This window comes from Aquiflexum lacus (assembly GCF_015476655.1).
Taxonomy (GTDB): domain Bacteria; phylum Bacteroidota; class Bacteroidia; order Cytophagales; family Cyclobacteriaceae; genus Aquiflexum; species Aquiflexum lacus.
On the sequence record NZ_JABFHF010000016.1, the window covers coordinates 57,672 to 115,342 of the forward strand.

Consider the following 57,671-nt stretch of genomic DNA (forward strand, 5'->3'; position numbering starts at 1 on the left):
GGCGGTCCCGGAGAGGATTTCCAAAATCTTGAGCACGTATTCAACAGGCCCGGGAATTACACTGTTGATCTCAGGGTTGATCGTTGCGGAAATCCGGAGTATGCCGAATTCACTTTAGAAATATTGGTGGTTGCTCCACCGGAATTGACATTGCCGCAAGCAGAAACGCTTTGTTTGGGAACTCCAATCAGTTTGACAGCCATTGATGGGTATGATCCTGCAGAAGGATTGTATGATTTTGAGTGGAGAAATGCAGCAGGTCAACTTTTCGGAGACGAAAATTCAAATACGATTTTTGTCAACGAAGAAAGTATTTTCACAGTTACGGTTTCTTATAGAAGGCCAGCAGATGTGCCTGAGGATTTCTTCAATCCTTGCCCAGCGAGTGCATCCGTATTTGTAGGTCCTGCTTTTGAATTTGAACTGACCCAATCGGCTGAGGAGGTTTGTTATGATGAATCTTTGGTTGTATTTGCACCTGATACCCCGGTTTCAGGTGAGTGGTTCTATCAGATTCAAGGAACCACCGATCGAGTGCCTCTTGGCGAATTTTATGAACTTCAATTAATCCCAAGTTCATTACCTTCACCTGGTATATATGAAATAATTTTCGTGACAGAAGATCCGATTTTGGATGATTGTTTGGTGGAGAAAATTCTTGAGCTGTTGGTATGGCCTCTTCCTGCCATGGAAGCAGTTGTGTTGACTGAGGCAGATGACTGCGTTGCTTCGAATGGTAGTTTTGAAGTGACGATGCTTTCAGACGCTGACCTTGTTTCCATCATCGAGACCGGACAATCCTTTACTAATGTATTTGCAGGAGATGTCTTACCGGTGTTCACTAATCTTGAGCCGGGAATCTATTCTGTTCGAGCTACCAGTGATTTTGGTTGCGAATTTATTTTGCCAGTTGTGGTCCAAAACTTAAACCCTCCTGCTGGTATTTCAGAGTATGATGTTGACCTAGCACCAGAAACTTGTTCAGATACAGGGGTGAATAACGGGGAATTGACGATAACTTTTACCGACGGGCCTCAATCGGGATTTTATAGACTGATCAGGGAAGAAGATGGGCAGCAATTCTCTGATACTTTTACCAATACAACTACTTTAAACATCCCTCTGGCGGGTGGGTCTTACCTATTGGTGTTAGAAGATGAATTGGGCTGTGCTGTTACTGATAGTAATTTATATATCATTGACATTGCCGAAAGGGTGACTTTCTCAGTACCAACTGATTTAAGTGCTTGTGGCGAATTCATATATATTCCTCAAGGAACCGACGAACTTGAATTTACTGTAATTGGACCGAATGGTAATCCAATAACACAGGAACAAGACGGCAGTTTTATTCTGGAATTTACCGGAATTTATACTTTTCAGGCTTTTGATCCTGATGGGATTCTTTGTCCAAGTGAGATTGTTTTGGCACAGGTAAGAATATCCGATCCAATTGATTTTTCTTTGAGCGATCCTGAAGTTGATTGTGATTTGGGAGTTTCTTACAGTGTAGCCTTGTTCAACTTCAATCCGAACAATGCTAATTTCTTTTGGAGGGATGACTCCGGACAAATAGTTGGAAGGGACCAACAGTTTTTTCCTCCAGGTCCAGGTACATATTCTATCGAAGTCCAGCCCAGAAATGGAGGCTTATGCCCGACCAGAATAATTGAATTTGACGTTGAAGAGTTTATCGACAACGTGGAACTGGAGCTGGAAGCTTTGCCATTCTGTGCTGAAGACGCTTTTACAGTAATTACCGCAGAAGCAGATTTTTCTTTGGTCACCGCGATAGATTGGTTCAGGGTAGAAGGAAATGTCAGAATCCCTTTACCTGATTTTGAAGGTTTGGAATCCGTAACAATTTTGGAAGATGGGATCTATCAGATGGTGCTTACAAGTGTATATGGATGTGAGTTGGCAAGAGAGCAAATCCAAATTACCCAATCTTTTGTTGAACCACCTGTACTGCTTCCAAGTTATACGATTTGTGCAGTGGAAGACGTAGTTGTCCAGTTGGATCCGGGTGAATTTACCAATTATTCATGGGCTTTAGATGGGAATGAATTGTCTGTAGATCCTACGTTCACCCCAACTTTGCCTGGAGAATACGAATTGACCGTTTCCGATGATCTTGGGTGTGAGTTTATCGTCAGTTTTACGGTTGTTGAAGACTGTAGCTTAAGGGTGAGATTCCCTGATGCAATGGTTCCAAGTGATCCAAACAAACAATTCATTGTTTACACCAATGATTTTATTGACGATTTAGAAGTCTTTATTTTCAACAGATGGGGAGAGCTTATTTTCTATTGCGAAAGATCGAATATCAATGGAGAAGTCGGTATATGTTCATGGGATGGCGTTGTATATGGACAAGTGGTACCAACGGGAGTTTATCCTGTAGTAGTGAAATATACGAGTAGAAAACAAAATGTAACTGATAGTGTCACCAAATCAATTTTGGTGATCGATTAATAACTAAAATTATGATTACGCTTATATCGCCTGCAAAAACTTTGGATTTGAGTACAGCAAATTATGAATCCTATTCTTTTCCTGATTTTCAAAAAGAAACCATGGAGCTTGTTTCTATTATGAAAAGAAAATCAACAGATGATTTGAAAAAGCTAATGGATATCAGTGATAATCTTGCTGAATTGAACAGTAAAAGATATAGTGATTTTCAGAAGACTTTTGATACTAAAAATTCCAAACAAGCCTTATTGGCCTTCAAAGGAGATGTTTATACCCATATCGATGTTGAAGAGTTTTCTGAGGAAGAATTCAGCTTTGCACAAAACCATTTAAGAATCCTTTCAGGTCTTTATGGATTGCTCAAACCTCTTGATCTTATGCAACCTTATCGATTGGAAATGGGAATAAGGCTTGAAAATAAGAAGGGGAAAAACCTATATGAGTTTTGGGGGAAAAGAATTGCAAAAGCAATCAATGATGTGGCCTTAGGTCAGCCAATCATTAATCTAGCCTCAACGGAATATTTCAAAGCTGTAGATGAAAAAGCGTTGAAAAGCCCAATTATCACTCCTGTTTTTCAAGAATTCAGAAATGGTAAATATCAGGTTATAGGCTTTTTCGCAAAACAGGCAAGAGGAATGATGGTAAATCATATCATAAAAAATAAAATCAATGAACCCGAACTGCTCAAAGGATTCAATCAAGAAAAGTATGAATTTGCAGGAGAAGATGCTAAAGGAGTTTGGAGATTCGTCAGGTAGTTTTTTTCAAACTATATTCTTATAATTTATTGGAAAGCAATAAGTTAATCGTATAAAGTTTAGGTTAGAATTTAAGTATTTATATATTTATTTGCTTTTTAAATAAAAAAAAATGTATTTTAAATCAAATTTTTCTTTTTTCAATAAACATAAAATTGTAGATTTGAGATCTAATCTCGTAAATAAACTTATTTCAAATCTGCATGAAAAAGTTGGTATCAATATCTATTTTTTTAATATTGATTTTAGGTGGATGGAATCATACTCATTCGCTTTCAAGATTTCATTGGGATAGTTTTTCACCCGAAACCAGTTTTGCAAACCACTTAAATGAAGAATTTTTTATTTCAGGACCTGATGAGCTATGTATTTATTTTGGGAATGTTATCGGTGAATTTTTTGGTGGAGGCAGAAGCACTGATGTTTTCCTTTGGCGACTTATTGGAACCGATGGAAATGTTATAGTTGAACGGGAGGGAGGCTTTCAAACATTCAGCCATACATTTTCAGATGAAGGAGCTTTTGAACTCCAATTAACTGTAAAAAGGGGGATTCATGAGGTTTTTTCCAGTAGCAAATTAATCAAAATCATTCCAGGTGCAGATTTGATTCTGGAAGGCTCATATTTACTATGTGAAAATGGAACAGCTACCCTAACGTTGATCAATCCTGAATCAGCGAATACCAATTCCTACCAAATCGAGTGGTTTGATAGCAATGGGAATATGATTGGAACAGGAAATACAATTGAAGTAAACAATCCTGATCATTATAGGGTAAATCTTGTTAAAATTAGTGGGGAAATTGGTATTGCTACCTGCCCTGTGAGTCTTTCGACTTTTGTTTATCAACCCAAGGATTATTCTCTTTCAATAAGCGATTCAGAGGTTTGTTTTTCTGGAACAGACATTACGGTATCGGCGAGTAATGGAGCTTTTGGACAGTGGTTTTTTCAGAAAGAAGGGAGTATTGATAAAACACTTTTTGGAGAGGGCAATACATTAGTTTTTAGAAGAGGAATCTTGGATGGTCCCGGCAATTATGATATTATTTTTGAAGTCGATAACAGGGATAATGAATATTGCAAATTAACAGATTTGATACCTTTAAACTTAATTGTTCAACCTAGATTTCAATTTTACTTTGAAAGTGGATCTGAAAGCTGTGAAAGTGATGATGGTGTTCTTGTAATTTTGCCTGCAGTGGATTTGGATTATGTTCAATTGAGAAAAGACAATGTAAACCTTACCCGTTTTTTTGATCTGAAACAAGGGGTGGAATTAAGAATTCCAGGTATGAAAGCAGGGGTTTATCGGGCTTCGGGAGCTATCGGTTCTTGTACAACGGGTAGGACTGCTGTAGTTCCACTTTCAAACCCTTCAGCTGATTTGCTTTATTCTATTGAAGAAATAATCGGTGAAACCTGTAATGATAGAGGAAAAATAGATGGCAGCTTTAAAGTTAAAATGTTAGAGGAAGGTTTTGGTCGCAATTATATCATTTACAATACAGGTGGAGTTTCATTACTTTCTGGGGTTATAGAGAATAATGAATTTGAATTCTCAGGCCCTTCAGGAAATTTTTATTTTGAAATTTTTAATCAGGAGGGTTGTGTCAATCCAAGTCCTGAAAGGATCAATATCCAAAGTAAGGGTCAGGTTTCTTTTTCAACTCCAAACAGGATTACTGTCTGTGAGACATTTGATTTTATTCCCAACACCAATGAGAATCTAATCTTCACATTAACATATCCTGACAATACCACGGATGTTAAAACATCAGGTGAAGCATTTGTTTTGGATCAGGAAGGCAATTATACCATAATGGGCGTTGATGCTGATCAGGATCGGGCTTTTTGTCCAATGGAATCAAGCTTTGATGTCTATCTGACTTCTCCGGTTGAATATGAACCCGAATTGGTTTCAAGAGACTGTTTCGGAAATCAAGAATATAAAGCTAACCTTTTTGGAGCAGATCCAGGGAGAGTTGACATCAAATGGTATAATGAAAATAATCAAGTTGTAGGTACTGATCTAGTGCTTTTCCCCACTTCTTTTGGTGAATTTAAATTGGATGTTCAGCCCAGAAATAGCGAATTCTGTCCAAACCCTGCAAAACCATTTATAGTAAATGAACCGATCCTGAAGATTGATGTTTTGCTGGAAGCTGAACCACTTTGCGGAGAGGATTTTTCTGTTGTTAGAATTGTTAACGAGGCCGAAAATATTGGATTTGTCAAATGGCTCTTTTTTGACACAGACGGAAATGCTCTTGAATTAATAGAATTTGAAAACCAACTTCAGATTGAAGTGGATAACCCTGGTGTATACGAAGCAGTCGTATATAATGACCTTGATTGTGAGATTGGGAGGAGTCTTGTTTCAGTCACAAGGACTTCTGAATTGGCCTTATTTGAAATACCTGAGCAAATTATTGTTTGTGATTTTTTTGAATTGGATCCAGAGACTTCTTTGGACCTTAAATATATAGCGTTTTTACCAGATGGTTCCCAGTTGGATTTTAGAAAAGGAGAACCTTTATTATTGGATCAAGGTGGAGTCTATACCATCACCTCTTCGTCACAGAATTCGGATGTTTTGCTATGTCCCATCACAAAAACGATGTTGGTAGAAAAAAGTAGGCCAGTTGACTTTGAACCCGAATTGTACGAACAAAACTGTGATGGTAGATTGGTTTATAAGGCTAATTTGCAGGGAAATGACATTTCTGAAGTGGACATTTTCTGGTACAATGATTTGGGGGATTTGGTAGGACAAGATGAGTTTTTGGTGCCGGAAACCTTTGGTGATTATTCTTTGGAGGTTAGACCTAAAGGGAGTCAGGTATGTCCTCAACCAAATATTAAAATTTTTGAAGTAGTCCAGCCTGTTGTTGAATTGGACGGAGGACTAACTATAACCCCCTTCTGTCCAGGTGATGAAAATGTAACCATAACTTTGGATGCGGATCTAAATCAAGTGAATAGAATCAATTGGTATTTCACTGATATCAATGGGCAAAAGATAACCTTAGATACATTTGTTGATTTTGATGAAATCACTGTGACTGACCAAGGTACTTACGAGGTGGAGGTGTACAATGAAATAAACTGCCTTTTAGGAAGGGATATGATCATTGTCATGAAAAGTATGGATGAAATAAGACCTGAGGTGGAATCAGTTTATGAGATTTGCCCTAGTCTTGGAGGTGATTTAAAGATTGACCCAGGTACTTTTATGGCCTATCAATGGTTTTTGGAAGGGGATTTGGTATCGGAAAACCGGGTTTTGGAACCTATTGCTGTAGGGAATTATTCACTAACAGTAACGAGTCTGGAAGGATGTCAATATTCAACCGATTTTTTGGTAAATGAGGTCTGTGAATTAATGGTTAAAAGTACCACAGGGATGAAAGTCAATGATGCTGAAAAGCCTTTTATGGTCTATACTAATTCACTTGTTAACAGATTGGATATTTGGATTTATAACAATTGGGGGCAACTGATTTATTCTTGTTCAAAAGACAACCTGTCAGAAGGGGAAAGTTATTGTATTTGGTACGGAGACTTTAATGGAGGTTACATTCTGCCTGGAACTTACTCGGTTAAGATTTCAGTAAAAAATAATTCTGATAATACACCAAAAAATATTTATAGGTCATTGATGGTGATTGAATGATCACAAAATCTAACTGTACACCATTGATTTTGAGGCGTATTATTTACTTCAGGACATATTTAAAGCAATTTTTTTACGAAAGGGTAAGCCTATCCTTGATATTTTTTATATATTTTCCGAATGTTTATTATTCAACCCATTCAAAAAAGTCTTTAACCTCTTAAACCCAACCAACATGAATGAAAATTTAAATAAATCTGCTTTGTTCAATGCGAGTTGTTTTGCATTGATTACAACTGCATTCACCTTTGCCATTAGGGCAGGTATCCTACCAGAATTAGGGGAAAATTTCGGGTTGTCAGCAGAACAACTCGGATTTATAAACTCCATGTGGTTTCTTGGATTTCCCATTTCAATGATTTTAGGTGGTCTGTTTTATCATAAAATAGGACCTAAAGTAATCATGCAAATAGCCTTTGTGGCCCATACTTTAGGGATAGTGTTAACCATCTATGCAGGTGGTTACACTGGTTTATTGATATCGACCTTATTTATTGGTTTTGGTAATGGCTGTACAGAGGCAGCCTGTAATCCAATGATTGCTGATATGTATTCAGGTGATAAAATGAACAAAATGTTAAACCGCTTTCACATGTGGTTTCCAGGAGGTATTGTGCTTGGAAGTTTGATTTCGAAATTCATGACCGATTTCGGAATGGGATGGCAAATGCAAATGTGGGTGCTAATGATCCCGACCGTCATCTATGCTGCCTTGTTCTTTGGTAAGGCATTTCCAAAACCAACTGTCGAAGGTGTAACCTCTATAGCGAGTAACGTAAGGGCATTGTTTTCACCTGTATTTATTTTCCTATTCTTTTGCATGGCACTCACTGCCATTTCTGAATTCGGACCTCAGCAATGGGTAAATGTGGTAATGAGTGAAAGTGGTGCAAGTGGTATGTTGATCCTAGCCCTGACTACGGGTGTTATGGCCGTTGGAAGATTCTTTGCAGGACCTGTTGTAAAGACATTAGGCCAAACAGGTGTGCTTTTGGGTGGAGCTATTTTTGCCACACTTGGCATTTATATGTTTAGTACAGTCACAGGCCCGATGGCCTATTTAGCTGCGGTGGTTTTTGCAATCGGAGTTTGTTATTTCTGGCCGGTGATGGTGGGCGCTATTGCACAAAGAGTGCCTTTAAGTGGTGCTTTGGGCATGTCTATCATCGGAGGAGTTGGTATGTTCTCTACAGCGATTTTCCAGCCAATTATTGGGAAATGGATTGACACTGCAAGAGCCATACATGATACGGATTTACTTGCAGGCCAAGCCACCCTCTCCAAAATGGTGACCTTTCCTGCAATACTAATAGTGTTATTTACCATATTTTTCTTCTGGCAAAAAAACAGCAAATCAACAGAAGCAGTCCCAACTGCACATTAAAAACTTAAGGCAGCCAATTGGCTGCCTTTTTTCTTTCATGCCCATGAAAAGAATATTTATATTTCTCCTTTCGTTAATTGTCCCAAGTCTACTGATGGCGCAAATTCAGGGACCTATAAAAATCTCTGAAAATCAAAGGTTTTTGGCACAGGCTGATGATAGCCCATTCTTTTGGATGGCGGATACAGCTTGGGAGCTTTTTCACAGAACCAACAGAGAAGAGGTAAAATATTACCTAGATATTAGAAAATCACAAGGGTTTAATGTGATCCAAGCAGTGGCCTTGGCTGAGATAGATGGTCTGAATGATCCCAATCAATATGGTGAAATGCCTTTTGAGTCATTAAAGCCAATGAAGTTCAATGAAAAGTACTGGAAATATGTAGATGAGGTAATCAGTCTGGCGGAGGAGAAAGAAATCCATATTGCACTTTTACCCACTTGGGGAGATAAAGTAAATAAGAATACTTGGGGAGTGGGTCCGGAAATTTTCAATGTTGAAAATGCCTTTGAATTTGGGAAATGGATCGGGGCGAGGTATGCTGATAGAAAGAATCTGATCTGGGTGATTGGAGGAGATAGAAACCCAAGGAAAGATTCAGAAGATGCCAACATTTGGAATCAAATGGCAGCAGGTATAAAATCCTCCTCCAATAAGCATAATCCAATATTGATGACTTTCCATCCCCAACCAAATACACCTGGAGGTTCTTCAACATGGTTTCATCAATCTGATTGGCTGGATTTTAATATGCACCAAACAGGACATTGCCCTAATCAACCGACCTATAGCATCATAGACCATGATTATCAGTTGAATCCAACCAAGCCTACTCTTGACGGAGAACCACTTTATGAAGAGCATCCCAATTGCTCCAATGCCCAAAAGCTTGGTTATAGCAATCCAGATGATATCAGAAGGATCATGTACTGGAATGTTTTTGCAGGGGGCGCAGGACAGACTTATGGCTGTCATGCCGTATGGCAAATGTACACCTTGGATAGAAAACCCATCAATGGTCCTCTGAAACCATGGCAGAGCTCCTTAGAGTTGCCAATGGCCAATCAGGTCAAACATCTCAAAAACCTGATGTTATCAAAATCTTATTTTGACAGAATTCCTGATTTTGAATTGGTGAGCACCACCCAAGAAGATGATGAACATTTTGTGATTGGGACCAGGGATATGGGTGGAAGTTATGCTTTTATTTATTTTCCTACTGGAAAAACTGTAGAGGTTAATCTTTCAAAATTGAATAATCCAACATTGAAAGCCCATTGGTATGACCCAAGGACCGGTGTGAGTTTTCCATATTCAGGATCCATATTGACCAAAGGCATAAACAAAATCAGCACACCTTCCAGAGGCAAAGGCCAGGACTGGGTTTTGGTAGTGGAGTGACTTTAAGATGGATTTAACACTATCATTACATTTGTTTTTTTGAATTCACATCAACCCAGTTCCATCCTCCAAACTTACCTCGTAAACCTTTGGCGTTACGCCATATTTGGATTCAAAAGCAGGTTTGATGTTGTCTTGAAGGGTTCTGACCTTTGATTTTTCCACAATGTTGATGGTGCATCCACCGAATCCGCCTCCCATCATCCTGCTTCCCAATACATCTTCAAGGTCCTTGGTATAGTCAACCAAAAAATCAAGTTCAGGGCAGGAGACTTCATATAGTTTACTAAGGCCTTCATGCGACTGGTACATTTTTTCACCAAAACCTACCAGATCATTCTTGTCCAGCGATTCCGATGAGTCTAAAACTCTGTTATTTTCCTCAATGATATATTTGCACCGATTTAATACTGTTTGACTGATATCGGACTTAATAGCTTCCAATAAATCCATATCCATATCCCTTAAGGATTTGATTTCAGGATTCAGTTTTTGGGCGGCAGCTACACCCGTCTGACATTCTTCCCTTCTTTTGTTGTAGGCTGAGTCAGCCAAGGAATGTTTTACACCAGTGTCAATCAATAAAATACTGTGATTGGGGAGGTGTAATGGAAAATACTGGAAATCGAGTGACCTACAATCCAACCGGATGACATGGCCTTTTTTGCCCATTACTGAAGCAAATTGATCCATGATACCGCATTGAACGCCAGCAAAAATATGTTCTGCTTTTTGGGCATAATGGATTAAAGACCTTTTCGGTACATGAAACCCAAATAGTGTGCTTAGTGCAAATCCAACAGCAGCCTCCAAAGCCGCAGAGGAGGATAAACCAGCACCTACGGGAATATCACCACCAAAGACCATGTCAAATCCCTGAACGGCATAACCTGCCTGTTGAAGTTGGGCGGTGACTCCCATGATGTAAGTTGCCCAATGACCTTTGTAGGGACCAAAAGAATCCAGATCGAACACAAATTCCTCCTCAAAATCCATGGAATAAATCCGGCCTTGTCTAGTTTGGTTTGCAGCGATGGCCACAATCATCTTCTTGTCGATAGCAGCAGGCATGACAAATCCCATATTGTAATCAGTGTGTTCTCCGATAAGGTTAATCCTTCCGGGAGAATAAACTACAAGGGGTTCTTTGGAAAAAGTTTCTTTAAATGTTGATGTGATTTTGTCGGTCATTGTGTCATTCAGCGCTAAAAACAAACTGTGTTCTGGATTCAAATATTTCTCCCGGCAATAAAACAACCGTATCAAACTCAGGAAGATTAATGGCGTCAGGGAAATGTTGGGTTTCTAGGCAAATCGCGGAAAGTTTGCCGAAAGCAATTCCATTTTTACCAACAAAAGATCCATCGAGGTAATTGCCGGTGTAAACCTGAATACCAGGTTCGGTCGTGGATAGCGTTAATTTTCTTCCCGATTCAGGATCATAAAGTACAGCACAATCTTCCTCTTGATTCAAAACAAAACAGTGATCAATCCCATTTGCGATTTCCAACTGATGATTTTCAAGATGAATATGATCTTTAATTTTTTTAAGGTGCCTAAAATCAAATGGAGTACCTGCTACAGGGGATTTCATGCCAATCGGAAGGCTCTTCTCATTCATTGGGAGATAATTGTCAGCATCAATAAAGAAAGCGTGATTTTCAATATTCTTAGAAAAATCACCACCTAGATTAATGTAGAAATGATTAGTAGGGTTTAGAATCGTTTTTTTATCTGTCATTGCCCTGTAGCTTATCTCGAAGCGTCCAGTCTCATCCAAGGTATAAGTAACCCAAACATCCACGGTCCCGGGGTAGTTTTCCTCGCCATCCGGACTTTGATAAAAAAAAGTGACACCAACAGAGTTGTCAGTTTCAAAAGGCTCTGCTTTCCATATTTTTTTGTCCCAACCTTCCATTCCACCATGTAGGTGGGCGTTGCCTTGGTTTGCAGGAAGTTGATAGGTTTTATCATTAAGGGAAAAAGAGTTGTTTGCGATCCTTCCTGCAACCCTTCCAATTGTCGATCCAATGTAGCAATAGTTTTCCTGATACTCTTTTTGGAAATAGCCTTCTAAGGTATCAAATCCCAGTAGTACATCTTCCATTTTGCCATTTTTGTCAGGAATAAAGAGATGTGTCCATGTGGCACCATAATTCATGACGCAAACCTCTATTTGATTTGGAATCCTTAATTTGAAAATTTCTACCTCATCACCCTGTGGAGTGGTGCCAAAGTGTGAAGAAGTGATTTGTATGGACATGCGATTTTTTTTATTTTGTAAATAGGGTAGTTAGGAAGCCGAATTTATTTTTTTCTTAGAGGAATTTCTTACCACCAAGGTGGTTAGAAGCACGAAAGATTGGGGATCATCAGAAACGATTTCGTCCAATTGGTCCAATAAGTGATTGGCTGCCAATTGTCCCATTTCATAACCTGGTTGCGAAACAGTCGTCAAGGAGGGTTCTACAACTGCAGAAGTAGGGTTGTTGGTAAATCCTGCCAGCGCGATTTGTTCTGGGATTTTGATTCCTTTTTCTTTTAAGACCAACATGACATCCAATGCAAGGGGATCAATCATTGCAAAAATAGCATCAGGGATATCTTCGCTTGCCAGCATATCCAAAGTTACCTGTCTGTTCATTTCCGGGGTAAGATCTGTGACATATACCCTGCTTTCTTTTTCGGAAATACCGTATTCAGCTAAAGCTTCCAGATATCCCTCTTTTCTTTTTTTACTGATATAAAGATCCTCAGGCCCAGAGAAATAGGCTATTTTTTTACAGCCTTGATGCAAGAGATGCTGTACGGCCAAATAGGCTCCATGTGCATCATCGACTGTCACTCTTGAAACGGGAATTTCTTCTGTCACCCGGTCAAACATTATGAATGGGATTTCTCTGTCATAAAGCTCCTGAATGTGCTCATAAGATTTAGTTTCCCTACTTAGGGAAATCAAAAGACCATCAACCTGACTTGAAACAAGAGTTCTGACATTAGCTTTTTCCTGTTCATAGGATTCATTGGACTGGCAGATCATGATATTGTAGCCCCTTTTATAGGCAGTGTCCTGAATGCCACTGATGTTGCTTGAGAAAAAATGTGAGGTCAATTCAGGAACAATAACCCCCAAAACCTTGCTTCTTGAAATCCTTAGACTTTGCGCAAGTAAGTTGTATTGATAGTTCATGCTTTTGGCCATTTCCACAATTCGGAGCTTGGTATCCTTATGAAGCTCGGGCGAGTCTTTCAATGCCCTTGAAACAGTAGAAACAGATACTCCCAATTTCTTGGCAATTTCTTTCATTGTTACCTGATGGCCTTTTTTCATGGTCTATGTGGTTATTGGGGAATATTATTCCTGATAAATGGTGAATAATACAGTTTGACCTACTGCTCGCAAACTCCTTTTATCTATGATGTCCATATTATCGGAATGCGTATGATGGTAATGGCCAAAGCCAAAATCAGGAGAAAATTCTACAATATTTATCATTGGAATCCCTGCATCACGGTTGACAAAAACATGGTCATCTATGATTTCAGGGGCGTCTCTCATGATAAAGAAGTCTGAATATCCCAATTCTGAAGCAAAATTCCATACTTTATTGACAATGTTTTTGCCATAGCGCATGGAATAACCCTCTCTATAGAATCTTGCACCTTTGGCCCCTACCAAATCCACCAAAATACCATAGTAGGCAGCATATCCTTTTTGATGAGGTGTTTTGGACCAATGTTGTGAACCAAGACACCACCAAATCTGAGAATTGTCACGGGAATTGGTATGTTCAGGTTCACCGTCATCCTCCCCGTCAAACAAGATGAAATCTATTCCAATATCAGGTTTTAACGCTGACTCCTGAATTACCCGTGCAATTTCCAACAAAACAGCCACACCCGAACCACCGTCATTGGCACCATCTATAGGTTCATCGATCCTTTGGGTATCCTTATCAGCTATTCTGCGTGTATCCCAATGGGCGGCCAATAGTACCCTCTTTTTTGCGGAAGGATTATAGGAAGCAACGATATTGGTCAGGTCCCAAAATTGATTGTCATAAGTTTTAGCCTGAAACTCCTGAGTCTGCACTTCCAATCCAAATTCTTCGAATTTTTGGATCAGCCATTCCTTGGCTTTACGGTGACCCGCTGTATTGGGCACTCTGGGGCCAAAGTCTACCTGCTTTTGGATGAAATTGTATGCAGTGTCAGCGGAAAATTCCGGAACAGGTTTATAAATGATAGGTTCCTGTACTGTATCAGTGGTTTTATCACCATTACAAGACCAAATAAACAGCAGCAATAAGTAAATCAAACCAAGTTTATTCTTCATAAGCCCAATCTATTTTATCTTTCATGTCTTTGAGCACAAATCCCAATTCTTTTAAAGCTGACCTGATTTCATCTACTTTGTCATAATTCCTAGCAATTTTAGCCTCGGTATAAAGTTTAAGGAGAACGTCCAACAATCCCTGTTGTGTATCTGTTTTTTCTTCCTTCAGACCCAGAATATTCTCTACGAAAACAACATAGGTGCTGATCATTTTATCGAAAATTTCTTTTCCAAAAACAGAAGACTGCAATTGACCTGTATATATCGAATTGATTTTTTTCAGGAGGTTGAAAAGATGTCCAATAGCCTGTGCAGTATTAAAATCATCATCCATTGCCCGATAAGCATTGGCAATGCTTTGCTCCACCTGTTGGATCTGATTTTCATCCAATGCTATGGTTTCATTGCTTTCAAGTTGCAGGCTTTTAGCAATTCGAAGTCCGTTGATGATTTTTTTATATCCTTTCTGAGCAGCTTTAAGGGCATCGTTGGAGAAATCCAAAGTAGACCTGTAATGAGCTGTCAGTATAAAATAACGGATCGTCATTGGACTATAGGCCTGTTCCAACAGGTCATGTTTTCCTGTAAACAACTCCTGAAGCGTAATGAAGTTGCCAAGGGATTTGCCCATTTTCTGCCCATTGATCGTGATCATGTTGTTATGCATCCAATATTTGGCAGGCTCCTGATGGTTGCAGGCATTGCCTTGGGCAATTTCGCATTCGTGATGGGGAAACATCAGGTCCATTCCACCACCGTGAATGTCAAATTGTTTTCCCAGATACTTAGAACTCATCGCTGTACATTCCAAATGCCATCCAGGAAAACCTATTCCCCAAGGGGATTCCCATTTCATGAGGTGTTCGGGGGAAGCATTCTTCCACAAAGCAAAATCCACAGGATTTCTCTTTTCCCCTTGTCCATCCAAATCCCTGCTTCCGCTCATCAGTTCCTCCAAAACCCTTCCTGAAAGTTTTCCATATTGATACTTTTCATTGTATTTGAGCACATCAAAATAAACCGAACCATTTACCTCATAACCCAATCCTTCACTAAGAATGCCTTGAACCAAAGCGATCTGTTCCGGAATGTGGCCTGTTGCACGGGGTTCTATACTTGGCTTCCAGGTATTCAGTGCTTCCATGTCACGATGGTAGGTGTCTGTATATTGTTGGGCCACCTCCATGGGTTCTAATTGTTCCAGTTTGGCTTTTTTGGCGATTTTATCTTCCCCTTCATCTGCATCACCCTGTAAATGACCCACGTCGGTGATGTTCCGTACATAGCGGACTTTGTAGCCTAGGTGAGACAAGTACCTATTGACTGTATCAAAAGTGATGGCAGGCCGGGCATGTCCCAAGTGGGCATCACCATAAACAGTAGGTCCGCATACATACATGCCCACATGAGGCGGACTAAGCGGTTCAAAATTCTCTTTCTTGCGGGAAAGGGTATTGTATATTTTGAGGGTATTTTGTTTCATGGGTTTTAATGTACAATGCACTAAGTACAAAGTACCAAGTAGGATAAGTTTGAACCTGCAAAATAGGGGATTGGAATGAGTAAAGAAAAGTATTCTTTATCTGTATGTTTAAAAATGAATTGCCTTGAAGGTTTTTTTCCCAAATTGTCACACGCTGTTTCTAAATAGTTCTTCAAAAATGTTGGCAACCTCTTCTGCCGCTCGGTAGGGAGGAAGCGCAGTATCTGAAATCCCAGAAACCACTTTGGTTATGTCATGGTCCACGGAACCCTTTTTGGCCCATTTGTTTATGGATGTGGCTGTAATGTAAGCTGAAAAATTATGGTGCCCAGAACCAGGTCTTTCTCCAATGATATGAATGATCCCTTTTTTTCTGTCGGAAAAAGGAAGTGAACCGAACAACTGTTCCCCAGCAGCATATCCTGCCCTCACCCTGCCATGGGTAAAAACAATAGGTTGTGGACTGATGGCAATGCCTTTTTTGGTGAGATGATCAGTCAGTTTTTCAAGGAAAGGAAACAAGTGGCCTTCATCCATCAATGCTTTGGCATTCAATCCATCGGAAATAACGATCTGAACATCCGGGATTTTGTTTTCCCAGTTTTTACGGATTGCCTTTAATTGATTAATGGTTTTTTTGCCAAATTCCTCGCCGGTCTCAGGATGATATACGTAATCCTTTTTGTCTAAGGATAATGTAGTGACACCAATTGCATTTGGGATTGACTTGACAAAAGAATCCGACATTTCTGTCCATAAGCTTATTTTGGCATCTTCATAGAGGAATCGGATTTTCTTGTCAAGCTCAGGATTCAAATCCCAGTAATTCTCGCCAAAACCTTGGGCGATGGGAACGCCCCGGTTTTCTATTTCCCCGATCATCCTACGACCCGCAGCCAAAATTTCCTCTTTGGTCCGAAGGTCTTTTTTGGCCAGGCGGTATTGGTAATAGACCCAAGTAGGATCCCCAAAGTGTTGGGTCGGCTTGTTGTCTTCTCCAATGATCTCTATCCTTTTGAAAAAATCCCACATCGCGTCGTTGATTTTATAGTCGAATTTTTCCCGGATTCTGACATGGTCATTAAATGCCGTGGTCAGGTAACTCAACATGGGGTCATTTTTGGTAGGTAGTGCCATCAGGTAAGCTGGATTAGCAGGCATAATTTGTTCAATACACCAATCCAGGTCATCCAAAGTGACATCCATGTGCAGGGTGGAGCAAATGTCCAAACCTATGGTCAGCCCATGCAATTTACCCATGACTGTGTCTTCCAAGCAGCAGCGTACCAACTGTTCCTTGGATTTGAACACCTCCGGGCCAATAAATCCAGCCACATCGTTCACATGTACCCAAGGGAATTGACCAGGTGTTTTTCCTTCTTCCAATTGGTACTTTAATGCCCTAACAAATCCATATTTTCTCGATTCATGGACAACCATGTCAAATCCCTCCCCATGACCATTGGTAAAGTCCGCACCTTGACCGGTTTCTGCATAGAGTCCAAACTGACCTGTTCTTGTATCCATATGTCGGGCCATTTTCTCAATGGAAACATCAAAGGTCTGATTGGCTTTGACAGTGCCTGCAATACTCTGAAACCAGATCCCTGTGGTGCCTGGATAGATTTTTTCGGCTTCGGCCTGTACATCGATATGCGATAGGACACAATTGGGCAGGGTTGATTCCAGGCCAAAGGTGGTAATGATATCATAAAGCGCTTTTTCGATTTCAGCAACTGAATGTGGATCACTTGAAACCGGATTGGTTCCCAATACCAGATCACCCACACCATAAGACCAAGCGTCAAATACCTGCCAAACAATGTCATCAGGATTGTCAGTAGGGGAGTTGGGCTGAACCCTGGCACTCAAATAGCCCTTGCTTCCGATTTTGGTGCCGGGGATGGGATTGAAAACTTTTTGCCCTACTTGGATCAACTCATCATTGCTCATTAACTTGACCACGCAGGCAATCACATCACTGCTCAAAGCTGGCATGATTTCTTTGATCTCCAGTTCTGATTGGTTTAGGATAAAAGACTTCAGTTCGCCTATGGTCCAATCATCTAATTCAAGTTTTGAATCAGTGGTTTGTTGGATCAGTTGATAAAGTTCATCGGTGAAAAGGCTGTGTGTTTTCAGGTCACCAATTTTTGTTTTAGATAGGAGTTCACGGGCATTTAGACGGGAATTCTCAGTAGCAGCAGAGATCACCAAAGTAAGATCACCCTCCTTGAATTCATTTGCCGATCCAATTATTTGGCGATAAAGTGTTTGGTCCATTTTACCCGAGACCCTATTGATGTATGAAAAAATATCCTCATTCCCATTTGGCTTTCCGATCACAGGTGCTTTTAAGATGTCACTTTTATTGTTGGATGAACCAAGTTCACAGGCATTCCACAGCAATGCTGAGGTGCTGATGACCCCCACATGTGTCAAAAAGGTTTTTCGGCTGATTTTCTCCATGTTGGCTTGGTGTTTTAGCGAGGATAATGAAGTTTCAAAGTCAGATATGAGATCTGATTTATATCTGATTTTGAAAAAATGCTTTTAATTTTTACAGAATCATTCCTAAAAATAACCAATTAGAATTGAAACTTTATAAAAGTTGGGATTAGTAGTTTGAAATTTAACCTAAAAATAATTTTGATGTCAATGATAAAAAATGTCCATTTACGATATAATCTGCGTCAAAATATCGAAGACTTCCCAATTATTTGATTTTTGTTCTAATAAAATCAAATACCCTGCGCTGCAATTACTAGGGTAGGTTTCCATATAAAAATAAAGAATCCCAAGATTTTTTTCCTGATAGAAACGTGAAATCCTTATTTCTCCTCCACAAAGAAAATTTGATTGAATTAGTATGATTTATAATCTTTCAACCACAAATATTTTATCTTTGATTACTTCAAAATAACCTGCTTCAGCCCCTTAAGCAAACATCAACCGTCCTTTAGGATTTGGAATGTCTTTACCCATTTGAACAGCAGTTTCAATCCATTCGGCAATGACGACTTCAATATTTGCCAATGCTTCTGCATAAGATATCCCGTCTGCAACACATCCGGACAATTCAGGTGCTTCCGCTATAAATGCCTGATCATCTTCACTCCAATAAATAATTATTTCATATCTAGGGTTAGTTTTCATTTTATTTCAGATTTAATTTGTACTTAAATATAAGATTTCTTACCTGTTTGACCTGATAAGGTTTTGCTTTTCCTTCTTTTTCCTGAATATTAATAATCTCTTCAATTGAGTCTTCATAATAGATATGGTGACTTCCTTTTATTCTCTCCTTAAAACCAAGAAGACTTAAAATTTTCCGAAACTCTGAAAAACTGATGTTTTGATCTGATCACCCACTTAGGATAGTAGCCAAAAGTTTTTCATTTTTCCCCATTTTCAAAAATACCAAAAGAATTTTTTATAATACAAAAATTCTGCGTCTTGGTTTTCTAATAGGGTTTTGACCGCCATTCCCTCAAAAACCATGTGCTCTCTATGTTCTATGTGGTAATCAAAAAAAGACCTTAGGGTACGCCACGGCGCACTCAAAGGTCTAACTAACATCATGTCTTGCTTTTAGACTTCTCCTGTCGTCGAAGTGACAAGGAAAACCCTTTTTAATTCTTGATTCTTGATTCTCGGTTCAAATCTCTCACCTCTCCTAATCAATGCTTAAAATGCCTCACCCCCGTCATCACCATACTCATCCCATGTGCATCGCAGAAATCTATAGAGTCCTTGTCCTTGATGGAACCACCGGGTTGAACAACAGCTGTAATTCCAGCTTCGTGGGCAATTTCCACACAATCAGGGAATGGGAAGAAAGCATCGGATGCCATCACCGCGCCCTTCAAATCAAAACCAAAGGATTTGGCCTTTTCGATGGCCTGTCTTAAAGCATCAACCCTGGAAGTCTGACCAACTCCCGAGGAGAACAACTGATTGCTGTTGCTCAGAATGATGGTGTTGGATTTTGTATGCTTGCAGACTTTGGCGGCGAATACCAAGGCGTCTTTTTCTTCTTCGGTTGGCGCAACTTTCGTCACTACTTTGAAGTCTGCTTTGGTTTCAGTCTGAAGGTCTTTGTCCTGCTCGATGATGCCATTCAGCAAGGTCTTGACCTGCTTGGTACCTTCGATCTGAATTTTTTGTTGTAATAGGATTCTGTTTTTCTTGCCCTTAAGCAAAGTCAAGGCATCTTCATCAATGGATGGTGCAATCAGCACTTCAAAAAACAAACTGTTCATCTCTTCGGCTGCTGCCAAATCCACATTTTGGTTAGTGATCAAAACGCCACCAAATGCCGAAGTGGTATCGGCAGCAAAAGCTTTTTGATATGCCTCTTTGACTGAATCAGCAGTAGCAACCCCACATGCATTGGTATGTTTGAGGATGGCAAAAGCTGTTTCCCCATCAAATTCGGCAATCAGGGCTACTGCCGCATCCACGTCCACCAAGTTGTTGTAGGACAATTCTTTTCCGTTCAATTGGCTGAACAATGCGTCAAGGTCCCCGTAAAAATGGGCAGCTTGATGTGGGTTCTCACCATATCTCAAAGCTTTTGCCTTGGATTCGGATATTTTCAGTGCTGGGATATTTTCGGTTTGATTGAAGTAATTGAAAATATGGGTGTCGTAATTGGAAGAAACCTGGAATGCTTGGGCTGCAAAGTACCTTCTATCTTCGAGGGTGGTACCTCCATCCTGGGCTTTTAATTTTCCTTCCAATTCTCCATATTGGGCTTTGGAGGCAACTATGACCACATCCTTAAAGTTTTTAGCAGCAGCACGGATCAAAGAAATTCCACCGATGTCGATTTTTTCGATGATATCCACTTCAGGAGCTCCTGAGGCAACTGTTTCTTCAAAAGGGTACAAATCCACAATCACCAAGTCAATCGCAGGGATATCAAACTCAACTGCCTGGGAAACGTCTGAGTCATTCTCCCTTCTGTGAAGTATTCCTCCGAAGATTTTTGGGTGGAGGGTTTTGACTCTTCCGCCAAAGATGGAAGGATAGCCAGTCAGTTCTTCCACAGGGATTACCTCAGCACCTTGTTCTTCGATGAATTTTTGGGTGCCTCCGGTAGAGTAGATTTTTACACCTTGGGCCTTGAGTTGGGCGATGATAGGTTCAAGGTTGTCTTTGTAATAGACAGAGATAAGGGCGGATTGTATTTTTTTGTTTGCCATAATAAATTAGCCACAAAGGCACAAAGACACAAAGACACAAAGTTCTAAATGCTATGCAGAGCGTATATAGTAAATGGATTTTTTTGCAAGTCGCAAAGGTAGGAAAACCAACGGATTATAGCAGACTTTCAATCACATTTGGGAAGTATTTGTATTCCAATTGATGGACTTTTTGCGCGATGGTTTCTGGTGAATCTTCGGGACTGATCGAGACAGCCGCTTGAAAAATGATTTTTCCCTCGTCATAATTTTCGTTGACAAGGTGGATGGTAATGCCCGTTTCCTGATCACCTGATTCCTTTATAGCTTCATGGACTTTTGCACCGTACATGCCTTTCCCTCCATATTTGGGCAATAATGCCGGATGGATATTGATAATCTTGTCAGGAAAAGCTTGGATCAGGTTTACTGGGATTTTAAGGAGAAAGCCCGCCAAAACCACCAAATCCACTTTATAATCTTTCAGCTTTTGTGCAAGCTCCCCGCTTTCAAGTGAAGCTTTATTAAAAGCGAAAGAGGGAACTTGAAACTTTTTCGTCCTTTCCAGAACAAAGGCTTCTTTTTTGTTTGAAGCAACCAAAACCACTTTTCCTTTGGAGGAAGTTTGGAAGTATTTCATGATTTCCTCAGCGTTGGTGCCGCTGCCCGATGCAAGAATGGCAATATTTTTCAAAGTGGGATCAATTATTTTGTCTCAAAAATAGGTAGTGGGCTTCTACCATCCAAGATTAAGTAATTGAGTTTAAAACTCAATACGCAAAAGTTTAAAGTTATAAACTCCGGACTACCAGAAAAGGAGAAGCACTAATCTTCTGGGAAAAATATTTTACTTAAGTCTAATAATATATTGAGCTATTGAAATTTGCATTAGTAATCATATCATATTTCAAATGTTCCCTTAAATTCAAAAAATCAGATTATAAATTATTGAATCCATCTGACACATTTTGTCCGGCTAATAAAAAGTAAATATTTAAATTCCTTCCTTAATATTTTAAAAACAGATTTGGATTATGAGAACAAACAAAGTCTTGCATTCTGGCTCTGCCACATCAATTTTTGGTTTTCTCGCCATCTCCTTCATGATTTTTTTGCTATTGACAAATTGTTCGACAAAAGAAAAGCCTTTTGACTTCTTAATTCAGGATGCTTTGGTTTTTACAGGCGAAAATGAGGAACCGCAATTACTTGACATAGGAATTAAGGATGAGTTTATTGTTTTTGTAGGTAAACCCGCTCTAAATAAATTGAAAGCCAAAAGAGTTATTGAAGCTAAAGGTCTTTTTGTGACTCCAGGATTCATTGATCCCCATACCCATTTGGAAAGTGATCTTTCCAGTTTGGAATATAAATCCAATTTATCAGCCTTGAAACAGGGGGTGACAACTGTTTTTGTAGGGAATGATGGGAATAGTCCTCTTCCCGTAGGAAGGAAACTAGAGCAGTGGGAAAGGGAAGGGATCGGAACCAATGCAGGGTTGTTCGTCGGGCATGGTACGGTTAGAAGAATTGTTTTAGGGTTAAAGGACAAACAACCTACTGAAGATGAATTGAAAGAAATGCAATCATTGGTTTTAAAATCAATGGAAGAGGGTGCATTTGGATTGTCAACAGGCCTTTTTTATGCACCGGGAAGTTTTGCAAGGGAAGATGAAGTAATCGCTTTGGCGCAAATAGCCAAGGAATATGGGGGGATCTATGATTCTCATATCAGAGATGAGAGTTCCTACTCCATTGGACTCCTTGCCTCAATTCAAGAAGCAATCAATATCGGTGAAAAGACAGGAATTCCTGTGCATATTTCTCATATCAAGGCCTTAGGGACGGATGTTTGGGGTAAAAGCAATGAAGTGATAAAGATCATCGAGGAAGCCAAAAAGAAAGGCTTAGTTTTCACAGCAAACCAATACCCATATCTTGCCTCCAAAACCAGTTTTAGAGCAACGGTAATCCCCAGGTGGGTGGAGGATGGGGGGAATGAAGCCATGTTGGAACGATTTAGGGCAAATGAACACAGGTCGAGACTCTATAATGAAATTGCTGAAAATATTAGAAAACGGGGTGGGGCTGAGGCTTTGGTTTTTTCACAGACCCAAAACCCCGGGTATAATGGAATAAGCCTTAAGCAATTTGCTGAAGAAAGAAATCTTTCTGAGCCCGATGCAGCTGTTGCTATCCTTTCTGAAGAACCAGGGATAGGAGTGATTTCTTACAATATGATCGAAGAGGATTTGATTAATTTTATGCGTAAGGATTGGGTAGTAACAGGCTCAGACGGTGGATCTGGGCATCCGAGAAAATTCGGTTCTTTTGCACGCAAAATTGGATATTTTGCCATGGATCAGAATTGGATTGATTTATCCTTTGCTATCCACCAGTCCACAGCCAAGACTGCGCGTGTGTTGGGACTAGAAAAAAGAGGAGAAATTAAGGAGGGGTATTATGCTGATATTGCTGTTTTTGATCCCGATAAATTTATTGATAAAGCAACTTTTGAAAACCCACATGTAGAAGCAGAAGGAATTTCTTATGTATTTGTCAATGGTCATTTAACCATAAATGAAGGCATTTATACCGGAGAATTAAAAGGTAAACCATTGAGGCTAAATCAGCATAAATAAAGATTTTGCAATTTTTTGGAATCTATATTTTTTTTGTTTTTTGTGAATCACAAAAACCCCATGCTGAAAATCCCTGTCAGCATCAAAAGTTTGGAAAGGATGCTCAGTTGGGAAAAATGGGCTTTCCTATCTGCTACATAGATTTTGTACATGAATACAAAAAACAAGATGCTCAGTCCACCAAAGTACATGAAAAGATGGAGGTTGTTGATTTTGAAAGTGACCACCATAATGGCACAGACAAAACAAATGGCAATCAAAAAGATAACTCTTTTCGTATTCCGAAAGCCGATGACGATAGGTAATGTCCTACAGCCATGCTTTCGGTCTCCAGGCCTGTCTTCGATGTCTTTAATGATTTCCCGGATAAGGTTCAGGAAAAAAGCAAAAATGGCATAGGTAAGCACCAACAATTCCGACTTTTGATAATAGTATCCAATTATCCAAATAGAAACACCAGTCAGTAAGGCTACCGAAAAGTTCCCGACGAAGGGCAGTCTTTTGAGTGAGTTGCTGTACCACCACAATAAAAAGGCAGCAAAGAAATTGATGACCGCGACCCTTGGGCTTGCCAACCATCCTATGGCAATTCCCGATAAACTCAGGAAAGTATGGAACACTAATACGACCCTTCTTTTCATTCCCTTTCCAATGATGACCTCATCAGGTTTGTTGACATAATCAATCTTGACATCATAGTAATCATTGATCATGTAACCTGCAGCAGCAATGATGACGGTAGAAAGTATGATTAAATACAGGTTAATGTCCTGTAATACAGGAAGCCCTTTCCTCGAAGTTTCCACCAAAAAATAGGCTGTCATCAATTGGGCAAATGCCACAATTACAAGGTTGACAGGTCTACTGATTTTCAGTACACTCCAAATGGAAAAGGATTTTGGCATAGGTTTGAATTTCGTAGACCAATATTACGACAAAATGCTGTACATAAGTTCAAATAATTGAATCATGATAATTCAGATTTTTTAAAAATCTGAAGAAGTTCGCGATTCAGCCTTCCCTTTCTTCTGCAAGGGCAACTTTCAACTGGAAATAGGAATAGCGATCTCCAAAATGTTCCTTCAAAGGTTTTAGGAAATTTGAATCCTGTCTTCGGTAAGCTAGCTTAATATTGAGCACATCATCCTTGGAAAGGAAAACTTCCGGATCGACCACGCCTTTTCGGACTAGATTACTCAGATGTTCTTCCACCGTATTGGGGCTCATATTCCTCTCCTGTGCGATCTGATAGATGTTTTTACCTTCCTGAAAAAGTTTATAAGTCAGTGATTCGGATTGATTGTCTTTGGTGGATTTTGGTTTTGAAGATGTCCTTTTTTGAATGGGCTCAATATTGTTTTCTTTGACAAATTTCCTGATCACTTTCATAAAATCTTCACCATAGCTGTTGGCTTTGACCCTACCTACTCCGGATATCGTCAGAAAAGACACATCGTCAATGGGGAAATAAGTAGCCATTTCTACCAAGCTGCTGTCTGCAAAAACCACGTATGGTGGTACGTTTTGTTTTTGTGCGATCTGAAATCGCAATCTTTTCAAATCATCCAATAAGGCTTCATTGTGGGTTGCATTGGCTGCCGAAACAGGTAGTGAAACCTCCTCCATTGGTAATAGGATTTTTTCTTTGGATTTCAGTTTTCCCCAAGCGAATGTTGTCAGTTTGAGTGTTGGAAACTGAGATCCGGCTTCTGCGAGATAGCCTTCCTGAAGTAGTTTGTCCCCCAGTCTTTTCCAAAAATCTTCAGGTCTGTCTTTTCCGATGCCATACACAGAAAGCTCCTGATGGGAATCTTGAATTTTGGAGGATTTGGAACCCCTCAAGACCAATATCACATATCCCAATCCAAAACTTTCTCCCAATCTGACTACCGAAGATAGTAGCATCTGTGCAGGAATGGTCATATCCTGTAGATTGCCTTTTTGAAAACAGATGTCGCAGTTGCCACAACTCCCCGCATGGTTTTCACCAAAATAGTTGAGGAGATATTTTCTTCTACATATCCTGCTTTGACAGAAGTCTTTCATTTTGTCCAGCTTCCGCTGCATGATTTCCGAAAACTCATGGTTTTCCGATTGCTCCAGCATTCTGCCCAAAGTAATGGCATCACCGGTACTGAAAAAAAGCAAGGCATCACTTGGAAGTCCGTCCCTGCCTGCCCTGCCGGTTTCCTGATAGTAGCCCTCAATATTCTGTGGCATATTCATGTGGACCACATAGCGTACATTGGATTTATCTATACCCATTCCAAATGCAATGGTGGCCACCATGATTTTGACTTCGTCTTTGATGAAAAGCTCTTGGTTTTTTTCCCGATCCTCTCTGGACAATCCCGCATGGTAGGGAAGGGCCGAAAGACCTGCTTCCTGTAATTTGAGAGCGGTTTCTTCCACATTTTTACGGGAAAGGCAGTAAATGATTCCTGAATCCTTTTGATGGAAATCCAGAAATTCCAATAATTTTTCCATGGCCTGCCTTTTGGCCGTGACACGGTAGGTAATATTGCTTCTGTCAAAGGAAGAAACAAACCATTTTGGAGACTTGAAAAAAAGTTTCTCGGCAATATCCTGACGGGTGAGTTTATCTGCCGTAGCCGTGAGGGCAATGAACGGAACGCCAGAAAGCTCTTTTCTCAAATCCCCTACTTTCAGATACTCCGGGCGGAAATCATGCCCCCATTGGGAAATACAATGGGCTTCATCCACTGCAATGAGTGAAAGGTTGATGGACTTCAAAAAATCGACCAAAGGATATGCACCTCTGAAAAGTCGTTCCGGGGCAATGTACAATAGCTTGATTTTCCCCGCTTGTATCTCGGATGAAATATGCCTTTGCTCACTGATGCCCTGAGACGAATTGAGAAAAGCAGCAGGGATACCATTACTGTTCAGCGCATCCACCTGATCTTTCATCAAGGAAATCAGGGGCGAAATCACCACAGTCAAACCATCCAGGACCATGGCAGGCACCTGATAACATACAGACTTGCCACCACCTGTCGGCATGAGGACTATTGTATCGTTTTTTTCAAGGACAGATTGGATGATGGCCTGTTGGTTACCTCTAAAATCACTATATCCAAAATATTGTTGAAGGACTTCGTTCGCTGAAAGTGTGGTGGAAGGGTTCATAGAACAAGGAATTTAGTGCTGCAAAAGTTGACAGAACTAATTTAGGAAAACAGCCTTTTAGATAAAAATTGATTAGAAAATTAAACGGATAATTTACCTGCTTCAGATTAATCCGGTTTTTCACTGTAAACTCTCACATAATCCACTTCCATCCTTTGTGGCCATATATCAGGATCTACACCCTTGGCACCACCCCAATCTCCGCCAACTGCAATATTCAGGATCAGGTAAAAGGGATGGTCAAAAGGCCATTCTTCAAAACCCTTCCCGGTATTCTCAAATGTATGGTACTGTTCTCCATCCAGATAAAAATCAACCCTGTCTTCCAACCAATCAATGGCATAAATATGAAATTCGTCTGAACAGGTCGGGACTTGAATCTGTGCTCCTTTTTGAGTGCCTTTTCTATGGTTAAATGCTTCGGTATGTACCGTCCCGTGTATCACTCCTTGGTCATATCCGACATGTTCCATAATATCGATCTCTCCACTTTTCGGCCATCCACCGTATTTGCTTTCTTCGGGCATCATCCATATGGCAGGCCATGTCCCCACACCCTTAGGAAGTTTGGCCTTGATTTCCATATAGCCGTATTGCCAAGACGCATTGCCTTTGGTATGCAATTTGGCAGAGGTATATCCTTTTGTAAAACTACTGTCCTGATGGGCTTCAATGATCAAGCGGCCATTTTCAACCCTTGCATTCTCAGGTTTTTCTTTGGTGTAGAACTGCAATTCATTATTGCCCCAACCATGATCTCCGACATCATAAGTCCACTTATCAGGATCGGGAAGTCCGTCATATTCAAATTCATCCGACCAGATTAGCTTTTCATTGGATTTTTCCTGGCATGAGCAAAGGAGATAAATAAATATTAAAGGAAATATTATATTTTTCATAATTTTAATATTAAATAAAATATTTTGGAATGGTAATTGTTTTATTTATAGTGAATTTTATTTTAAACTATAAACCAATTTTGTTATGTCAATGAAACTGAAATTAAAAGGCAACTGGAACGAGATGAAGGGTAAATTAAAGGAAAAATACGGAGAACTCACAGACGACGATCTGACATACGCCGAAGGGCAGGAAGATCAGTTACTTGGTAAGCTTCAGAAAAAAACCGGAGCAGCCAAGGAAGAGTTAAGCAAAATGCTCTTTGAAAAAGAATAAGAGCAAAAATAACAGAAAGCGGCAAGAGCCGCTTTTTTTATTATTTTTGTTTCGAAAGTATAAACCCAAATTCCCATGGCATATTATTGCAGACTCGGAAATATCCCTCACAAAAGGCATACACAGTTTAGGCAGCCTGATGGAAGCCTGTATAAAGAAGAACTCGTCAGTTCCAAAGGTTTCTCAGGAATCTATTCCAACTTGTACCATATCTATAATCCCACCAATGTCAAATCCATAGGTGAACCAATTCCTTATTCTTGGGAACCTGCCAAAGACTACGGCTTGAAACAAACCCATTTGAAGACATCGGGTGTGGGCACCACAGGGAAAGATTACCTCAGTGCCAGAAAAATGCTTATGATGAACAATGATGTCATGATGGGTATCTGTTCCCCTGAGGAAAGGAAAATGGATTATTTTTTCAAAAATGCCGATGGGGATGAACTGATTTATGTACACGATGGAGAAGGGGTGATGTATTCCCAATTTGGGAAATTGGAAGTAAGACAAGGAGATTATATTGTGATTCCCAGGACTACCATCTACAGATTTGAATGGAAGGAAGAGGGCCCTTTAAGGTTGTTGGTGATAGAGTCCCATGGTCCTATTGAGACAGTGAAGAGGTACAGGAATGAAGTAGGGCAGCTTTTGGAACATTCCCCATACTGTGAAAGGGACATCCGCCCACCGGGAGAATTGAAAGTAGAGACTGAAAAGGGAGATTATCTTGTTCAGATCAAAAAAGGAGGAATGTTACATCCTTACACTTATGGTCATTCACCCCTAGATATTGTAGGTTGGGACGGTTATCTGTACCCCTATGCTTTATCCATTCATGATTTTGAGCCAATTACAGGACGTATCCATCAGCCGCCACCAGTACATCAGACTTTTCAGGCTTGGGGATTTGTAATCTGTTCATTTGTACCAAGATTGTTTGATTATCACCCTTTGGCTATTCCGGCACCGTACAATCACAGCAATATAGATTCGGACGAAATACTGTATTATGCAGAAGGGGAGTTTATGAGCAGAAAAGGGATTGATAGGGGTTCATTTACCATGCATGTCGGTGGACTGCCACATGGCCCACATCCCGGAACGGTAGAAAAATCCATTGGGGCAAAATCCACAGAAGAACTTGCGGTCATGTTGGATACCTTCAAGCCTTTGTTTGTAACGACTCAGGGATTGGATTTTGTAGATCCAGGGTATCCGATGTCTTGGACGGAATAGTGGTTAGGCAATTACCAAAAAAACAGACCAAAAACTTCCAAGTAATTAACTGCCTGAAAGTTTATGGGCTTATTATGTTATCCTAAAAAGATTTTCAATTCTTTATTGAAATGGGTAAAAAAGCTTCGGGAGAATAAATAATCTGAAATTTCATAAACCAAACAGTTCTTTCTGCTCTTGGTCGGTAAGTTTTATTCCTTTGCCTTCTTTAAGGGATTGAAGGCTTTTTGCTATCCTTTCATGAATACGGGGATCATCAAAAAACCTGTCATTTTTGACTTCGGGTGTAAGTTCGTATGATTTGTTTTTTCTTTTGATGACCACCCTTTCATTTTGATCTACCAGATCGAAATACTTTTTCTGGTTCTCCCGGAATTCTCTTGAGTTGATTACTATCATGATTTTTCTATTGTGTACTATATTGAGTACACAAATTTAGGAAATAAGGTTATGATTTCAATGTCGTCAACTCTTTTAAAGATGCCTTTAATGAATAAAGATTGAAATTAGACAAATTAGTTTCCATCCACAATCTCCAAAATAGGCTGCCCTGTGGCACCATTTGGCAATCTGATATTCAAGAGCATGGAAAGGGTGGGGGCAATGTCGGTAACCGTTACATATCGTGAACTTTGTCCTGGTTTGATTCCCCAGCCCATAAATACAATCGGCACATGGGTGTCATAGGTATAGCCTGTGCCGTGGGTAGTTCCTCGGTAGGAATTACTCAACCAAGCAGGCTCCAAAATCAGGAGTAGATCTCCGGAAGCTTTGTGGTTATAGCCCATTTGTAAAAGATGTTTTCTTCCTGTCACATAATCCATTCTGCGCATATCCGTAGCCGTATACACCTCTTTGATCCCTTCAAATCTAGAAGAAAGCAAAAATTCCGCAAGGTCTCTTTGGATCTTTTCCGGATCCAAACCTTTTTCTTTTATCAAGGCTTGGTTTAGATAAACCTGTTCATTCGACAAACTGGAAATCCAGTTGCCGTCACAGTAATTGATGACACAAAATCCTCTGAGTTGGGTCAAAACAAAACGCGTGTTGAAATTTCCAGCAGGAACATTTTCGCTTTGCATATATTCCACAATATCCGCGACCGCATGATCGGCAGTCACAAAAACCAGGTACTCATCTTTGCCATATTCCTTGTCCAGGTAATTGAAGAACTTTTCAAGTTCCCGGTCCAACCTCAGGTAACTGTCCTCCAATTCGACAGAAGTAGGTCCAAACCTATGCCCAATATAATCAGGCGAAGAAAAACTGACTGCCAAAAGATCTGTGTCTTTTCCTTTCCCCAATTTTTCCCCTTCAATAGCTGCATAAGCCATATCCAAGGTCAATGTATTACCAAAGGGAGTAGTGGATATCAATCCGAAATCACCATTATTTTCCCTTAAGGACGGCAAGTCATAAGGAAAAATTGTTTTATCCATCCCTATAAAAGGACCTTCGAATTCATTGTCATCCTCGATACTCTGAACATATGTTTCTACCGGAAAAAGTGTCTCCCACTTTTGGGAAAGGTACTTCTCCGCCAGTTTCTTTTCATTGAAGGATTTTACCCATTGAGGCAGTTCATCATAATAATAAGTGGAAGTCATAAATTCACCGGTATTGCTGTCAAACCAATAAGCGTCTCCGGTATGCCCACCGGGTAAGGATGCCCCACGGTCTTTGATGGCAATTGCTACGGTCCTTGATCTTTTGTTGGTAGAGAACCTCAATTCATCAGCAATAGAGGTGCTCAGCATATTTCTTGGGGAAATTTTGCCATTTGATTCTGAACCCCCGACAGCATTCACGGTACTGTCTTCAGCACAATAAATCATTTTTCCCAAATCCCGGACATACCAATTGTTGGAAATGATTCCGTGGGTGGAGGGCGTTGCGCCTGTATAAACTGATGCATGACCAGGACCGGTAAAGGTGGGTATATAATTGTAGTGGCCGTTTTTCATGACAAAGCCTTGATCCAAAAGCCTTTTAAATCCACCCTGAGTATATCTGTCTTGGAACTTGTAAAAATACTCCTGCCTCATCTGATCGATGACGATGCCTACGACTAATTTTGGTTTTTTAGAGGTATCAGCATTATTGCTTTGTGAAAATGCACTGGAAACCATCGCGGTTGCCAACAAAATCATGATCAATTTTTTCATTAGGTTTTTGAACTGTTTGGAATGGGCAAATATAGGGATTCATATTTGCATCCCTTTTAACATTTTGTTAAATGACCAAACCACTAGGTGAAATCGGGGCAAAAATTGATGATTGGCAATTGAGTTTTGAAAAGTGGGTGTATATTTCAATTTCAAACAAAAACAGCTATGAAATCAGCTTTTCAGAAATATTTCTTTTTTACTTTCATCATCCTTTTATCTGTCGATATTCAAGCGCAATCCTATTTTGAGGATGGGCTGGATTCGGAGTTTCACAAAGGAAGAAGGCAGGCTTTCCGTGAGCTTTTACCGGAAAACGGGGCTGCAGTAATTTTCAATAATCCTGTCAAAAACAGGTCCAATGATACGGATTTCAATTACAGACCTAATTCGGATTTTTATTATCTGACGGGATTCAGGGAACCCAATGCCGCATTGATCATTTTCAAAAACCCACAGACAATTGAGGGTAAAAAGGTAAGTGAAATCATTTATGTACAACCCCGAGACCCAAGAAAGGAGCAATGGGATGGTGTGAGATTGGGAGTGGAAGGTGTGAAAGAAAAATTGGGTTTTGAACATGCCTATGTCAATTCGGAATTTATGAAATCGCCGAATATTGATTGGAACAGTTTGGGGCCTTTGCTGTCATTTGATATGGGGACGATTGAGGGAGGAAGCCATAATGCCGCTTTGAATGAAATGATCGTGAAGTTGAAGGGAATAAGTCTATCCAAAGAAGTGCCTTCCAATACAGCTCTGAATCAGATGATGGGGAAACTGCGAGTGGTCAAGACGCCGGAGGAGTTGGTGGTCTTGGAAAAGGCAATCATGATTTCGGGCAAAGGCCATATTGAATCATTTAAGTCCATTCAGCCCGGGGTATCTGAAAGGGCAATTCAGGGTGTACATGAGTTTGTGCACAAAGCCATGGGTGCTGAAGATGTAGGCTATGGGTCTATCGTTGGTTCCGGTAATAATTCAACCATTTTGCATTATGTGGAAAATAATGTAGCAAATCTCCAAGAGGGGTTGGTTTTGATGGATATAGGAGCGGAATACAAAGGATATTCGGGTGACATTACCCGGACAGTCCCTGTAAAAGGTGTGTTTTCCCCCGAAGAAAAAGCCATTTATGAAATCGTGTTGAAAGCATTGGAATCAGGAATTGAAGCCTGCTACCCAGGTTCCGATTACCAGAAAGTAGGAGAGGCAGCAAGAAAAGTGATAGATGAAGGGCTGATTGAATTGGGAATAGTGAAACCCGGAGAAAGGCATCCTTATTTTCCTCATGGTATCGGACATCATTTGGGATTGGATGTACATGATAGGGGTGGATACGGCAAACTTGAACCTGGAATGGTGCTGACCGTGGAACCCGGAATCTATATCCCCGAAGGCAGCAATACAGATCCTAAATGGTGGAAAATCGGGATCAGGATAGAGGACAATATCCTGATTACTGAGGACGGTCACAAAAACCTGAGTGCCTTTGTGCCCAAGACCGTGGAGGACATCGAAAGTATCATGAAGGAAGAAGGGATTCTTCAGAAACTGGGATTGTCATTGAAATAGTATCCGTTACTTTTTTTCTGATTATCCGCAATCTTAACAGTATAAGGCATTAATAAGATTATTTGATTGTTTTCTAACCAATATCAATCAGTATCCAATATCTATGAATATCTAAATTCATAAGAGGTTAACTTTAATTGCTTAGCAGCAGAATTGTAGATAAGTATTTTCTCACATCGCCACCCCATTAAACGGATTAAACCTCCTTCTGCCCACTGCCATGCCGATGGCGCGGCAGACGGTTTTATCGCCATACCTGGTATTGAGGCGGTCGAGGGCCTGATAGAGCTTGATCTGCTCTTGGGTATCTTCGAAGAGATTGATCTGGTAATTGCCATTGACAAGGTGGCTGAAGCGTACCCCGATCAGACGGATCAGCATGCGGCGGTTGTAGAGCTTTCGGAACAATTCCTTCACGATCGGTATCAGCGTATGGTCCGCCGAAGTATAGGGTATCCGCTGCTGTACGGTATGTGTATCAAAATCTGAATATCGGATCTTCACGCTCACGCAGGCAGTCAGTTGCTGTTTTTGGCGCAGCTTGGTGGTAATCTGCTCGGTCATGGCAATAAGGTGGGCTTCGAGCATCTTAACATCTATCGTATCCTGCTCGAAGGTGTTTTCCGAGGAAATGGACTTGGCTTCGGAATAGGGTGTCACAAGCGATCGGTCTATGCCGTTCGCTTTTTCCCAAATGATCAACCCATTTTTACCAAAGGTGGCTTCCAAGAGTTCGGCGGGCATCACCTGTAGGGTTCGCACGGTTCTTACTCCCATATTGTATAGGGTATGCGAAGTCTTTTCCCCGATCATGGGAATCTTGCGGACGGATAATGGAGCGAGAAAGGGCTTCTCCATCCCATAGGGGATTTCCTTTTCATTGTTGGGTTTGGCTTCACCGGTGGCTACTTTGGAGACGGTTTTGTTCTCGGATAGCCCGAGGGAAATCGGCAGTCCACTTTCCTTCAGGATCCTTTGACGGAGTTCGTGCGCCATCTTAAAGCAACCAAAAAACCGGTCCATTCCCGTGTAGTCGATATAAAATTCGTCGATGGAGGATTTTTCAAACAAAGGAACGTCCTCCCGGATGATTTCAGTGATCTCATGGGACTTTTGGCTGTACTTCTCAAAATCCCCCCGGATGATCAATGCCTCAGGGCAAAGCTGTCGTGCCGTACGCATGGGCATGGCAGAGTGCACACCAAACTTCCGAGCTTCATAACTACAGGAAGCCACGACTCCCCGATCTCCCGATCCACCGATGAGTATAGGCTTACCGTTCAGCCTGCTGTCAAACAGCCGCTCCACCGACACAAAAAATGAATCCAAATCCATATGAACGATGCTCCTCTTCCTTTCCATGATAATATGTTGATATTATAAACAATTTAATGTTTATAATTTAAACATATTTTGGATAATAAAGAGGAAGAAGTATTTCGTTTTTTTAGTATTTGAAACTTCTCAGACAATGGGTGACGGGTTTCTTTGTGGAGGGTATTGTGAAAGTAGTGAATGAATGTAATTACCACTATTGATATTACAGGATACTGATATTGACAGATATTGGATATTTATGGATATTGGCTTAAACCAAACGATTATTTCAATCTAATAAACTCCTGTCAGGATTGAGGATGATTAGATTTTGAAAAATGTAACTACAATTTAGATTTAAAACACGACGGCGCAGAAGTCTCGACAAATATCTAAATATCAATTAATATCCAATCTTCGTGACTTCGATGTTTCCTTTCATCATTAGCTGAAAAGCGGGTAACCATATTCATAACCAACTGAATATCCTTTTATCAAAAGGGAACTTCTCGACTTTTAGGATTTCAATGCTTCCAAATTCTCTGTGATTGGGATTGATCAGGATATTGTAGTCTCCCTTGGTTACAGCAGAGGGTACTATTATTGCACAATACCTGTTCTGAAGTACAAACTCGTCGCCTATTCTTTGTGTAGTTGGAGGGTGGGGGAAAGTATTCCAATCAAAAGGCAGTTCGTCTTCATGGATCCGACCTATTTCAATATCATCAGGAATAGATATGCTTACCATCATGTAGTCATCAGGCAAGGTGGCCAGGCTAAAATGAACGGCAACTTCAGCCATGGCCAATGACCTGTTTTCGGCAGTGTAGATCAGTTCTACTCCCACAGAATTCCATCTGGCACCTTTAATGGCGGCACCTTTTCCAGAGAGTGAATAGGCATAGGGAGCCCTTGAAAGTCTGAATACCTCCATTTATACAAGAATCCCGTGATTGATTCTGACCAGTTCGCTTATGACCAACTCCTTGCCGTAGGAATCTTTCAAAAGGTCGATGGGCTTCAGGTTGCCAAGGGCATAACTAGGCGTGTTGAGCCAGAGTTTTAATTTTTCAATGTTTCCAAAAACTTCAAGTCCCATTTTTGTCACTTCTGCCATTTCAATTATTTTTTCCGAATGTATGGGCTTGAAGTGATGGGACTCAGAGGCTTTGTAACGTTGCAGGGATTTGGTGGAAATATCCAGAAAATTTGCCCAGTCACTTTCTGAAAACGGGGTATAATCCTGGACCAAATCAAAAAATGAATAGGGGATACCTGTCCTTATGGCAGCAATAATCAGCATCTTGTCTGAAAGGAAGTCAGCATAGGTAATCTCTTTTTCCTCATCAAATGAAAACCCCTTCAACCTCGATTTTTTCAATAAGGAGGAAACTTCTTTATCCAGTTTAGATTCTAATTTGGAGATTACTACACTTGTCATGGATTTTTTATTTAGACTTTTGTCTGTAAATATAATACAAATGTCCTATAGGAATGATTCCTTTTTGTTTTTATTTATCACCAAACTATCAATAACTTATAGATTAAATGATTGAATTGGAATTAATATGCTCCACCACCGCTGGCACGGTGAACTATATCCTAATATCTAACAATATCCACCAATATCTGATCTTTGCTTATATCATCACGATAAATATCCAAATTCATCAATTAGCATCCACCACCTTAAAAGTCTTTTCCCCCCTATGAACCTGACCAAATATATCCGTGGCTTCTACCTCTATGGTATGTTCGCCGACTTCCATGTTGGAGGAGATCGGAGCTCTCCATAGATGGTCGGTCATAGCGGGATTGGATGGTCTCCTGCCGGGCATGACTGCCTCTGTGGTGTCCCATTCATATACTTTCAGCAAATAGGTGGGATCATAGCTTTCCATTTGGGTCATGTTTTTCCATTCCCCTTGATTGATCCGGTAGCGCACTTTGTCGTCGGCTGCTCCGGTAAAGAAGTTGACCACAATGCTGGAACTGGTGCGGACATCCTTTGCCAAAACTTTAGGGGCAAAGATCTCCATTTGGTAGGTATCGGGTTTTCCGGCTGCTTTGTAGCGAACCTTGAAATCGGTATTATTGATGTCCAAAAACAGATAACCTTTCGGTGAACCATCCCGCATGGTGGATTCAGGTGTGCCGTCAGTAAGTATTTTTCCGCTGTACCAATCTCCCGAAGGCGTACCGATATTGTAGTGATGGTGGGGCTTGAGTTGATTATAACCGTCTTCTTTTCCAAAAAATGTCTGCTTCATGTAATGGGTATGGGCAGACATGGAAAGGGTTTTGGCAAAAGGGGAAAGCAATTCCAGAATTTTCTCCCGATCGGCATCTCTAAAGCTATCACCGTTTTCTTCAAACAATGGAATATGCATCAAGAGTACTACCAATTTATCCTTGGGAACCAGTTTAAGGTTGTTTTCCAAAAACTGCAATTGATCGGATCTAAGACCTCCCCAATAGCCTTGTCCGTCCCTCGGGTCAGGATAGAGGATGTCTTCCAGGACAACAAAATGCGCATCTCCATAATTGAAGGCATAAGTAGCCGGCCCAAAGTTGGCAGTGAAGGACTCATCGCTATATTCATCTTTGTCTGCATCAAAGTTCATGTCGTGGTTTCCCATAACCTGAAACCATGGCACTCCGATCTTTCCCACTGCCTCTGTATAAAGCGGGAAAAAGTCAGGTCTGTCTCCGACCAAGTCTCCCAAAGCTGCCCCGAAAGCAATGCCCTGAATATTTTCAACTTCCGAGACGATCCCTTTTTTGAAATGCGCTATCTCCTCCAAAGTATAAGGCTGCGGATCTCCAAAAATCAAAGCGGTGAACTTTTGGTTTCCATTGCCTTGTAAAAGACCAAAATCCACTGACTTGGGGAGTTTTCCTGTGGGTGCAACTCCGGGATATTTCATATTGGTGGGAGAACCATTGGGCTTGTGGATATAGTAAAACTGGGGGATGTTGTTGTCATCGGTCGGCAGTTCATGGGAAGCCGGCTTGATGACGAAGATGGTTTGGTCCTCCGCAATGGGAAGCTCATACTTTCCGTTTTTGTCGGTTTGTACCACTTGAAGGCCATTGGAAACTGCAACATTTGGCAGTCCTTTTTCCCTTCTTTCTTTTTTGCCGTTGGCATTGAGGTCTTCATAGACGGTTCCGCTGACTTTTTGCTGGGCAAATGCAGAACCGGTAAAAATCAGGGCAATGAGTAGGAGTTGAATTCTTTTCATGGGCTTTGGTAAGTTTTGGATAAAATTAGGGGATTTTATTGAATGCTGTGTTTTGAAAAGGTTATGCTATGGTTAAGGATGAGGAGTGGTTTGGGATTGAGTGGTTGGTGGGGGTGGTTCAAGACTTAGTCTTGGACCATTTTCTTTGCAGTCTTCAGACTGCCAATGGATGCTGAAACTTGTTATTTGATAGTTCATATCTACCTTTTTCGAACAGGCCTGAATATTTTGAATTATATGGGTGGTGGTAATTTTAAGGTTATGGTTATTTAGGTGATTTTAGTAAATTCCTTGGTAAGGCAGTCTGAAGACTGCAAGGTGCTGGTCCAAGTCTGAAGACTTGAACCATGGAAGACTTGAACCATGGGCGAAAAATCACTTAATAATATTTTATAACCTATTGATAATAAATTAAATACATCAATAATTTGAAATTACTCAATGTATTGAGTAAATTTGCTCAATATATTGAGTAAAATAATTATGGCATACCAAAGGATAGAAAAAGCCGGTTTGTTGAAACGGCTGAAGGATGAACCGAGGAGGTTTATACAGGTCATCTATGGACCTCGGCAGGTGGGTAAGACTACCATGGTCAGGCAGATTATGGAAGAACTTGACTATCCCCATCACTTGGTGGCGGCGGACGCTGTGCCGGCAGGTGATGGCTTGTGGATAGCGCAGCAATGGGAAAATTTCCGGATCCGACAGCAACAACAAACTGACAAACCTTTTCTCTTGGTCATCGATGAAGTCCAAAAGATCGACAACTGGTCCGAGCAGATCAAAGCCGAATGGGATAGGGATGCCGCTGAGGGTAGGGATATTCGGGTGGTGTTGCTGGGTTCGTCGAGATTGATGTTGCAGCAGGGGCTGACAGAATCATTGGCAGGAAGGTTTGAAGCCACTTACCTCGGGCATTGGTCCTATAAGGAGATGAAGGATGCCTTTGGTCTGACGGCTGAGGAGTTTGTGTGGTTTGGTGGCTATCCGGGTGCGATTACGCTGAGGGAGGATGAAGACAGGTGGAAAAGCTATGTCCGTGATGCGCTTTTGGAAACCAGTATCTCCAAAGATATCCTGATGCTAACCCGGGTGGATAAACCAGCCCTGATGAAGCGTTTATTTGAATTGGGATCGGCTTATTCGGGACAGATTCTGAGTTTTACCAAAATCATGGGGCAACTGACGGATGCGGGTAACACCACCACACTGGCAAATTATCTGGAGTTGTTGAATGATGCCGGGTTGTTGGCAGGATTGGAAAAATACAGTCCAAACATGGTCAGAAAACGTTCTTCCAGTCCCAAGTTTCAGGTTCATAACACCGCGATCATGTCTGGTATTTCCAATGAAAGTCTTGTTACTTTGCTTGAGGATCATGAGGCCTGGGGCAGGTGGGTGGAATCTGCCGTTGGCGCGCATCTGATCAATCAGGTATTCAAGGACAAAAAGCTTTTTCTACATTATTGGAGGGAAGGCAATGACGAAGTGGATTATGTGGTTGAATACAAGAAGCGGGTGATCGGACTTGAAGTGAAGTCCGGTAAGACAGGAAAGTTATCCGGCTTAAATGCTTTCGATAAAAAATTCAAACCTGAAAAATCCCTTCTGATCGGTTCTGATGGGATTCCATGGCAGGAGTTTTTGCAAATGGATGTAGTGGATTTATTTTAAAAAAGGCAGTCGATATGGCTGTCTTTTTTGGTTTCTATTGCTTAAAAATAATTTTTTAACTCATTGATAATCATATGATAAAGTATATTTTTAAAAATTTACTCAATTTATTGAGTAAATTAACTCAATAGGGTGAGTAAATTATTTTGTCTTTTTGAAAAATCCAATCCCGGTGCAGGAGAAATGGGTTTATTGTTTTGGGGACGCTGTGGTTGGCAGTCTGAAGACTGCAATGTCGTGGTCCAAGCCTGCCTACGGTAGGTAGGTCTGAAGACTTGAACCAATTTGGCTGAACACTCAATCTACAGTCGACAGGTGTCGATGATTTTTAATTGTCCTCATCTTCTTCTTTGATCACTTTGGGATAGCGGATAATCACATCGATAATACCTGAGTCTAGCATGCCTAATTCCTGTGCCGCTGCCCGGGATAAATCAATGATTCTACCTCGGCGGTAAGGACCTCTGTCATTGATTCGGACAGTAACAGATTTTCCATTTTCTGGATTGACAACCTCTACTTCCGTATCAAATGGCAAGGAACGGTGGGCTGCTGTAAGTTCTTGGTTTTCAAAAATCTCTCCACTCGCTGTTTTTCTACCATCAAACCTGCGTGCATAGTAGCTGGCTTTTCCTTCGACTTCTTCCATTTCGATTTCTTCTTCCTTAGGACTACAACAAACAACAAGAAAAAACAAAGTGAAAATTGAAAAAACTGTGTAAAAGACGGATTTCGATATTTTCATGATTTAATATAATCAAAAAAAAGCAACAACATCATCTTACCTATGGATTTCTATTAGCCCTAAAGGTAAAATGGACATCTACTTCATACCAATGATCTCGAAATATATTCTCTTTCTATTATTTTGGTCATGCTTGCTTTTGGTATTCTAAATGCCACCACTGGGCAGTCTGAAGACTGCAATGAGGTGGTCCAAGCCTGCCTACGGTAGGTAGGTCTGAAGACTTGAACCATTCCTATCTCTCACCCGCATTTGGTCATCAGACAAATTTACTCTCCTAAATTACAATCTCTTTCCCCCTACTACCGACTCATCTCATATCTTAAATCTCACGTCTCATGTCTCAAAACGAATACCCTACCTGACTTCCTTTCTCCGGATCGAGTTCTACTTTGGCGTAGACTTCGATTTCCTGTTGGAGTTCTTCTACGTGTGAGATGATGCCGACGATGCGGTTTTCGTGGCGGAGGGATTTGAGGGTTTCGAAGACGACGCGGAGGGAATTTCTGTCCAATGCTCCAAAGCCTTCGTCCAAAAAGAAAAAGGACTGATCGGCCTGATTGAGGGATTTAACCTTTTCTGCCAATGCCAAAGCCAGACATAAGGAAGCCTGAAAGGTCTGCCCACCGGATAGGGTTTTGAGCAGGCGTTTTTTGCCCCCGTTCAGGTAATCCACTACCCAAAAGGTGTTGCTGTCGTCAATTTCCAAACTGAGACTGTTTTTGGTGAGTTTCAAAAAGCGGAGGTTGGCTGTGGCACAGAGTTCCTTGAGATAAATTGAACTGACATATTTTACAAAACCACTGCCCTTGAAAAGCCTTTCCAACTCTTTTAGGTTAATTTCTCGCTTTTCCAGTTGGGCAAATGTAGCCTGTAGTTTTTGTTTTTCTCCCAACTTTACTTTGATGGAAATGAGTTCCTGATCAAGCAGAGCGAAGGATTTTTTGACGGCTTCTAAAGCGGACTTTTCTTCCTGAAGCTTATTTTGCAATTGCGTAAATGCTTCCTGATCGAAGCTGCTAACACCGTGTTGGGTTTGAAGTTCTTCCACTTTGTTTTTGACCAAAAGGCTCCTGTCCTCAAATTGTCTGATTTCAGCATCTACTTTGTCCGCATCTAAAGAATGGTGGAAAAGCGCTATCAATTTTCCCTCATCTTCAAATCCATAAGTGATCTTAAGGGATTCGAATTCCTTTTGCAGTTCAGTTATTTTGGTGGATGTACTTTGTGCTTGGTTCTCAAAGTTTTTCAGGTTGGCCAGGTTGGTAGCCTGTTTGGTTCTTGTTTCCAGCAATACTTTTTGTTTACCGGATAGCTTGAAAGCGGTCTCTTCTATGTCATGTTGGACTTTTTGGATGGTCTGTTCGATGTCAGCTTTTTCTTTATCGAAGAAAGGCCTGCAGAACACCGGGTCTTTGATCTCTTCTTTTTTGGCTGATATTTTACTACTCAAGCCCAATAAAGTTTGTTCCGCCTCCCGGATTTGCCTTTCCTCTTTTTCATATTCAATCAGTTTTTCCTCTAATGTCTTCCTGAGTTCTTTAATCTGTTGCAGCAATTTTTCTCTTCTTTGGATAGCCTTGTCGGAATTTAGGATCAGTGTACTTAAAGTCTCTTTGGTATCTACTTGATGGGATAGCAAATCTTGGTTAAGGTTTTTAATCTGTTCGGAAAGTGTATTGATTTCTTTTTCTATTTTGGATTTATTGGCAAGTTGGTTGTCCAGTCTGATCTGTTGCTCGGAAAGGGTTTGTTTCCAGGTTATGATTTGTTCCAATAAGTTTTTTGCCGATTCAATCTCCTTGTTCTTCGATTCCAGGGCAGTGTTATCGGTTTCTGATAAAGGGTGAGGGTGATCTGTTGCCCCGCAAAGTGGACAGGCTTCTCCTGCAATCAGGAGGTGGGAATGGGTGGCCAAACCGGATTGTTGGATCAGTTTTTCTTTCTCAGAGTCGAGTTTTTGGATGGACAGTTTTTGGGAACTGATCCATTCCTCAAATGATTGGTTTGGTTCCGGCAGTTTTTCTTTCAATGTTTCTATTTGTGCCATTATGCTTTCTGTGGAAGCCGATATTTCGTTGGCTTCTTTTTGTCTTTCTTTGATTTGGCTTTCCCAATTATCCCAATCTTTGGCCAACCCTTTCAGTTTGGACAGGGTATTGCTGTCCGGTGAAATTATATTTTCGGATTCTTCTTCCAGCCTTTTTATCTGCTCTTTAATTGCCGACAATGCCTCCCTTTTCAATTCCAAATCAGGCTTTAAAGTTTCTGTTATTGTTTTGGCTGCCTTAAATTCTGTGTTTAGATTTTTGATTTCAATTACCTTTTTCAGGTCCCTGATCTTGGTTTCTCTTTCTGATTTTTTGTCAGCTTTTTCTTTCAACTCTAATTCTTCCCTTACGAGTTGTTCTATTTCTTGCTCATAAGTTTCCTTAAACCTCTTGCAGTCCGTGACACTGACACGGTATTTTTCCAATTCAGCATTTTTTTCATTGATTTGTTCCCAGACCGGCTTGAGATAGGTTTTTGCTTTCAGGAAGTCTTTCCAAATGGCTTTCTTGTTTTCTATTTCAGGCCTTTTGTTATTCAATACCTCCCATTCTTTCAAAAAGCCCTGTAATTGTAAATGCTTGATTTGGATCTCCTCCTGCTTTTTGAATGTCTTTTCAGTTTCCTTGAAGGTTCTCTCTCCTTCTTCCGCTTGGATGGCAATTTCCTTGATCAAGTCTGTTTTTTCAGCTAGTAATTCAGGGGTTATTTCTTCCAATGCGCCCAATTGTGTTTCCAAGCGGATCTTTTCATCCTTGAGGTTTCTGAGCAAAGTCCCTGTTTTGAAAGCCAAATCAAATCGCTCCAAACCAAAAAGCTCTTTCATCATCTCTGCCCTTGGACCGGGAGTCAGGTCGATAAATTCCCTGAATTTGCCCTGTGGGATGATGACGGTCTGTTTGAAATGTTCCTTTTTCATGCCCACAAGGTCTTCCGCCCTTTGTGTCAGTGGTTCCAAGTGGTCTCCTGTTTTTAGATAAAAAGTGTGTTCTGCAGGTTTGACATCCTCAAAGTTTTTGGGATTCCGTTTGGCCGAATACCTTGCGATATAGGTGTTGACGTTGTTTTTCCCGGCCCGGAATTCGAACGTGATCAAAAGTGCTTCACTTTGAAGGTTGACCATGCTGTTTTTTTCACCCCGATCTGAAAGGCGCTCGGTGCTTCCGTACAATGCCAAGAGAATTGCCTCCAAAATTGAGGACTTTCCACTGCCCACCGCCCCGAATATCCCGAAAAGCCCCGCAGCGGTCAACTGGTCAAATTCTATAACCTGTTTTTCTTTGTATGAGTATAATCCTTGAATCTCTAATTTTACCGGAATCATGTGGTTTCGTTTTGGCTGATAACTTCTTTAAAAATCCTGAGCAACTCGTCATTGGGTTCCTGTCCGCGTTCACTTTTGAAATACATCCTGAAAAGACTGACCATATCTTTTTCCAGGTCTTCGGCTTTTAGGCTCAGGCTTTCCTGACCCTGTGGGTTTTTGATCTGTGGAATCAGGTTGACGATGCCGTCATGGGCTTTTATGATGGCTTTGCGGGTGGCAGCATCTATGGAATGTTCCGTGATATAAGTGATTTCGACAAAACAATATGCATTTTCCCCTAGCCATTGAAGCGTGTCGGGGAGGTTGTCAAAGGTCTTTCTACAAAGCGGCCTTCCCTTTTCAAGACCGACAGCACGGTGATTTACCTTTTCTCCGGGTTTGGCCTCTATGATGACCACCTGCTTTTGTTGATCTGCTTCGCTGAAAGAATAGGCCAGGGGAGAGGAGGAATATACGATCGGAAATGGTTCCTTGCCGACAGCATGGTACCGGTGCAAATGGCCCAAAGCAGCATATTGGATCTGTCCCGGGATATGATGTGTGTGCAGTGCCTGCGTGCCGCCGACATGGAGAATGGGACGCTCAGATTCTGGTTCAGGATCCGGTGTTTGCCCTTCTTGAACAAAAAAGAAATGGCCTATAAATAAGTTGATCCCTTTGTCATCACAATACTTGTCTGCCAGTGTCTCCCATTTCCCGGCCAATAAATCCCTGAATTCCTGTTCCCTGTCCACTTCTCCCAAGTAGGTTTTGAGCAGCACTTCATTGGCGTAAGGAGCCAGGATGATTCTGATGGGGGATTCATGTTTCGCAAGTTTCATTTCCACAAAGCTGGATTCAGAATGTAGGATTTCAACCCCGTTTTCAAATTTCCCTATTGGGATCACCGTATCATATCGGCTGTAGAAAAAGATGCCCATTTCACGGGCCAAAGGATCAGGGGCCTCTACAAACTGTGTGCTGTCATGGTTCCCGGAAATGGCGATGATGGGTCTTTGACCATTATTGGAAAGCCTTTTGAGGGTTTTGTAGAGCAGTTCCACGGCTTCATGGCTGGGATTGAAGCTGTCAAAAATATCCCCTGCCAAAAGTACGAGGTCAATAGCTTCCCGGTCGGCGATCTGAATGATTTCTTCGAGAACTTCTTTTTGTTCGTCAAGTCTCGAATACTCCTGAAGTCTTTTTCCCAAATGCCAATCTGCGGTGTGGAGGATTTTGATCATGTTTGTTTTTTCCGTGTTTGGGTTTAGCTTTGTGAACACCTGTTTTTGTTTTTGGTGACATGAACAGGTTTTTAATTTTGATTAAAGTTAAAAGCTTAGTCATTCCGTTCCAAATGCGCAAAGTACCAAAGACAACAATTGGCACATTATTTGCAAAAAGGCGAAAATGAATATGAAATACTTTACCTTACTTTTCTTCTTGATCATCAGCCCTTTAATGGTTTCTGCCGGGGATGAAAGACCATCTTCAGATGAGTCCTTAAAAATTCAGGAAGGTGTTGCCAGTTATTATGGAACAAAATTCCATCTCCGTAAAACAGCCAATGGAGAGATTTTTGATATGACCGAAATGACAGCAGCCCATAAGAATCTCCCCTTTGGCACCCTGCTAAAAGTGACCAATCTGAAAAACGGCAGAGAAGTATGGGTCAGAATCAATGACAGACTCCCACAAACATCAAGAAGAATTATAGATTTGTCCAAAGGTGCCGCCGAAGAACTGAAAATGGTTCAGGATGGCATTGTCAAGGTCAAATTGGAAGTTCCTGATGAAGATACGGTAGTGAGTTTGATGGAGCATTATCAGGATGAAAAACCCGAAGATATCCGGTTAAGACTCTATGAAACTCTGATTGAGATTGAAATTGAAAGACCTGATTTTTCTGATTTGTTTTTGGATTTTAATATAGAGGGCGGTTTGGTTGCTTTGAAGTGATTATTTTTTAAAAATGCTTTTTTTCCAGATATTCCCTGAGTTCTTTATCTTCATCAAAATTTTCCGGAAGTTGGATTGAAAGTCTTGCGATATTTTCCTCAATTTCTATTTCATTATCTTCAAATACTAAAGTTTTAAGGTAGTTTTCTACAATGCCTGATAAACTCCTGCCCGTATTCTGTGCATATATTTTAGCCTTTTCAATTGTGGATTCATCTACAGTAAGTGTCAATTTTTTAACCATAACACGTGTTTTTATTTTAAATATACGTATTATAATTTAAATTTGTCGATCCTGATTGATCTATATTTCAAAGGAAAATTTAAACCAACATTATGGGATTCCTTAAAGATATTTCACTTTTGATGCTGGTAGGTCCTTCCTAATCTAATCCAATAATTGATAGGATTTCACGGGTTTCAAAATCATAAAAGTAAATCCTTTTTTTCACTCCAAATGAAACTTAATTAAAATCGGATTATCCTCCCTGTCAATTTTTTCAAAATCGATGGATTTTAAAATCGGGTGGTTTTCAAAGCTATTGCCCTCTTCGATATGTTTCAACAAGGAGGCAGGTTGTACATAACAATAAAAGTATTTTGAATCCGATGAAATCATTTCAGGCATGTATTCTTTTGACCTTCCTATTGAGACAATTTTATTTATACTTTTATCAAATAGAACATGATATTGCACCAGACTGCCAATAAAATTAAAAAGCAAATGCCTTTCGGTTTCCATGATGTTGTTTAAAAACTTATAATAATCTGTCCTTAAAAACTCTCCTTCTCTGTCATAAAAATTGAGCAGCTCTATTACAGGAACGCCATTGGAGGCAAATGGAAAATGATATTTGTTGAAAATCCCCTCTTTATTTATTCCGATAATTTCATTACTACCTAAGATCGGAGTAAGGTTATATTCACCTAGAATATGGGATTGACGAAACCTGGGATCTCCTTCCATTCCGAGTATCCCGTACTTTTTTGGAATAAAAAAATCATGTTGATCACCGTCCTTTCTTAATAAATGAAATTCATGTGGATTTGCCCTTGCTGAAGGGACCAACCTATGGACAGGAGGTAAGGTTGTGAATAAGTAATAGACACCCTCAATATTCACGAAATTGCCATAAATATTATTTCCTTTTACCCCTCTAAGAGAAATGCTACCCAGGTATTCAAAATCAATCAGATTAAATTTCTTTATTTCATCATAGTCCAAAATTTCAAATTGGTCATTTTCAAAATCAATCTGTGTATCCTTTATTTCTTTGTATTCTCCAGGACCTGTTCCCAGTTTACTGAAAACGGAAATATTGTTTCCCTGCCCGTCAAACCCAAACATTTTGGATTGCCGACCATCATGTATGTAATATCGGTCACCCGATGGTGAGATCATCAACTTAGAAACAGACACAATCAACAGATCTATGTCTGTCTGTAGGTAGATGATATCGTCCACTACCAGACTTTCCGGCCAGCTAAAGCCAAATTCGTCTTTTACAACCAAAGGGTAAGTATTGCCCTCTAAAGGGTCATTAACAGCCGGTTTAACTATTTTATTCTCTTTGCAGGAAACAAGGAAAATGAGATTAATACATACCAGTAGATATACAAGAGTATTCTTCATACCAGTTTTGATTGAAATTCACCTAAGTATTATATGCCTAACAGTTCATAAATAAGCAGGAAGTGGGATGTAGGATCAATATTTTCAATTTCACAATATCCATAAAACTAAGAAAATGAAAACGGTAATTTCAGTCAGTTTCAAAATATTTCACATTTTCTTTTTTGTGTTGTTCTAATTATTAAGTTAATTGCTCTTTAGTTCTAAATATTTCCACAATGAATCCAAGAAGATTATTTTTAACTGCTATATTTTTGTTGCCATTTGTTTTATCATGCAAGAGAGGATCCTCATCTGATCAACCTATCTACATGGCTTTTGATCATGTGGAATATATCAGCGATTTTCCGGCAACATTTACACTAAAAGACAGAAAAATCCCGGATATAGATGTTATCGGAATTCGGGATTTTCTGATTGTTGACAGTATCCTGGTGCTGGGCACCAGCAATCCTTAAGGCATTTGGACAATCCTTTCCCTGCCTCACTACGAATATCTTGGTTCTTTTCTTAAAAGAGGTGAGGGGCCTGTGGAGTTTATGCAGGGACCGTCTGCCTCTAGTAAGTCCAAGGTTGTCAGGGAGAATGGGCAGCTCGTAGCCTATTTGTATGATTTCGAAAAAGGAAACCTTAAGAGATTCGATATTGGACAAACCATCACTTCAGGTGAATTGCACATTTCTTTAATGGAAGCTTCTTTTCCGCCATTTTTGTCCAATTTCATTATGGTGGATAGTAGTACATTTTTTATAAAAGAAATCGGGAATAGGGATACACAGCAAATTCGGCAATTAATTGTTTCCGGTGAAAAAACCGACTTGCCGGTTTTGGATAAACTCAATCAGGCTGCACTCAAAGAAGGTGGGGATTTCAATATGCTGGCAACCAACACCGAATATAATGATGTCCATCAAAGATTTGTGGAAGCTCCGACCGATTTAAATTATATCAACCTCTATTCGCTTGACAGCGCAATCGCCAAAACAATCTGTATTGGGGATAAATTGACCGATATAGGAATGGTACAAAATGAGAGGCCGCAGTGGAATCGGAAGTATGTTTTTGTGAATAATAAAGCCTTTGATGATTTTTTTGGTGTAATCTATGTCAATGAAAGCTTCAAGGATTATCAGACTATAAGAAGACGGCTTCCTTCTATATTTTTGTTTGATTGGGAAGGGAAGCCATTGGCTGAACTGAAAATGAAAAACCATTTTACACACTTTGATATCGATTTCATTAACCGGGAACTCTATACCTTTGATGTTCATTCTGATGAATTTTTCAAGTTTGATATAGGGGATATATTAGCTGGGCTAAAAAGGTCAAACTAAAATCAGACAGTTTCAATGAAAAACCAATTATTCTATTTAACTACCCAATATTAATTAAGACCTGAGAACCTTTAAATTTTTAATTTATGATGCCGTTTACTAGATTATTTAATGTTTTAACTTTCATGGCCATTGTGGGCTGCGGACAAAGAAATTCTTCAGAGGAAATAATGCTTTTGGAGATACCGGAAGAATCCCAATTGCGCTATGACTTTTCCCAATTGATCGAAGGAAATTTTGAGATAACTCCTTTGGAATTGAGCTATTCTTCGGGATTGGTGATGCCGGATAAGGGCTTGATCAAAGATGGATTATTGTTTTTAGGTGATAGGGGAACGAGCAGGTCAATTTTGGTCTTTGACCTGCAGAATAAAAAGGAAATAGCAAGCCCTTTCCTTTTAGGTGAGGGTCCCGATGCCTTTGCTGAAATAACCGATTATTTGATTTACGGAAATCAATTAATGATTTTGGACGGAATTAAACGGCGAATTGCCATTTATACCATTTCATTGGATTCTATTACTTTTCAAAAATTCCTCCCTATTGACTTTGGACCCCAAAGGTTTTCCTTTGATGGAGAAAACGGGTACTTTCTAAATGGTGGTGGCACCGAACAACTGTTTACAATAACGGACAAGGACTTTAAAACCATCAAGGCAATGGGTACAAAGAATGCTGCCCATTTGCTCAAACCTTATAATTCTTTCCATGAAGTGATTATAAATGGCAGCGAAACCATTCTGTTCCACGCCACATTTGACAATATTATTTATGAAGCAAGTAAGGGTAATATATCACAATGGAAGAAGATACAATTCCCAAATAGAAATCTGGACATTGATTTGGAAGAGTTTCCAATCCAGTCTGATTTTAATGACTTCCAAAGCAAAATGAAACCATTTAACTCATATTTTATAATATTTGAAAAAAGTGATGAGAAAAGTCATTTTTTGGTTTATTCCGGAAATGATACCCCTAAGGTTTCTATCAAAAGTACTGATTTGAATATTAACCTGCCTTTATTAAACATAAACAATGATATCACTTTCGAAGCGCATATGCCTGCAGTAATAGGAACGCATCAGGGTAATTATGTCGCCATCACTTCTGTGGAAGGAGTCAACAGAAATTCTTCCGAATTTAAAGAAAGTAAGATGGGTCAGTTATTGAATAGTTATCCGGATGCCGAATATTTCCTTTTGGTATTTAAATTCAAATGAGCTAATTGTCTTTGAATGTTCCCTATCGAGATAACAATTAATTATTTTAGAAAAAATGCTCAGAGATAATTTCAAATTTGTCCTTGTTTTAAGCTTTGCATTATGTACGGCTATAACAGGATGTAACAATAAGAAAAGTGAAAGTAAATTTCGAGAAATAGTTCTACCCGAAAACCTGGAATTTATTGAAATAAATAAATCCCAAAAGTTTGATAAAAGCTGGTTTGACAGAAAATACAAGGTAGTGGTTTTTGCAAGACATGCTGACACACATTCTCCATTCGAATTGGATTGGCAAAGTGCTATTTCCGAATTTCAAGATATCGCATTTTTATTTTATGTGTCAGAAAAGGATACAGCGAAATTGATCAGAAATCTAAAGAAAGTTAACTTTACCCACCCTGTTATTCATGATCCAAGTGAAGAATTTAGGGAATTAAACGTGAAAGGAAAGGAGTGGACTTTTATTTCTTATTTGGTTAAAGAAAATGAAATAGTTGGAATGGGCAATCCCTCCTTTCCTGATTTCAACAAGAGGCTTAGTGAGTTGATTGATGAATCTAAATAAGATCGAGGTTAAAGGAAATAGAGTCGTTCCATTTTTTAACCAGTGAGGGACCAGCAAGCTTGGCCACTTTTAATCCTTAAACAGGAAAAAAAAGAAAGGGGAACTATTTGAAAGTGATATTCTTTTTCTTTTTTTTCCTATCACCATTTGCTTCCTTTAAATCTTTTAACAAATTTAGTTTTGACTTTTATTAATTATTTAGTTTTTTTGAAAATCCACTATACCTCACAACCTTATGCAACATATCAGGCTCTTGGTAATTTTTATAATTCTTGTTCCTATTTGCATGTCCTGCACAGAAGAAAAGGCAGCATCTCAGGACCAGCCGCTTGAATCCTTTCGGGGTGAGGTGGCGGCCACACCCGTCCGCACCGCAAAGGCTGAAAGGAAGACTTTTGATTACCTGATCAATGCCTCAGGAAAGATTGAGGCTGTGGATCAGATTATGGTGGTGGCAGAAAGATCCGGTTACCTGGATGAACTCTCGGTCAAAGAGGGGGATTATGTGGAAAAAGGGAAAATCCTTGCCCGGATGGATCAGACCGAAAGTCAGATCAAACTTGAAAAGGCCAAGATAGCGGTGAAAAATGCCATCGTGACTTATCAGTCCGAGGCTTTTAATTTCCCCACCATTCTCAATGACTCCACTGACCTGCGCAAGCAGGAAATAGAGGAATACCTGATGGTCAAAAGCGGTCAATATGCTGCTGAGATAGAACTGAAAGAAGCAGAACTTGACCTGGAAAAAACCATCATCAAAGCCCCTACTTCAGGCCGTATCGCTGATCTCAAAACCAAAAGGGGCAGCATGGTCAATGCCGGGGACGAACTTTTTGAAATCATCAACACCAACCAACTGGAACTCAAAGTCAAAGTCCTGGAATCGGATATCAACCTTATTTCCCTTGGACAAAAAGCTGAGATTTTCCCTGTTGGTGGAGCTGCTGAAGGCATCACCGGAACAGTCAAAAGCATCAATCCCAAGGTGGATGAAAACGGGCTTGTGCAGGTGGGTATTCTGATCGCCCAAGCCAAAGGACTGCTACCGGGAATGAACGCCCGCGCCATTATCCGTGCCCCGCAGAACAACAGCATCGTCGTACCCAAAGAAGCATTGGTGTACCGTTCCCAAAGGCCTGTTGTCTTTACGATTGAAAAAGAGGAATCCAAATGGAACTATGTGGAGGTAGGAAAGGATAACGGGAAGGAAGTGGAAATCTTGAGCGGCATAGAACCGGGCATGACCGTAATCACCTCCAATAACCTGCAATTGGCCCATCAGGCTCCAGTACAAATCATAAAAGACTAAGCGGGATGGTAAGGTTTTTATTGGCAAGACCCATAGCTGTTTTAATGACTTTTTTGGCACTGATGGTTTTTTCGGTCATTGTGTTCAGGACTTTGCCCATTTCCCTGCTGCCCCCCATCGATGTACCACAGATAGTGGTCAAGGTCAGTTACCCCAATGCCTCCCCCGAAGCCATAGAACAAAATGTGCTTTCGCCCATCAGGGAAGGCCTGATGACCCTGAACGGGCTGGAAGACATGGAAAGCAAGTCAGGGTCCGAAGTGGGGACCATCCGATTGACCTTTGATTTTGGCACCAAAATGGAACTGGCTTATATTGACGTCAACGAAAAGATTGACCGGATGACCAATTCGCTTCCTTCCGATCTCAGCCGCCCGCAGGTCATCCGGATCAATACTAATGATATTCCCGTTGTAAGGGTGCAAGTAGTCCCAAAAGCAGGATTTGATTTTACGGAAATCAGTCTTTTGACAGAGAATGTATTGAAAAAAAGACTGGAGCAATTGGAAGGGGTTTCATTAGTAGATATCAATGGCAAAAAAGACAGGATTATTACCGTCAGTCCCAACAAATCGGCACTCAGGGCTTTGGGCATGTCCGAAGAAAATGTCATCAATGCCATCAAATTCGGCAATGAGGAACTACCGGGAATCAGTGTGGAAGATGGTCAGTTCCGGTATTACCTCAGACTTGCCACCCGGGTCGATTCTCCTTCGGATATTATGAAATTACCGGTTACTTCAGAAGAGGGTGTGACCATCGATCTGGGAAGGGTAGCTGATGTCCAATATGAGATCAATGATGTGTTGGGTTACCACCTATTTGGTGAAAATGAAGGACTCGTCATCACTGTCCACAAACAGGCCTCTGCCAAAATGAACGAGTTGCTGCCCAAGGTTTATGAAGCCATTGAAATTTTTAAGGAAGATTATCCACAGGTGGATTTTGAACTGACCCAGGACCAATCAGTCCTGCTCAATGCAGGTATCAGCAACTTGCAGACGAGTTTGCTGTTTGGTGGATTGTTTGCTTTTGGGGTACTATTTGTCTTTATGGGCAATTACCGGACTCCGGTGATTATCGGAATCTCATTGCCGGCCTCTTTATTGATCAGCTTTTTGGTGTTTTACTTTTTTGATATTTCCATCAATGTCATTTCCCTGTCAGGGCTTGCATTGGGTCTGGGGATGTTGATTGACAATTCCATCATTGTATTGGATAATATTACCAGAAAAAGAAAAGATGGCCTGCAGCTTTTTGATGCTTGTGTGGAAGGGGTAAATGAAGTCATGTCTGCTTTGATTAGTTCCGTGCTAACTACTTTGGCCGTATTTATCCCCTTGGTTTTTCTCAGTGGTATTTCCGGGGCACTGTTTTTTGATCAGGCGGTTTCAGTTGCTGCGATATTGGGAGTTTCCCTGATGGTGGCATTTATTTTCCTTCCCATGCTCTACCAATTTTTCTTTAGGAAAAAGGCAGAAAAGGATGTCACCGATGAAGACAGCAGGTTTTTTATGGGGATTCTACGAGGATATAAATCATTGTATAAAAAGATTTTCAGTCAGCGGAAACTGAGCTTAGGAATATTCCTTGTTTTGATTCCGGTTGGTCTTGGATTGGCTTATTTGTTAGAATCAAGCGGGCTTCCTCCGATTGAAAAGTTCGATGCAGTCGTGTCCATAGACTGGAACGAACCCATAGGGGTAGAACAAAATAAGGACAGAGTTATGTCCTTGTTAAATTCCCTTGAAGGGGCATATCTCAAATCCGAAAGTGATATAGGGGTAAGGCAGTTCCTGCTTTTTGATGGGGAGAGTTCACTGCAGGAGGCGAGTCTGTATTTTCTTTTCGATACCCAGGAAGAGAAGACCGCTCAAATGCAAAAACTCAGGTCTTCGGTCATCAATAATTTCCCCAATGCACAGATTGAAGTCACCGATGCCCCCAATGCCTTTGACCAACTCTTTGCGGCAAACATTCCCTATTATGAAGTTAGGTGGAAGGACTTGGGAAACAAAAAGCCCATAGAAGAAAGCAGGATGGATATTTGGTTGGAAGAGTTTCCGGTGGCTGAATTTTCCAGGGGACCGGGATTGCAGAAGGAAGCCTCTGTTATTTTCAGGTTGGATGCCGGTAAACTTGCCCTCTATGGTATCAGTGCCACTGATCTGCAGGAACAGGTCAAAAGACTGTTTGGCATGTATTCCATCACAGATATCAAGCGTTTTGGAGAGATCACTCCCATCAGGTTGAAATCCACAAGAGCTAATTTTGAAGAGATTTTGAGAAATAATTATCTAGCGGGCAAAGACGGCAATGAATATGCGCTGAATAATTTTATCCGTTTTGATTATGAAAACCATTACAAATTTGTCACCGCAGACAAAGGGGGCATTTATCAATCCGTTTTGCTGGAATCGGAAAATCCAAGTTCCTCCAATCGGGTAATTTCGAGATGGGCAGCTGACCGGAATCTGGGAGTATCTTTCTTTGGGCAATATTTTAAGGACAAAGAGACCATTCAGGAATTGATAGGGATATTGTTGGTAGCGGTATTGTTGCTTTTCTTTATCCTATCAGCCCAGTTTGAGAGTTTCGTGCAGCCTCTGATCGTGATTTTCACGCTTCCTTTGGGAATAGCAGGAGCATTCATTGTCCTATTGCTCACCGGCACCTCCCTCAATGTCATGTCAGCTATCGGTTTGGTGGTCATGTTGGGAATCATGGTGAATGATGCCATTTTGAAAATCGATACCATCAATAGGTTAAGAATAAAATACAGTCAGTCAATAGGTAGCGGGGAAGCTCTGGAAAGGGCCTTATATGAAGCCGGAGAAATCAGGCTCAAACCCATCTTGATGACATCCGTCACTACCATCCTTGCCCTGTTGCCGGTCGTCTTCAGTTCAGGACTTGGAGCAGATTTGCAGCGCCCCTTGGTCTTTTCCGTCATAGGCGGCCTGACCATCGGTACGTTTACGGCATTGTATTTTGTGCCTTTGGCTTATTGGTTTGTGGGGAGAGGCGAGAGACGAGAAGCGAGATTTGAGACTTAAGATTTGAGAACCAAGAAACAAGAGCCAAGAACCAAGATGGGGGAAAGGGGTAGGAAGAGAAGTTTAAGGAGAATGAGTGGTAGTCAGAAATAAGAAAAATGGGTCAAGATAAAGGAAGGCCTGTCCTTGTCACTTCGACGACAGGAGAAGTCTGATTACTCGACTTAGAGAAATAGATCTCTCCAGTCGTACCAATGACATAAATGTAAAATACCCCTCGGCAAGCTCGGGGCCCGGAGAAATTGGTTAATAAAGGTGGGGGTGGGAAAAGCGGCGCCGCCGCTTTTCCCACCCCCACCTCCCATCAAGACGACCCCGGTGGCCGATCCCGATAACTATCGCGGACGAGGCCAAACAAAGGTGATCTTTAGAAAGAAGTCTATTTCTCTGATCTAGGTAATTAGATCTCTCCTGCCGTCGAGATGACAAGGAGAAGTTAATTGAAGTGCTTTGAACCTAAATTTAGATCAACGGTGCCAATAAAATAACTATAAAATCAAGCGAATTAATCTAGCTGAAATAAAAGAAAAAAGGTTAAAGGAAAATTGTAATTAAAAAAAAAATGATGATACCATTCGACCATAAGCCATCTAAAGTCTTGGCTCTTGGTTCTTGCCTCTTGGTTCTATTATCTCACATCTCACATCTCCAATCTAAAATCTACCTTCTAAAATCTTAAATCCCTCCCCATGACCCCCTTCCGCATCATCATATCGTTCATCGTTCTTAGCATCATCGGGTTTGCGTTGGTGCCTAGGCTTTCTGTGGATCTAAATCCACGGGAGCGGGAACCTGTTTTGACGGTGAGTTATGGGGTACCGCAATCAAGTCCTGAATTGGTGGAAAAACTGGCCACTTCTCCTTTGGAAGGTGCCTTATCACAATTGGCTGATCTGAAGAAAATCAATTCATTGTCGAATTACGACCGGGGATCGATTACCCTTAGGTTTGACAAAGAAACGGATATGGAGTTCAAGAAATTTGAGGTGGCATCCATCATCCGGCAGGTTTACCCCTCCATGGACAGGAAAGTATCTTACCCCTTGGTCACCCAAACCGAGGAAAGAAGAAATGACCAGAAAACTCCGATCTTGACCTATTCTGTCAATGGCCCTTTTGCTTCTTTTGAAATAAAAAAAATAGCCGAGGATGTGCTGAAGACCTCATTGAACCGCTTTGAGGAAATAGAAGAAATCACCATCCGGGGAGCAAATGACCTGCAGTTGTACGTCACCTATGATATCAAAAGGCTACAGGCATTCAGGTTGTCCAAGTCCGATGTGGAAGCCGTCATCAGAAACGCCTTTGGCAGGTCTTATCCCGGTTCTTTGGTTAACAACCGCGGAGAAACCCTTTTTATCCAAGTTGACCGTTCGCTCAACAGCCTAAGCCAACTTGAAAACCTTTTGGTCACCAATCGGGAAGGGAAGGAGATTTTCCTGAAAGATCTGGCAAGGTTGACCTTGGAAGAAGCGGAACCTTCTTCCTATTACCGCATCAACGGCAACAATTCCGTCACCTTATCCATCATCAACAGGGACGGGGTCAACAAAGTCCTTTTGGCCAAAAGCATAAAAGCAACCATAGAAGCTGCAAAACCTTTGCTTCCGGCAGGATTTGAGGTCAGGTTGGAAAATGATGATACAGAGTTTTTGGAAAAAGAACTGAACAAGATTTATAAGCGGTCAGGACTCTCCGTTCTGATTTTGATCATTTTCATATTCCTGATCAACAGAAACCTGCGCTACCTCAGCATTTTATTTTTGGGCATTTTGATCAACCTGAGCATTACCGGGATTATCCTTTACCTGATGAAAGTGGACATCCACTTGTATTCACTTGCTGGATTGACGATATCATTTGGGCTGATTGTGGACAATGCCATTATCATGATTGACCATCTGCACAAGCATAAGAACAGAAAGGTTTTTGTGGCATTATTGGCGGCGTCCCTTACCACCATTGCGGCCTTGATGATAGTTTTCTTTTTGCCTGAGGAAGACAGAAAAAACCTGACAGAATTTTCGGTGGTAGTGGCTGTCATGTTGGCGGTTTCACTTTTGGTGGCTTTGTTGTTTACCCCGGCCATGTATGAGATTCTTTTTGGACATAAAGCCAAAAAGGGTAGGGTCCTGACAGTGAAACAGCTCAGAAAGAGGGTAAGGGCTTTTGGGGCTTACAAGAGAAGTATAGGTTTTGTGGCGAGGTTCAGAAAAACTTTTGTTACCGCCATAGTGCTGCTTTTTGGTCTTCCGGTATTTTTCCTTCCTGCCAAATGGGAGGGACAGGAATGGTACAATAAATCCATTGGAAGTACCGTCTATCAGGAAGACATCAGGCCGCACGTGGATAAATACCTGGGCGGTTCATTGAGGATGTTTGTTAGGGGTGTATTTGAAAAATCATCCTATAGAGAAGCCGAAAAGACGAGATTGTATGTCAACGCAAGACTTCCTTTTGGGAACACGCTGGATCAGATGGATTTTATCATGAAGGAGTTTGAGGGATTTCTCAAAGGGGTGGAAGGCATTGACCAATTCGTGACCTATGTGCAGTCAGGTCAGAATGCCAATATCACGATTACTTTCAAGGAGGCTTATGAGAAATCAGCTTTACCTTACCAACTGAAAGGCCGGCTATCCGTCAAATCCACAGATTGGTCCGGAGCAAGGTGGCTCATTAGTGGAGTGGGGCAGGGGTTTTATACCGGTGGCAGTGGAGAAGGAATCCCATCTTTCAAGGTGACCATGAAAGGGTATAATTTTGATGAACTGGAGAGACAGTCCGAGGTTTTGGCAGAGAAACTTTTGCAGCACAAGCGGATTCAGGAGGTCAATACCAATGAAAGATTGGGCTGGAACGAGCAAAAGACAGAGGAATATGTGCTGCGTTTGGATCAGGGTAAAATGGCCCTGGCAAGATCCAATCAATACCAGGTTATCAATGCCCTGAATGATGTATCCAAGCCTTCCAGTCCAAGTACTTACTTGACCTTGGATGAAAAAAACTATGGCGTGGTGGTCCGGGAACTCGAATCCGATAAATACTCCAAGTTTGACCTGGAAGAAAACAGTCTGATCAGTGGTGAGGACAAGATTTTCAAAGTGAGCAATTTTGGTACCCTGAGCAAGGAAACCACCACCAATGCCCTGCACAAAGAAGACCGGCAGTATATCCGTTTGGTGGCATTTGAATATATGGGTTCGGCCAAATTCGGAAATGAATACCTGGATGAGGTTTTGGAAGAAATGAAAGCCAATATGCCCATAGGCTATACCGCTTCCAAGCAGACCTGGTCCTGGAATTGGGAAAAGGCAAAGCGTCAGTATAGTTTGATTTTGGTATTGATAGTGGGTATATTCTTTATCACATCCGTATTGTTCGAAAACCTCAAGCAGCCTTTTTATATCATTGTCATCATCCCGATATCCTTTATCGGTTTGTTTCTGGTTTTCTCCCTGTTTGATTTTTACTTCGATCAAGGGGGATATGCGGCATTTGTCATGTTGGGCGGCTTGGCGGTCAATGCGGCCATTTTTATTGTCAATGACCTGAACAACCGAAAGGTCGGTCTTTACAACCGAAACGTGTTGAAAGCAGTA

Annotated in this window: 41 protein-coding genes (2 of these 41 cut by a window edge); 18 read left to right on the forward strand and 23 right to left on the reverse strand. The window is 40.8% G+C overall.

Annotated features, from left to right (window positions below; all coding sequences use genetic code 11):
• The 5 genes from HMJ38_RS14945 to HMJ38_RS14965 all read left to right on the forward strand — a co-directional run.
• A protein-coding gene (locus HMJ38_RS14945) for a gliding motility-associated C-terminal domain-containing protein (protein ID WP_194975221.1) crosses the window boundary here: on the forward strand, positions 1–2,475 show its 3' end. The gene continues 3,027 nt to the left of window position 1, outside the view; only the last 2,475 of its 5,502 coding nucleotides appear in the window; the start codon falls outside the window, past its left edge; it ends in the stop codon at positions 2,473–2,475.
• Positions 2,476–2,486: 11 nt separating this feature from the next.
• The gene (gene yaaA, locus HMJ38_RS14950) at positions 2,487–3,236 is read left to right on the forward strand and encodes a peroxide stress protein YaaA (protein ID WP_194975222.1); all 750 of its coding nucleotides are present in this window, start codon (positions 2,487–2,489) and stop codon (positions 3,234–3,236) included.
• A 203-nt stretch (positions 3,237–3,439) separates the two neighbouring features.
• The gene (locus HMJ38_RS14955) at positions 3,440–6,913 is read left to right on the forward strand and encodes a hypothetical protein (RefSeq protein ID WP_194975223.1); all 3,474 of its coding nucleotides are present in this window, start codon (positions 3,440–3,442) and stop codon (positions 6,911–6,913) included.
• A 175-nt stretch (positions 6,914–7,088) separates the two neighbouring features.
• Positions 7,089–8,297 carry an MFS transporter gene (locus tag HMJ38_RS14960; protein ID WP_194975224.1) on the forward strand — a complete coding sequence of 403 codons (1,209 nt, stop codon included), beginning with the start codon at positions 7,089–7,091 and terminating at the stop codon, positions 8,295–8,297.
• A 94-nt stretch (positions 8,298–8,391) separates the two neighbouring features.
• The gene (locus HMJ38_RS14965; RefSeq protein ID WP_228780075.1) at positions 8,392–9,699 is read left to right on the forward strand and encodes a glycoside hydrolase family 140 protein; all 1,308 of its coding nucleotides are present in this window, start codon (positions 8,392–8,394) and stop codon (positions 9,697–9,699) included.
• A 45-nt stretch (positions 9,700–9,744) separates the two neighbouring features.
• Here the strand turns inward: HMJ38_RS14965 and galK are convergent, their stop codons facing one another.
• The 9 genes from galK to purN all read right to left on the reverse strand — a co-directional run bounded on the left by galK (position 9,745) and on the right by purN (position 21,398).
• Positions 9,745–10,890 carry a galactokinase gene (gene galK / locus HMJ38_RS14970; RefSeq protein WP_194975226.1) on the reverse strand — a complete coding sequence of 382 codons (1,146 nt, stop codon included), beginning with the start codon at positions 10,888–10,890 and terminating at the stop codon, positions 9,745–9,747.
• Positions 10,891–10,894: 4 nt separating this feature from the next.
• Positions 10,895–11,962 carry an aldose epimerase family protein gene (locus tag HMJ38_RS14975; RefSeq protein ID WP_194975227.1) on the reverse strand — a complete coding sequence of 356 codons (1,068 nt, stop codon included), beginning with the start codon at positions 11,960–11,962 and terminating at the stop codon, positions 10,895–10,897.
• A 30-nt stretch (positions 11,963–11,992) separates the two neighbouring features.
• Positions 11,993–13,030 (reverse strand): LacI family DNA-binding transcriptional regulator, encoded by a 1,038-nt coding sequence (locus tag HMJ38_RS14980; protein WP_194975228.1) that lies wholly within the window; start codon positions 13,028–13,030, stop codon positions 11,993–11,995.
• 24 nt (positions 13,031–13,054) lie between these two features.
• Complete coding sequence (locus tag HMJ38_RS14985; RefSeq protein ID WP_194975229.1) at positions 13,055–14,035, reverse strand: M28 family peptidase; 981 nt, start codon at positions 14,033–14,035, stop codon at positions 13,055–13,057.
• Positions 14,025–15,518: a cysteine--tRNA ligase gene (gene cysS / locus HMJ38_RS14990; RefSeq protein ID WP_194975230.1), complete on the reverse strand. Its 1,494-nt coding sequence runs from the start codon at positions 15,516–15,518 to the stop codon at positions 14,025–14,027. Before cysS ends, HMJ38_RS14985 begins: the two co-directional genes overlap by 11 nt.
• Before the next feature lie 147 nt (positions 15,519–15,665).
• The gene (gene eutB, locus HMJ38_RS14995; protein ID WP_194975231.1) at positions 15,666–17,987 is read right to left on the reverse strand and encodes an ethanolamine ammonia-lyase subunit EutB; all 2,322 of its coding nucleotides are present in this window, start codon (positions 17,985–17,987) and stop codon (positions 15,666–15,668) included.
• Positions 17,988–18,455: 468 nt separating this feature from the next.
• The gene (locus tag HMJ38_RS15000; protein WP_194975232.1) at positions 18,456–18,674 is read right to left on the reverse strand and encodes a type II toxin-antitoxin system HicB family antitoxin; all 219 of its coding nucleotides are present in this window, start codon (positions 18,672–18,674) and stop codon (positions 18,456–18,458) included.
• 524 nt (positions 18,675–19,198) lie between these two features.
• The gene (purH, locus tag HMJ38_RS15005; protein ID WP_194975233.1) at positions 19,199–20,725 is read right to left on the reverse strand and encodes a bifunctional phosphoribosylaminoimidazolecarboxamide formyltransferase/IMP cyclohydrolase; all 1,527 of its coding nucleotides are present in this window, start codon (positions 20,723–20,725) and stop codon (positions 19,199–19,201) included.
• 115 nt (positions 20,726–20,840) lie between these two features.
• Complete coding sequence (purN, locus tag HMJ38_RS15010; RefSeq protein ID WP_194975234.1) at positions 20,841–21,398, reverse strand: phosphoribosylglycinamide formyltransferase; 558 nt, start codon at positions 21,396–21,398, stop codon at positions 20,841–20,843.
• Positions 21,399–21,738: 340 nt separating this feature from the next.
• Between purN and HMJ38_RS15015 the strand changes: the two genes are divergently transcribed.
• A complete protein-coding gene (locus HMJ38_RS15015; protein WP_194975235.1) occupies positions 21,739–23,346 on the forward strand; it encodes an N-acyl-D-amino-acid deacylase family protein in 1,608 nt (535 codons plus the stop codon).
• 47 nt (positions 23,347–23,393) lie between these two features.
• Here HMJ38_RS15015 and HMJ38_RS15020 read toward each other — a convergent pair whose 3' ends face one another.
• From HMJ38_RS15020 to HMJ38_RS15030, 3 genes are all read right to left on the reverse strand, one after another.
• On the reverse strand, positions 23,394–24,251 hold the full coding sequence (locus tag HMJ38_RS15020; protein ID WP_194975236.1) for a geranylgeranylglycerol-phosphate geranylgeranyltransferase: 858 nt from the start codon (positions 24,249–24,251) through the stop codon (positions 23,394–23,396).
• A gap of 106 nt (positions 24,252–24,357) precedes the next feature.
• Entirely contained in the window at positions 24,358–26,496 is a 2,139-nt protein-coding gene (gene recQ, locus HMJ38_RS15025) for a DNA helicase RecQ (RefSeq protein ID WP_194975237.1), read from the reverse strand.
• 107 nt (positions 26,497–26,603) lie between these two features.
• Positions 26,604–27,395, reverse strand: a complete 792-nt coding sequence (locus tag HMJ38_RS15030; RefSeq protein WP_194975238.1) for a glycoside hydrolase family 16 protein — start codon at positions 27,393–27,395, stop codon at positions 26,604–26,606.
• 85 nt (positions 27,396–27,480) lie between these two features.
• On the opposite strand from HMJ38_RS15030, the gene HMJ38_RS15035 reads away from it, so the two are divergent.
• A complete protein-coding gene (locus tag HMJ38_RS15035) occupies positions 27,481–27,672 on the forward strand; it encodes a CsbD family protein (RefSeq protein ID WP_194975239.1) in 192 nt (63 codons plus the stop codon).
• A 75-nt stretch (positions 27,673–27,747) separates the two neighbouring features.
• The gene (locus tag HMJ38_RS15040; RefSeq protein WP_194975240.1) at positions 27,748–28,911 is read left to right on the forward strand and encodes a homogentisate 1,2-dioxygenase; all 1,164 of its coding nucleotides are present in this window, start codon (positions 27,748–27,750) and stop codon (positions 28,909–28,911) included.
• 150 nt (positions 28,912–29,061) lie between these two features.
• On the opposite strand, the gene HMJ38_RS15045 is transcribed toward HMJ38_RS15040, so the two are convergent.
• Positions 29,062–29,310, reverse strand: a complete 249-nt coding sequence (locus HMJ38_RS15045) for a type II toxin-antitoxin system Phd/YefM family antitoxin (RefSeq protein WP_194975241.1) — start codon at positions 29,308–29,310, stop codon at positions 29,062–29,064.
• Positions 29,311–29,426: 116 nt separating this feature from the next.
• The gene (gene pafA / locus HMJ38_RS15050) at positions 29,427–31,076 is read right to left on the reverse strand and encodes an alkaline phosphatase PafA (RefSeq protein ID WP_194975242.1); all 1,650 of its coding nucleotides are present in this window, start codon (positions 31,074–31,076) and stop codon (positions 29,427–29,429) included.
• Between the two features lie 168 nt (positions 31,077–31,244).
• On the opposite strand from pafA, the gene HMJ38_RS15055 reads away from it, so the two are divergent.
• Positions 31,245–32,651, forward strand: a complete 1,407-nt coding sequence (locus HMJ38_RS15055) for an aminopeptidase P N-terminal domain-containing protein (protein WP_194975243.1) — start codon at positions 31,245–31,247, stop codon at positions 32,649–32,651.
• Positions 32,652–32,822: 171 nt separating this feature from the next.
• Here the strand turns inward: HMJ38_RS15055 and dinB are convergent, their stop codons facing one another.
• The 4 genes from dinB to HMJ38_RS15075 form a co-directional block, all read right to left on the reverse strand.
• Positions 32,823–34,013 carry a DNA polymerase IV gene (gene dinB / locus HMJ38_RS15060; RefSeq protein WP_194975244.1) on the reverse strand — a complete coding sequence of 397 codons (1,191 nt, stop codon included), beginning with the start codon at positions 34,011–34,013 and terminating at the stop codon, positions 32,823–32,825.
• A gap of 424 nt (positions 34,014–34,437) precedes the next feature.
• Entirely contained in the window at positions 34,438–34,902 is a 465-nt protein-coding gene (locus tag HMJ38_RS15065; protein ID WP_194975245.1) for an RES family NAD+ phosphorylase, read from the reverse strand.
• Complete coding sequence (gene parS / locus HMJ38_RS15070) at positions 34,903–35,409, reverse strand: type II RES/Xre toxin-antitoxin system antitoxin (RefSeq protein ID WP_194975246.1); 507 nt, start codon at positions 35,407–35,409, stop codon at positions 34,903–34,905.
• A 229-nt stretch (positions 35,410–35,638) separates the two neighbouring features.
• Positions 35,639–37,213 (reverse strand): calcineurin-like phosphoesterase C-terminal domain-containing protein, encoded by a 1,575-nt coding sequence (locus HMJ38_RS15075; protein WP_194975247.1) that lies wholly within the window; start codon positions 37,211–37,213, stop codon positions 35,639–35,641.
• 483 nt (positions 37,214–37,696) lie between these two features.
• On the opposite strand from HMJ38_RS15075, the gene HMJ38_RS15080 reads away from it, so the two are divergent.
• The gene (locus tag HMJ38_RS15080) at positions 37,697–38,890 is read left to right on the forward strand and encodes an ATP-binding protein (RefSeq protein WP_194975248.1); all 1,194 of its coding nucleotides are present in this window, start codon (positions 37,697–37,699) and stop codon (positions 38,888–38,890) included.
• 328 nt (positions 38,891–39,218) lie between these two features.
• Here HMJ38_RS15080 and HMJ38_RS15085 read toward each other — a convergent pair whose 3' ends face one another.
• The 3 genes from HMJ38_RS15085 to HMJ38_RS15095 all read right to left on the reverse strand — a co-directional run bounded on the left by HMJ38_RS15085 (position 39,219) and on the right by HMJ38_RS15095 (position 44,234).
• Positions 39,219–39,635: a septal ring lytic transglycosylase RlpA family protein gene (locus HMJ38_RS15085; RefSeq protein ID WP_194975249.1), complete on the reverse strand. Its 417-nt coding sequence runs from the start codon at positions 39,633–39,635 to the stop codon at positions 39,219–39,221.
• Between the two features lie 343 nt (positions 39,636–39,978).
• Positions 39,979–43,008 carry an SbcC/MukB-like Walker B domain-containing protein gene (locus HMJ38_RS15090; protein ID WP_194975250.1) on the reverse strand — a complete coding sequence of 1,010 codons (3,030 nt, stop codon included), beginning with the start codon at positions 43,006–43,008 and terminating at the stop codon, positions 39,979–39,981.
• Positions 43,005–44,234 (reverse strand): metallophosphoesterase family protein, encoded by a 1,230-nt coding sequence (locus HMJ38_RS15095; RefSeq protein WP_194975251.1) that lies wholly within the window; start codon positions 44,232–44,234, stop codon positions 43,005–43,007. The genes HMJ38_RS15090 and HMJ38_RS15095 overlap by 4 nt, the downstream gene beginning before the upstream one ends.
• A gap of 166 nt (positions 44,235–44,400) precedes the next feature.
• Between HMJ38_RS15095 and HMJ38_RS15100 the strand changes: the two genes are divergently transcribed.
• Positions 44,401–44,949: a septal ring lytic transglycosylase RlpA family protein gene (locus tag HMJ38_RS15100; RefSeq protein WP_228780076.1), complete on the forward strand. Its 549-nt coding sequence runs from the start codon at positions 44,401–44,403 to the stop codon at positions 44,947–44,949.
• 7 nt (positions 44,950–44,956) lie between these two features.
• Here HMJ38_RS15100 and HMJ38_RS15105 read toward each other — a convergent pair whose 3' ends face one another.
• Complete coding sequence (locus HMJ38_RS15105) at positions 44,957–45,193, reverse strand: DUF6364 family protein (RefSeq protein WP_194975252.1); 237 nt, start codon at positions 45,191–45,193, stop codon at positions 44,957–44,959.
• A 204-nt stretch (positions 45,194–45,397) separates the two neighbouring features.
• Positions 45,398–46,582 carry a 6-bladed beta-propeller gene (locus tag HMJ38_RS15110; protein WP_194975253.1) on the reverse strand — a complete coding sequence of 395 codons (1,185 nt, stop codon included), beginning with the start codon at positions 46,580–46,582 and terminating at the stop codon, positions 45,398–45,400.
• Positions 46,583–46,800: 218 nt separating this feature from the next.
• Between HMJ38_RS15110 and HMJ38_RS15115 the strand changes: the two genes are divergently transcribed.
• The 7 genes from HMJ38_RS15115 to HMJ38_RS15145 all read left to right on the forward strand — a co-directional run.
• Positions 46,801–47,040, forward strand: coding sequence for a hypothetical protein (locus HMJ38_RS15115; protein WP_194975254.1), 240 nt, complete (start codon positions 46,801–46,803; stop codon positions 47,038–47,040).
• Positions 47,041–47,112: 72 nt separating this feature from the next.
• The gene (locus tag HMJ38_RS15120; protein ID WP_194975255.1) at positions 47,113–47,916 is read left to right on the forward strand and encodes a hypothetical protein; all 804 of its coding nucleotides are present in this window, start codon (positions 47,113–47,115) and stop codon (positions 47,914–47,916) included.
• A gap of 86 nt (positions 47,917–48,002) precedes the next feature.
• Positions 48,003–49,136, forward strand: coding sequence for a 6-bladed beta-propeller (locus HMJ38_RS15125; RefSeq protein ID WP_194975256.1), 1,134 nt, complete (start codon positions 48,003–48,005; stop codon positions 49,134–49,136).
• 55 nt (positions 49,137–49,191) lie between these two features.
• The gene (locus HMJ38_RS15130) at positions 49,192–49,704 is read left to right on the forward strand and encodes a hypothetical protein (protein ID WP_194975257.1); all 513 of its coding nucleotides are present in this window, start codon (positions 49,192–49,194) and stop codon (positions 49,702–49,704) included.
• 286 nt (positions 49,705–49,990) lie between these two features.
• Positions 49,991–51,013 carry an efflux RND transporter periplasmic adaptor subunit gene (locus HMJ38_RS15135; protein WP_228780077.1) on the forward strand — a complete coding sequence of 341 codons (1,023 nt, stop codon included), beginning with the start codon at positions 49,991–49,993 and terminating at the stop codon, positions 51,011–51,013.
• A 5-nt stretch (positions 51,014–51,018) separates the two neighbouring features.
• The gene (locus HMJ38_RS15140; protein WP_194975259.1) at positions 51,019–54,069 is read left to right on the forward strand and encodes an efflux RND transporter permease subunit; all 3,051 of its coding nucleotides are present in this window, start codon (positions 51,019–51,021) and stop codon (positions 54,067–54,069) included.
• 689 nt (positions 54,070–54,758) lie between these two features.
• Positions 54,759–57,671, forward strand: the 5' portion of a protein-coding gene (locus HMJ38_RS15145; RefSeq protein ID WP_194975260.1) for an efflux RND transporter permease subunit. 192 nt of this gene lie beyond the right edge of the window; the window shows 2,913 of its 3,105 coding nt (coding positions 1–2,913); its start codon is at positions 54,759–54,761; its stop codon lies beyond the right edge, outside the window.

Coding starts and splice junctions, on each gene's coding strand:
- HMJ38_RS15030 (WP_194975238.1), bottom strand. CDS start 27,395: ATGAAAAATATAATATTTCCTTTAATATTTATTTATCTCCTTTGCTCA.
- HMJ38_RS14965 (WP_228780075.1), top strand. CDS start 8,392: ATGGCGCAAATTCAGGGACCTATAAAAATCTCTGAAAATCAAAGGTTT.
- HMJ38_RS15090 (WP_194975250.1), bottom strand. CDS start 43,008: ATGATTCCGGTAAAATTAGAGATTCAAGGATTATACTCATACAAAGAA.
- HMJ38_RS15015 (WP_194975235.1), top strand. CDS start 21,739: ATGAGAACAAACAAAGTCTTGCATTCTGGCTCTGCCACATCAATTTTT.
- HMJ38_RS14955 (WP_194975223.1), top strand. CDS start 3,440: ATGAAAAAGTTGGTATCAATATCTATTTTTTTAATATTGATTTTAGGT.
- HMJ38_RS15130 (WP_194975257.1), top strand. CDS start 49,192: ATGCTCAGAGATAATTTCAAATTTGTCCTTGTTTTAAGCTTTGCATTA.
- purH (WP_194975233.1), bottom strand. CDS start 20,725: ATGGCAAACAAAAAAATACAATCCGCCCTTATCTCTGTCTATTACAAA.
- HMJ38_RS15135 (WP_228780077.1), top strand. CDS start 49,991: ATGTCCTGCACAGAAGAAAAGGCAGCATCTCAGGACCAGCCGCTTGAA.
- parS (WP_194975246.1), bottom strand. CDS start 35,409: ATGACAAGTGTAGTAATCTCCAAATTAGAATCTAAACTGGATAAAGAA.
- HMJ38_RS15085 (WP_194975249.1), bottom strand. CDS start 39,635: ATGAAAATATCGAAATCCGTCTTTTACACAGTTTTTTCAATTTTCACT.
- HMJ38_RS15000 (WP_194975232.1), bottom strand. CDS start 18,674: ATGAAAACTAACCCTAGATATGAAATAATTATTTATTGGAGTGAAGAT.
- recQ (WP_194975237.1), bottom strand. CDS start 26,496: ATGAACCCTTCCACCACACTTTCAGCGAACGAAGTCCTTCAACAATAT.
- HMJ38_RS15115 (WP_194975254.1), top strand. CDS start 46,801: ATGAATCCAAGAAGATTATTTTTAACTGCTATATTTTTGTTGCCATTT.
- cysS (WP_194975230.1), bottom strand. CDS start 15,518: ATGAAACAAAATACCCTCAAAATATACAATACCCTTTCCCGCAAGAAA.
- dinB (WP_194975244.1), bottom strand. CDS start 34,013: ATGGAAAGGAAGAGGAGCATCGTTCATATGGATTTGGATTCATTTTTT.
- HMJ38_RS15035 (WP_194975239.1), top strand. CDS start 27,481: ATGTCAATGAAACTGAAATTAAAAGGCAACTGGAACGAGATGAAGGGT.
- HMJ38_RS15065 (WP_194975245.1), bottom strand. CDS start 34,902: ATGGAGGTATTCAGACTTTCAAGGGCTCCCTATGCCTATTCACTCTCT.
- HMJ38_RS14980 (WP_194975228.1), bottom strand. CDS start 13,030: ATGAAAAAAGGCCATCAGGTAACAATGAAAGAAATTGCCAAGAAATTG.
- pafA (WP_194975242.1), bottom strand. CDS start 31,076: ATGAAAAAATTGATCATGATTTTGTTGGCAACCGCGATGGTTTCCAGT.
- HMJ38_RS15095 (WP_194975251.1), bottom strand. CDS start 44,234: ATGATCAAAATCCTCCACACCGCAGATTGGCATTTGGGAAAAAGACTT.
- HMJ38_RS15100 (WP_228780076.1), top strand. CDS start 44,401: ATGAATATGAAATACTTTACCTTACTTTTCTTCTTGATCATCAGCCCT.
- yaaA (WP_194975222.1), top strand. CDS start 2,487: ATGATTACGCTTATATCGCCTGCAAAAACTTTGGATTTGAGTACAGCA.
- HMJ38_RS15125 (WP_194975256.1), top strand. CDS start 48,003: ATGATGCCGTTTACTAGATTATTTAATGTTTTAACTTTCATGGCCATT.
- galK (WP_194975226.1), bottom strand. CDS start 10,890: ATGACCGACAAAATCACATCAACATTTAAAGAAACTTTTTCCAAAGAA.
- HMJ38_RS14960 (WP_194975224.1), top strand. CDS start 7,089: ATGAATGAAAATTTAAATAAATCTGCTTTGTTCAATGCGAGTTGTTTT.
- HMJ38_RS15045 (WP_194975241.1), bottom strand. CDS start 29,310: ATGATAGTAATCAACTCAAGAGAATTCCGGGAGAACCAGAAAAAGTAT.
- HMJ38_RS15105 (WP_194975252.1), bottom strand. CDS start 45,193: ATGGTTAAAAAATTGACACTTACTGTAGATGAATCCACAATTGAAAAG.
- HMJ38_RS14975 (WP_194975227.1), bottom strand. CDS start 11,962: ATGTCCATACAAATCACTTCTTCACACTTTGGCACCACTCCACAGGGT.
- HMJ38_RS15080 (WP_194975248.1), top strand. CDS start 37,697: ATGGCATACCAAAGGATAGAAAAAGCCGGTTTGTTGAAACGGCTGAAG.
- HMJ38_RS15110 (WP_194975253.1), bottom strand. CDS start 46,582: ATGAAGAATACTCTTGTATATCTACTGGTATGTATTAATCTCATTTTC.
- eutB (WP_194975231.1), bottom strand. CDS start 17,987: ATGGAGAAAATCAGCCGAAAAACCTTTTTGACACATGTGGGGGTCATC.
- HMJ38_RS14985 (WP_194975229.1), bottom strand. CDS start 14,035: ATGAAGAATAAACTTGGTTTGATTTACTTATTGCTGCTGTTTATTTGG.
- HMJ38_RS15075 (WP_194975247.1), bottom strand. CDS start 37,213: ATGAAAAGAATTCAACTCCTACTCATTGCCCTGATTTTTACCGGTTCT.
- HMJ38_RS15040 (WP_194975240.1), top strand. CDS start 27,748: ATGGCATATTATTGCAGACTCGGAAATATCCCTCACAAAAGGCATACA.
- HMJ38_RS15020 (WP_194975236.1), bottom strand. CDS start 24,251: ATGCCAAAATCCTTTTCCATTTGGAGTGTACTGAAAATCAGTAGACCT.
- HMJ38_RS15140 (WP_194975259.1), top strand. CDS start 51,019: ATGGTAAGGTTTTTATTGGCAAGACCCATAGCTGTTTTAATGACTTTT.
- HMJ38_RS15055 (WP_194975243.1), top strand. CDS start 31,245: ATGAAATCAGCTTTTCAGAAATATTTCTTTTTTACTTTCATCATCCTT.